The following is a 45280-nucleotide window of genomic DNA, read 5'->3' on the forward strand; positions in this document are numbered from 1 at the left end:
ACCGTCGCGCAGGCCGCTTCGCACGCGCCGCCGCCGGCCCAGCCGGCGCGCGGCGCGCGTCGTTCAGCGCGTCGTTTCGTGCGTCACGCCGGGCGGTCGGTTGCGGGCATCGATGAGGGCGAACGTGCAAAAAGGCTTCAAGGGAATCCCGTGGTGGGGCTGGGCATCGGCCGGCGTGCTGTATGTGTGCGTCGCGGCAGCGGCCGTCGATTTCGCGTGGGAACGCGCGATCGACGCGCTCGAGGAAACCGGCGCGCACCGGCTCGACCTGTATGCGTCGAGCCTGAAAAGCGAGCTCGGCCGCTTCGAGATCCTGCCCGGCCTGGTCGCGCGGCAGGACGGCGTGCGCACGATGCTGAAAGCCGCGCCGCACGACGCCCCCGCGCTCGTGCACACGGTCGACACCTACCTTGAGGCCGTGAACCGCGACGCGGGCAGCGGCGCGGTCGACGTGATCGACCTGCAAGGCGACGTGATCGCCGCCAGCAACTGGAACGAGACGCTCAGCTTCGTCGGTACCAACGTGTCGTACCGGCCGTACTTCAAGGACGCGCTCGCGCGCGGCAGCGGCCGCTTCTTCGGGATCGGCACCAACACCGGCGTGCCGGGCGTCTACTTCGCGAGCGCGGTGCGCGACGACGGCGTGCCGATCGGCGTGGCCGCCGTGAAGATCAGCGTCGACCCGCTCGAATCGGCGTGGCGTGCGCCGGGCGTCGCCGCGATGGTCGTCGACAGCAACGGCGTGGTCGTGATCTCGACCGAACCCGCCTGGAAATTCACCGCGCTGCGCCCGATCACCGCGCAGCAGCAGCACGACATCCAGGCGTCGCGGCAATACGCGGGCCGCACCGTCGACGCGCTGCCGTACCGCCACATCGGCGACCGCAGCGCGGCCGCGTGGTTCGGCACCTTTCCCGATACGCGCCACAGTGGCCGCACCACGCGCTATCTCGTGATGTCGCGCCCCGCGCCGCAGGCCGGCGATTCGCTGATGGTGCTGCTCGACATCGCGGGCGCGCGACGCCAGCAGCAGACGGCCTTCGTGTTCGTCACCGGCGCGTTCCTGATCGCCGCGCTGCTGGCCGGCTATGCGATCCAGCGCCGCCGGGCGATCGTCGCGCGGCTGAACGCGCAGGACGCACTGCGGCGCGCGAACGACCAGCTCGAGCTGACCGTCGCGCAGCGCACGGCCGCGCTGACGGCCGCGAACGAGCGGATGCAGCGCGAGATCGTCGAGCGCGAGCGCACCGAGCAGCGGCTGCGCGCGTCGCAGCAGGAAGTCGTGCATGCGGGCAAGCTCGCGGTGCTCGGGCAGATGGCCGCCGGCCTCACGCACGAACTGAACCAGCCGCTCGTCGCGATCCGCACGCTGTGCGACAACGCGCGCACGTTCTTCGAGCGCGGCCAGCCGGCACCGGCACTCGCCAATCTCGAACGGATCGGCAAGCTCGTCGACAGCATGGCGGTGCTCACCGGCGAGCTGAAGACCTTCGCGCGCAAGCCCGATGTCGAGCGCGTCGCGGTCTCGCTGAACGAAGCCGTCGCGCATGCGCGGCTCATCTACGATGCACGGATTCGCGACGAAGGCGTGCAGCTCGACGTGAACATCGCGCCGGGCACCGCCGTGTCGGCCGAATCGAGCCAGCTGCAGCAGGTGATCGTGAACCTGCTCGGCAACGCGCTCGACGCGGTGCGCGATGCGCCCGTGCGCCGCATCGTCATCGAGGCCGCCGGGCCGGACGAAGCCGGCCGCGTGCGCTTCACCGTCGCCGACAGCGGCGCGGGCATCGCGCCCGAGGTGCTGCCGCACCTGTTCGAGCCGTTCGTCACGACCAAGCCGCGCGGCCAGGGCCTCGGGCTCGGCCTCGCGATCACGTCGCGCATCGTCGAGGCGTTCGGCGCGAAAGTCGCCGCGACGAACCGCGACGAAGGCGGCGCGCAGTTCAGTATCGAATTCGCGGCGGCCACGCTGCAAAGGACAGAGCATGGAAGATGAGATTCGGGTGCTGGTCGTCGAGGACGATGAAAACGTCCGGATCGGCGTCGAGCAGGCGGTAGAGCTTGCCGGCTTCGCGGTCGATGCGTTCGCGTCGGCCGCCGACGCGCTGCATCACGTCGCGCCCGGTGCGCCAGTCGTGATCGTGTCGGACGTGCGGATGCCGGGCATCGACGGGCTGCAGTTGCTCGACCGCGTGATGGCCATCGACGCGCAGATCCCGGTCGTGCTGATCAGCGGCCATGCCGACATCTCGACGGCCGTCGGCGCGATGCAGGTCGGCGCGTACGACTTCATCGAGAAGCCGTTTTCGTCGGACGTGATCGCGGGGCGCGTCGCGCGCGCGGTCGAGAAGCGCCGCCTGACGCTCGAGGTGCAGGGCCTGCGCGCGGCGCTGAACAACTGGCAGGGCATCGAGGCATTCGTGCTCGGCAAGTCGCCCGCGATGGCCGACGTGCGCAAGAAGATCCTGCGCCTCGCCGATACGTCGGTGTCGGTGCTGATCACCGGCGAAACCGGCACCGGCAAGGAGCTGATCGCGCGCAGCCTGCACGACTTCGGCGGCCGGCGCGACGCGCATTTCGTGGCGCTGAACTGCGGCGGTTTGCCGGAGCAGGTGTTCGAGAGCGAACTGTTCGGCCACGAAGCCGGCGCGTTCACCGGCGCGATCAAGAAGCGCATCGGCAAGATCGAATGGGCGGACGGCGGCACGCTGTTCCTCGACGAGATCGAGACGATGCCGATTCAGCTACAGATCAAGATGCTGCGTGTGCTGCAGGAGCGCGTGGTCGAGCGGCTCGGCGCGAACGAGCTGATTCCGGTCGATTGCCGCGTGGTCGCCGCATCGAAAGCCGATCTCGCCGAGCTCGCGGCCGACGGCCGCTTTCGTGCGGACTTGCTGTATCGCCTCAACGTTGCACAGATCGAGCTGCCGCCGCTGCGCGAGCGGCGTGAGGACGTGCCGCTGCTGTTCGAGCATTTCGTGCTCGCGGCCGCGCGGCGCTTCGGGCAGCCGGCGCCGGTCGTCACGGCTGCGCAGGTATCCGAACTGATGACGCACGCGTGGCCCGGCAACGTGCGCGAACTGCAGAACGTGGCCGACCGCTTCGTGCTCGGGCTGACCGGCGACAGCCTGCTGTCGTCGGGCGGCGCGCCGGTCGCGGGCGGCACGCTCGCGGAACAGCTCGCGTATTTCGAGCGGATGCTGATCGAGGACATGCTGCAGCGTCACCACGGCAACGTCGCGGAGGCGAGCGAAGCGCTTGGCATGCCGAAGAAAACGCTCTATCACAAGCTGCGCAACCTGCGGATTCCCGCGCGCGGCGACGCGGCGGCCGATGGCGGCGAATGACGCGAACGAGGACACGCACAGCATGGATCGCATCGAAGTCACCGAACAGGGCCGCATCACCGGCCACCTGATCCGCGGCGTCACGCGCGCGCAGAAAACCTTCCGGCCGAGCGACTGGCCCGAGCGCCTCGCAGGCGTCATCACGCTGTTCGTCGGCGAACGGCGGCCCGGCTATCCGTGCGCGCTGTCGCGGCTCGCGATGCCCGTCGTCGACGGCAACGTCAAATGCCTGTTCGTGTCGGACGAATTGCGTACCGTCTGCGCGGACGCGTTCGACTTCGCGATGCAGTTCGCGGCCGACAACGACCTCCCCGTCGCGCTTCAAACCGCGCCCGCGCTGGCGGTGCGCTGACACGCGTGCCGCTTTCGCGGCTCGCGGCCTTCCCTTTTCCCAGGTTGCGATGTGCTGATGCGCAGGCCGTCGCACGCCCTTTTCAGGCGTGCCCGGCTTCGCGGCCAATCGTTAGACGATTGAAAGCATCGACACCCACCTCCCTCCGACAAGGGTTTCCGGCCGAGCCATCAATAAAATTGATCGTCACGATGAAAATTATGCGTTTTCCTTGCAGGTCGCCGTGATGCATAGTTGCGTCGTGTTGACGCACCTTTGAGTCTTTCAGTCATGAACATGCGAATCGAGCCGTCTGTGCTCGCGAACCCCGACCTGCAATTTGCGACGCTTTCGTCGGGCATCAGCCTGCCGTATGTCGAGCGGGGCAGCGGAGCGCCGATGGTGTTCGTGCACGGCTCGCTGTGCGACTACCGCTACTGGGATCCGCAACTCGCGTCGCTGTCGGCCCACTACCGCTGCATCGCGCCGAGCCTCAGCCATTACTGGCCGGCCGTCGAAGCGGGCATCCAGGACGAGTTCAGCTGGCAGAACCACGTCGACGAGCTCGCCGAATTCATCGACGCGCTCGATCTCGGCCCCGTGCATCTGGTCGGCCACTCGCGCGGCGGCAGCGTCGCGTTCAACGTCGCGCGCCAGCATCCGCACCTCGTCGAATCGCTGACGCTCGCCGATCCGGGCGGCCCGCTGCAACAGCCGGGCGTACGCGAAGCCGCGCTGCCGGCCACCGCGATCGCGCTGCGCACGAAGGCCGTGAACCTGATCGGGCAAGGCGACGTCGAATCGGGCCTCGAGATGTTCGTCGATTCCGTCAGCCTGCCGGGCGCATGGAAGAAGAGCACGTCGCGCTTCCGCACGATGGCGATCGACAACGCGAGCACGCTGCCGAAGCAACTGCGCGACCCGCTGCCCGCGTACTCGCAGCACACGGCCGGCGACATCGCATGCCGCACGCTGCTGATCGACGGCCAGCGCAGCCCGAAGATGTTCCGCAACAACGTCGACACGCTGTCGCAGTGGATCGGCAACGCGCAACGGCAAACCGTCGCCGGCGCGTCGCACGGGATGAACGCAGCAAGCCCCGCCGTGTTCAACCGCTTCGTGCACGAGTTCGTCGCCGCGTAAGTACTCCCGGGCGGCTTCCGCGCCGCCCGTTCTCCTCGCTGTTCAACGACGATGCGGATAGGCGCCGCATCGCCGCTTCATCAACCGCCGTGCGTCACCGGCGCGTCCGTCCCGTAGATCTGCCTGCGCAATTCCGCCAGCCGCGAATCGAGCGCCACGCGCTGCTGCTCGCGGTCCGGCACCGTGCGCACCACCTCGTCGATGATCTTGCGGCTCTGCGCGACATAGTCCGCATCCTGCCGCTCGCGCGCGGGCGAGGCCGGCCGCTCGCCCATCGCGAGATCGCGCAGGTGGTCGCGCAATGCATCGCTCGCGGCCTGGCGTGCGCCGGCGTCCGGTTCCGCATCCTGCAGCAGCAGATCCGCGAGGCCCGACGCCTCGCGCGGATCGAGCTTGCCCGCATCGGCATCGGCACGCAGTTGCACGAGCAACGAACGGGCACGCGCCTGGCGGTCGGCCGCGTTCAGCGCGTCGCGTTCGTGCGCATAGCCGTCGAGCTGCGCGCGGAAATTGACCGGCGACGCGGCCGCTGGATTCGTCATGGAAGATTCCTGGCTGACTACGGTGGAAGAAGCGTGTGGCGTGCCGCCCGGACGGCCGCTCCACAACACGACGGCCGATGCGACGGCGCCTGCCGCCAGCGCGACCGTGCCCCATACGATGACGGTTCGGTTCATCATGCGGTCCCTGTCACACGCGCGAAGAGCGGATCGGTCACGCTCGCCCCGCCGGTTTCGACATGGCCGGCCAGCGTGCGCAGATAGCCCGCATCCGCATCGATCGTCACGCTGAAGTCGTACCAGCCGCCGCTTGCCGACAGGTTCAGCACCGTGTCGACGACCGCGCCTGCCGCGACCGTGCCCGAACGCGGCGCGGCGCCGTAGCCGTTATCCGTGAGCGTCGCGACGAGCGGCGTGCGGCCCGCGTTGCGCATCCGCACGACGAGATTGCCGTCGGCACGATAGGCAACCGTCACGTCGAACAGCGGCGCGCTCGACGCCGCACTGCCCTTGAAGCGGCGGAAGAAGCCGTTCGGCCCGTACGCCGCGAGGTCGTAGCGCCCCTGCGTGTCGCGCACCGGCCACCACTGGTCGCTCAGCACGCGGCCGCTCTGGATCGTGTAGAAGCGCGGGCCGTTCTGCGCGATCGCGTCATGCACATGGAACACCGCGGCCGACGTGCCGGCCGCGTTGCCCGGCACGGCCTTGCCGTTGTTCGCGAAGCTCACGTTCAGCACGCCGGCGCGCGTGTCGAGCACTGCTTCGACGAACAGTTCGTACGGCACCGCGCGCAGCTTGCGCTGCCCCGGTTCCTGCACCGGCAGCGGCGCATTCTCGGCCGGGTAGTTCGACGGATAGCTCGGCTTCGCGAGGTAGTACTGCACCCAGTACGCGTTGTCGAGCTGCGCCTTCGTCGCGGTCAGGTTGAGCAGCGCGGGCGGCACCGTGCGGTCCGCATCGCCCGCGAAGTCGAACGCCGACGTGAGATCGCCGCACACCGCGCGGCGCCACGGCGTGATGTTCGATTCATACACGTCCGGATGATCGTCGCCGAAACGCTTCTCGATGAAGCGGATCACCGACGAGTGATCGAAGACTTCGGAACAGGTCCATCCGCCCTTCGACCACGGCGAGATCGCGAGCAGCGGCACGCGCGTGCCGAGCCCGATCGGCAGCCCGGAGGCCTGCTCGATCTCGCCTTCGACGCTGACCGTCGACAGCCCCTTGCCGGCCTTCCACGGCGGCACGGGTGCGGTCACGTGGTCGAAGCGGCCGTCGCCTTCGTCGTAGCAGATCAGGAACACCGTCTTCGCCCACACGTCGGGATTCGACGTGAGCGCATCGAGAATGCGCGACACGAATTCCTCGCCGAACGACGGCCCCCACCACGGATGCTCGGACGACGAGAACGGCGGCACGATCCACGACACCTGCGGCAGCCGGTTCGCGAGCACGTCGTCGCGCAGCGACGCGATGCCGCGCGCGGTCAGCCCGCGCTGGTTGAGCGGCGAACTCGACGACGCCGACTTGTACTGCGAAAACCACGCGAGCGCGTTGCAGTCGTAGTTGTTGGTGTTGTCGATCCAGTAGCGGCTCGACAGGAAATTCCATGCGACGTTGAACGAGCCGACACCGCCTTCCTGATAAACGCGCCAGTCGATGCCGGCCTGCTGCAGGCGTTCGGGGAAGGTTTTCCACGACACCGTGCCCGAGCGGTCGCCCATCCAGTTCGACATCGCGACCTGGCTGCCGTCCGCGTTCGGCGACGAGCGCCCCGTCATCAGGTAAAGCCGGTTCGGATTGGTCGGCCCCATCATCGACTGGTGATACGCGTCGCAGATCGTGAATGCGCTCGCGAGCGGGTAGTAATACGGCAGGTCGGTGCGCTTGAAATAGCCCATCGCGTCCGGCCACTGCACGGCCATCCACTGGTCGTTGCGCCCTTCGTTCCACAGCTTGTGGAACGCATCCCACTCGTGGTTCTCGGGCATCATCCACTGCGCCCACGTCTTCGACGTGTCGAGATGCCAGGGCACGTAGTCGCGGCCCTTGTAGTTCTGGTACCAGACGCTCTTGCCGTCGGGGCGCGCGACCACGCGCGGATCGTTGAAACCGCGCACGCCCGGGAACGTGCCGAAGTAATGGTCGAATGCGCGGTTTTCCTGCATCAGCACGACGATGTGCTCGACGTCCCGGATCGTGCCGGTCACGCGGGCCGGCTCGACGGCAAGTGCGCGGCGAATGCTTTCGGGCAGCGCCGCCGCGAGCGCGGCAGCGCCCGCCGCCTGCGCCGAGCGGGTCAGGAACGTACGGCGATCGATACGCGACATCGGCAATCCCTCCTCGTTTTTCTGGCCGGACGGGGATGGTCATGCAGCGGCGTGCGCCGCGTGCGGGCGATGCGCGGCCTCGGGGCCGCAAAGCGGTTCCGAACCAGGCGCGCGGCGCGTCGACGGCCCCCTCCTGCCCGCCGCGCGCGTCATCGATCTGTCGGATTCTAGAAAGGGAAATCGGACAGTTTTGTTAAGATCCGACAAATATCCAGACGATTACGACATTAGAAGTCCTCTACAATTTTTTCCGTCACATGTCGGACATCGACGACTGGTGGCACACCAACGAAAAACGGCGAGCGCATGCGCGCCCGCCGTTGCTTGTCACCCCGCTTCGCCAGCGCGTGTTACCACACCGCCGGCTCCGGCTCCGCCTTGCGCGTGACCGAATCCGGCAGCCCGAACACGCTGTCGAACGCCCAGTTGTACGTGAACGTGAAGATCGGGAAGAACACGATCAGCACCGCGTCGTACAGGAACGCCTGCAGCAGCGACACGTCGAGCCACCACGCGATCAGCGGGATCAGGAACGTCACGAGCGCGATCTGGAAGCCGATCGCATGCAGCACGCGACGCCCCACCGTGCGCGTCGTCGCCGCGCTCTTGCGCTCCCACGCCTCGAACGCGAGGTTGTACAGGAAATTGACGGTGACGCCCGTCGTCGAGATCATCACGCCCATCACGCCGCTCGTCGCCACGCTCGCGCCGCTCAGCATTCCGAGCACCGACGATGCGATCAGGATGCCGAGCACCTCGAACATCACGACGTAGACTATGCGTCTCTTCCACCCTTGCATGACCAGCCACCTCCTATCGAACAAGGTGGCGAGACTATCAGCGGGTAGCCCGCCCGCAAAAGTCAGGTCCTTTCAATTTTTCTGACAGGAAGCCCTCGCATGCTGACCAGCGACCACATCGATATGCTGCTGACCGTCATCGACAAAGGCTCGTTTTCCGCGGCCGCACGGGCGCTCGGCCGCACGCCGTCGGCGATCAGCATGGCGATCGCGAACCTTGAGGCCGAACTCGACCTCGTGCTGTTCGATCGCGGTACACGCGAACCGACGCCGACCGCCGCGATGGCCGCGCTGCTGCCCGACGCGCGCTCGATCGCCGAACGGCTGCACGCACTGCGCGCGCATGCGCAGCACCTGTCGGAAGGCGTCGAGGATACGTTGCGACTCGGCCTCGCGGCCGAACTCGACGGCACGCCCGTCGCCCGCGCGCTGACGGCCGTCGCCGCGAAATACCCGGCGCTCGCCGTCAGCCTCGTCACGGCGCCGCAGGACGCGATCGTCGATGCGCTGCATCGCGGCGCCGTCGACCTCTGTGTCGCGTACGGCGGGCTCGACCTGCATCCGCAGGAGCAGATCCACGCGCTGTGGACCGAGATGCTCATCGCGGTCGCCGCGCCGAGCCATCCGGCGATCGCCGAATGCGCGCAACCGGAAGCGATCGAGCGGTTGTCCGGCTTTCGGCAGATCGTGATCGCCGATCCCGAGCGGCCGCTGACCGACGTGCGGCCGTTGATCGGCAATCGCACGTGGAAGGTGACCGACATGGCCACCGCGATCGCGCTCGTGAGAGCCGGACATGGCTGGGCGAACCTGCCCGCATCCGTGATCGGCCGATACGTCGCCGACGGCGAACTCGCGCCGCTCGTGTTCGCGAACATCCGCAACGGGCTGCCTTTGCCCGTGTACCTGCGGCGGCCGAAACACACTGGGCTCGGCAAGGCGGCCAGCGAACTGGTCCGCGCGCTGCGGGCTGCAGGCGACGAGAAATGACCGGCGTGGCGGCAAACGCCGCCACGTCGTCGGTCAACGCCGGGCGGCTTGACCGTTAGTTGCGGTTAATGCGCTGCCGCCGCCGCACTCTGGATCGAATCGACGAGTGACGCGTTGTCGAAACGTTTCCCGGCAATGCCCCATCCGCCGTCGACCGCATGAACCACATTCACCCACACCTGCGCAGGCGTCAGCCGCCCGCCGGCGCGGCGCAGCACGATCGCCGTCGCCCGTTCGACGAATTGCCGCTGCCGGTCGGGCGCGGCGAGCGCCACGGCAGGCAGCTTCAGCTCGACGAACGCGGCGGGCTCCGCCCGTCCGTGCACGAAGGTCCGGTTTCGCGGCAGCACGTTGAGCGTGCCCACCACGTTCGGCGCCAGGAACGCATTCCCGGTCAATCCCTCGACTTCCAGCAGCGCATCGGTCAACTCGGCAAACACCGGCCCCTCGTCGTCCGGCGTGAAAACCCCTTCGGATACTGTCAGCGTAATCGGCATCGCACTTTCTCCTGGTCAGGTCATCGGTTAGGTGACGTGATATAAATATCAGTCACTCTCTATACAATAGACACCGATCACTCTCTTTGCAAGATAAAGAGTGATCGCTCTGAAGCGAGCCTGTCATGCGTTATTCCGTCGAGCACAAGCACGAAACCCGCACGCGCATCCTCGATGCCGCGAGCCGCCTGTTCCGCCAGGAGGGGTATGGCGGGTCCGGCATCGGTCCGCTGACGAAGGCGGCGGGCGTCACCAACGGCGCGTTCTACGGCCATTTCAAGACGAAGGGCGAAGCGTTCCGGCAAGTCGTCCTCGATGGCCTCGCCCAGCTCCGGCAAGGCGTCGCGACGTTCAAGGCCGAGCATGGCGCGCGCTGGCGGCGCCCGTTCGTGTGGTTCTACCTCGGCCCGCGACGCACCTGCGAACTCGGCGAAAGCTGTGCGCTGCCGAGCCTGTCCCCGGAAGTGATGCGCGCCGATGACGAGACGCGCGACGCGTACGAGCAGGCATTGCGGCAGATCGTCGACGAAGTGTCGGCCGGGATGGGCGACACCCCGGATGACGATCGCGCGATCGCGTTCCTCGCGCTGCTGTCGGGCGGCGTCACGCTCGCGCGCGCGGTGCGCGATCCCGAGCTGGCGCAGCGCATCGCCGATGCGGTCGGCCGCTACGCGGTGGTGATCGCCGAACGCACGGACGTGAAGCCGGAGCAACAGGCGTAACCGGACGCCAATAAAAAACCCCGATCCGCATCGTCACGGATCGGGGTTCTTCGATCGACTACCCGCCAAGTCGGCCCGTAGCGGACCGGTGCATCAACGCGCCGCCACTTCCGCCTTGACGGACGCCGCATCGCCCACCGCCGTCGGCGCCGCACCCCAACCACCGCCCAACGCGCGGATCAGGTTCACGGTCGATACCGCCTGCGCGCCGGTCAACTGGTTCGCCTGCAGTTGCGACTGCAGCACCGAGCGCTCGCTGTCGATCACGTCGAGATACGCGACCTCGCCTTCCTGATACTGCGTGCGCGACAAGGTCGCCGCGCGCCGCGACGCGTTGACGGCCGCATCCTGTGCGCGGATCTGGTCGTCGAGCAGGCGCAGGTCGGCGAGATTGTCCTCGACCTCGCGGAACGCGACGAGCACCTGTTGCCGGTAGTTCGCGACCTGCTCGTCGTACTGCGCGCGTGCCTGCTGCACGCCGGCCGCACGACGCCCGCCGTCGAACAGCGGCAGCGTCAGAGCGGTGCCGGCAAACGGCCCGAGCAGGAACGTGCGGCTCGACCACATGAACAGGCTGCCGAGCGTCGACGCTTCATAGCCAAACGCCCCCGTGATGTCGAGCTTCGGGAAGTACGCCGACTTCGCGAGCCCGATCCGCGCGTTCGCGGCCGCCATCGCACGCTCGGCCGCCGACACGTCCGGACGGCGTTCGAGCAGCGCGGACGGCAGGCCCGGCGGCACCTTCACCGCGACCGGCACGATCGGCGTTTCCTTGAACGCGAAATCCGCGGGCGCCTTGCCGAGCAGGATCGCTAGCGCATGCTCGGACGCCGCGCGCCGGCGCGCGACGCCGACCGCATCGGCCTGCGCGGTCGCCAGCTCGTTCTTCGCGCGCGACACGTCGAGCTCGCTGATGTCGCCTTCGTTGAAGCGGCGCTGCACGAGCTTCAGTGCCTGCTCGCGCAACTCCACCGTGCGGCGGTACAGGTCCTGGTCGGAATCGAGCTGACGCAGTTCGAAGTAGTTCTGCGCGACGTCCGCCTGCAGCGCGAGCTGCACCGAACGGAACAGCGCTTCGCTCTGCGCCTGGTCGGCACGCGACGCCTCGACGTTGCGGCCGACGCGTCCGAACAGGTCGGCCTCGTACGACACCGTGCCCTGCGCGCGCCACAGCGTCGCATTGGTCGGCCCCGTGCCCTGCGGCTGGAACTGCGACGCCGACGACAGCCCCTCGCGCGTCGGCCCGAAGCCGGCACCGATCTGCGGGAACCACTGCGAGCGCGCCGAGCGCGTCGCCGCGCGCGCTTCCTCGACACGCGCGGCCGCAGCCTTCAGGTTCTGGTTCGCGGCGAGCGCCTGCGTCTCGAGCGCATCGAGCACCGGGTCGCCGAACGCCTTCCACCATTCGCCGCGATGCGCGCCGTCCGACGGCTCGGCCGTCTTCCACGTGCCGGCCTGTTCGCCGGCGGCGAGCGTCGGCGCTTCCTTGAACGCCGTCGGCGTCGACACATCCGGGCGCTTGTAGTCGGGGCCCACCGCGCACGCGGCGAGCAGCGTCGCGAGCAGGGTGCTCGCGGCCGCCACCTTCGCGAAGCGCATCAGGCCATTCGTGTTGTGCAAGTTATTCATCTTCCTGTCCTCAAGCATCCGAAGCCGGCACGTGCTGGGACGGCACACCGTAGCCGGCCGAGTCCTTCCCGGCCACGTGGATCTTGCCGCCCGCGAGCGTCCGCAACACGACGTAGAACACCGGCGTCAGCATCAGCCCGAACAGCGTCACGCCGAGCATCCCGAAGAACACCGCGACACCCATCGCATGGCGCATTTCCGAACCGGCCCCCGTCGACGTGACGAGCGGCACCACGCCCATGATGAAGGCGATCGACGTCATCAGGATCGGGCGCAGCCGCAGCCGGCTCGCCTCGATCGCGGCCTCGAGCGGCGTCCTGCCGTCGTGTTCGAGTTCACGCGCGAATTCGACGATCAGGATCGCGTTCTTCGCCGACAGCCCCACCAGCACCATCAAGCCGATCTGCGTGAAGATGTTGTTGTCGCCCTGCGTGAGCCACACGCCCGTCAGCGCCGACAGAATGCTCATCGGCACGATCAGGATCACCGCGAGCGGCAGCGTCAGGCTTTCATACAACGCGGCAAGCACGAGGAACACGAGCAGCACGCTGATCGGGAACACATACATCGCCGAATCGCCCGCAAGAATCTGCTGGTACGTGAGGTCGGTCCACTCGAACCGCACGCCGCGCGGCAGCGTTTCATGCGCAATGCGCTCGATCGCGGCCTGCGCCTGGCCCGACGAGAAGCCCGGTGCCGGGCCGCCGTTGATGTCGGCCGCCGTGTAGCCGTTGTAGCGCACGACCATTTCCGGGCCGAACGTCGGCGTCACCGTGACGAGCGACGACAGCGGCACCATCTCGCCCTTGTCGTTGCGCGTCTTCAACTGCAGGATGTCGTCCGCGCGCTGGCGGAACGGCGCATCGGCCTGCACGCGCACCTGGTACACGCGCCCGAAGCGGTTGAAGTCGTTCACGTACAGCGAGCCGAGATACACCTGCATCGTGTTGAACACGTCGGTCACCGGTACACCGAGCTGCTTCGCCTTCACACGATCGAGATCGACGTTGAGCTGCGGCACGTTGATCTGGTAGCTGGTGAACAACGGGCCGAGTTCAGGCGCCTGCTGCGCGCGCTTGATGAAGTCGTTGGTCGCATCCGCGAGCCGCGCGTAGCCGACCGCGCCGCGATCCTCGATCTGCATCTTGAACCCGCCGAGCGTACCGAGGCCCAGCACCGGCGGCGGCGGGAACACCGCGACGAACGAATCCTTCATCGCGCCGTACTTCTGGTTCAGCGCCCCCGCAATTGCACCGGCCGACAACGCCTTGCCATGCCGTTCCGAGAACGGCTTCAACGTGACGAACACGATGCCCGCGCTCGAGCTGTTCGTGAAGCCGTTCACCGACAGCCCCGGGAACGCGACCGCGCTCTCGACGCCCGGCTGCTTCAGCGCGATCGAACCCATGTCGCGGATCACCTTCTCGGTGCGGTCGAGCGACGCACCGTTCGGCAGCTGCGCGAACGCGATCAGGTATTCCTTGTCCTGCGCGGGCACGAAGCCGCCCGGCACGACCTTCGACACGAGCACGGTCGCGCCCACCAGCACGAGGTATACGCCCAGCATCAGCGTCTTGCGCGACAGCACGCCGCGCACGCCACGGCCATAGTTCTCCGCACCGCGATGGAACACCTTGTTGAAGCCGCGGAAGAAGCCGCCGAGCACGCGGTTCATCACCCGCGTGAGCCAGTCTTCCTTGTCGCCGTGGCCCTTCAGCAGGATCGCGGACAGCGCCGGCGACAGCGTCAGCGAGTTGAACGCCGAGATCACTGTCGAGATCGCGATGGTCATCGCGAACTGCTTGTAGAACTGGCCGGTCAGGCCCGACATGAACGCGAGCGGCACGAACACGGCGACGAGCGTCAGCGCGATCGCGATGATCGGCCCGCTCACTTCCTGCATCGCCTTGTAGGTCGCCGCCCGTGCGTTCATCCCGCTCTCGATGTTCCGCTCGACGTTCTCGACCACCACGATCGCATCGTCGACCACGATCCCGATCGCGAGCACCATCCCGAACAATGACAACGCGTTGATCGAATACCCGAATGCGAGCAGCAGCGAGAACGTACCGATGATCGACACCGGCACCGCGATCAGCGGAATCAGCGACGCACGCCAGGTCTGCAGGAACACGATCACGACGATCACGACCAGCGCGATCGCTTCGAGCAGCGTGTGCACGACGGCCTTGATCGACGAACGCACGAACTGCGTCGGGTCATAGACGATCTTGTAGTCGACGCCCGCCGGCATGTCCTGCTTCAGCTCGGCCATCGTCTTGCGCACTTCGTCCGAGATCTGCAGCGAGTTCGCGCCCGGCGACTGGTTGATCGCCATCGCGACCGCCGGCTTGTTGTCGAGCAGCGAACGCAGCCCGTATTCGGACGCATCGAGCTTGATCCGCGCGACGTCGCGCAGGTGCGTGACGCCGCCGTCCGGCGTCGTCTTGACCACGATGTCGCCGAACTCGTCCTCCGTCTGCAGACGGCCGCGCGCGTTCACCGACAACTGCAGCGGCGTGCCCGGCAGCGACGGCGAAGCGCCGATCACGCCGGCTGCGACCTGCACGTTCTGCTCGCGGATCGCCTGCACGACGTCCTCGGCCGACAGCCCGCGCTGCGCGACCTTCTGCGGATCGAGCCACACGCGCATCGCGTAGTCGCCCGAACCCCACAGCTGCACCTGGCCGACGCCCTGGATCCGCGACAGGCGGTCCTTCACGTTGATCAGCGCGTAGTTGCGCAGGTAGGTCATGTCGTAGCGGTCGTCCGGCGAGATCAGGTGGACCACCATCGTCAGCGTCGGCGAGCTCTTCACCGTCGTGATGCCGAGCCGCTGCACGTCTTCCGGCAGGCGCGGCAGCGCCTGGTTCACGCGGTTCTGCACGAGCTGCGTGGCCTTGTCCGGATCGGTGCCGAGCTTGAACGTGACGGTGATCGTCATGTTGCCGTCGCTGTTCGCCTGCGACTGCATGTAGAGCATGTCCTCGACGCCGTTGATCTGCTCTTCAAGCGGCGACGCGACCGTCTCGGCGATCACTTTCGGGTTCGCGCCCGGATACTGCGCCTTCACGATCACGGAAGGCGGCACGACTTCCGGATATTCGGAGATCGGCAGCAGGAACATCGCGATCACCCCGCCGAGCAGGATGATCACCGATAGGACTCCTGCGAAGATCGGCCGGTCGATAAAGAATTTTGAAATGTTCATGTGTGGCTCTGTCTGGTTGAACGCGGATAAGAAGCGGCGAGCCGCTTACGAATCCGCCTTCGCCGGGGCGGCCGGCTTCGCGTTGTCCGCCAAAGGCGCGGACGGCGCGTCACCGCCCGTCATCGGGACCATGTGCGGCTTCACCTGTTCGCCGGGGCGCACGCGCTGCGTGCCGTTCACGACCACGCGATCGCCGGCGGAGAGCCCGCTCACGATCACGCGCCGGTTGCCGTGCTGCATCCCCTGCTGCACTTCGCGGTACGACACGCGGCCTTGCTGGTCGACGACGAACACGAACTTCTTGTCCTGGTCGGTGTTGATCGCCGCGTCGTCGACGAGCAGCGCCTCGTGCGGCGCGCTGCCGCCCACCTTCACGCGTGCATAGAGGCCCGGGACGAGCGCGCCATCGGCGTTGTCGAAGCGCGCACGCACGCGGATCGTGCCGGACGACGTGTCGAGCCGGTTGTCGACCGAGTCGATCTCGCCGCTGCGCGAGTAGCCGGTTTCGTTCGCGAGGCCGAGCTCGACCGGCACCTTGCGGCCGTTGCGCGCGCCGTTGATGTATTGCAGGTAGGTCTGCTCGTCCGCGTCGAACGATGCGTAGATCGGCGACACCGACACCAGCGTCGTCAGCGGCGCGGCCGATGCACCGGCCGACACGACGTTGCCGAGCGTGATTTCCGCACGCGACACGCGACCCGACACCGGCGCCGTGATCCGCGTATAGCCGAGGTTGATGCGTGCCGTTTCCAGCGCGGCTTCGGCGGCCTTCAGGTTCGCCGTCGCCTCGCGGGCCGCATTCTGCTTCTCGTCGTAGTCGCGCTTCGCGATCGCGTTGTCGCCGATCAGCCGCTGCGCGCGCTGCCAGTCGGTCTGCGCGTAGCCGTTGCGCGCCTGCGCGGCCGCGAGCTGTGCGGCTGCCCGATCGGTTTCGGCCTGGTACGGGCGCGGGTCGATCACGAACAGCACGTCGCCCTTCTTCACGAGCGTGCCGTCCTTGAAATTCACCGCGACGATCGTGCCCGACACCTGCGGGCGCACGTCGACTTTCTCGACCGCTTCGAGGCGGCCCGAATAACTCTGCCAGTCGGTCACGGTCTGCGGCATGACGGTCGCGACGTCGACTTCGGGCAGCGGTGCCGCTGATTTCTCCGGTGCGTTTGCGTTCACGCGCATCGCGCCGAACGTTCCGAGGCCGACGACGGCGAGCGTCACGATCGCCGCTGTCGCGATTCGGGAACGGGAGGTGCGTAGGATGGCCATGTGGATCTCCAGTAAACGTGGATTGGTTTTGGTTATTCGGAACGGTTCGGCTGGCGCGCCTGGAAGCGGCACTGGAAGAAGCGCACGGCTTCCTCGAAGGCGGCTTCGTGCGTCGCGAGCGCGGCGTGCGTGATGTCCGGATAGCGGATCACCTGCGTGAGCACGCCCGACGAGATCAGGCAGCTCGCATATTTCTCCGCTTCGACGTGCAGCACGTCGTTCTGCGCGGTGACGACGAGCGTCGGCGGCAGCCCCGCGAGGCGCACCGATTCGAGCGGCGCCGCATACGGGTGCATGCGTTGCGCGGCCTGCGGCAGATACGCGCGATAACATGCCGCGCATTCGCGCGGGGTGATGTCGGAGGCGAGGCGATCGGCGTCGCCGATGCGCGTCATGCTCGGGTCGAGCATCGGCCCGAACAGCGCCTGCGCGACGATCTGCACTTCGCCGCGATCGCGTGCGATGAACGCGAGGCAGTTCGCGAGCTGGCCGCCCGCGTCGTGACCGGCGACACCGATCTTCTTCGGGTTGCCGCCGAACGCGCGGGCGCGCGTCGCGGCCCATACGGCGGCGCGATACGCATCCTCCGGCGCGGCCGGAAAAGGAAAGGCCGGTGCGAGCGAATAGTCGACCGACACTACGAGGGCTGGTAAGCGTTCTGCTAAAAAACGCGCGGCGAAATCGGCGTCTTCGAGCGAACCGCGGACGAAGCCGCCGCCGTGGAAATAAAGCACTACTGGCAACCCGGTCTTGTCCGGGCGGCGGTAGAGGCGCAGCACGATGTCCTGCGCGTAGCCGGGAATTTCCACTTCGGTGACCGTCAGCGCCGCGCCTGCCGTGGCTTGCGGCGGCAATGCGGCCTTCAGGAATTTGCTGAATTCAGAAGCGTCCATGACGATGCAGCATCCATTTCGAGATGGAACGAATTCTGGGTCCGGCAGACATTGGGATAAATGCCTATAATCCGGCAACACAATTCAACGCCCCCGAACAATCCGAGGCTGCGTTTACCCACGAGGTAGCGCAGCCTTGTTGTTCCGGGGGCTCATTAGATTGCGGAGGTTGTGATGGACCGGCTTCAGGCCATGCAGGTGTTTACTCGCGTCGTCGATACAAGCAGCTTCACCAAGGCAGCAGAAACGCTCAGCTTGCCGCGAGCGTCCGTCACGACGATCATCCAGAATCTCGAAGCATTCCTCGGTGTGCGGCTGATGCACCGGACCACGCGCCGGCTGTCGCTCACGCCGGACGGCGCCGCGTACTACGAACGATGCGTGCGGATCCTCGCGGACGTCGAGGAAACCGAAGCGAGCTTCCAGGCAAACAACCGGAAGCCGCACGGAAAGTTGCGTATCGACATGCCCGGTTCGATCGGGCGGCTGCTCGTGATTCCGTCGCTGTGCGAATTTCATACGCGCTATCCGGACATCGACCTGCAGCTCGGTTTGTCCGACCGGCCGGTCGACCTGCTGCAGGAAGGTGTCGATTGCGTGATTCGCGTCGGCGCACTGCAGGACTCGTCGCTCGTCGCGCGCCGGGTCGGCCTGTTCGAATGCGTGACGGTCGCGTCGCCCGACTATCTCGAGCGCCACGGCGAGCCGCAGACGATCGACGACCTGAACCAGCACAAGGCAGTCAACTACTTCTCGAGCCGCACCGGCCGCACGATCGACTGGACGTTCCTGACCGACGGCAAGGAAGTCGAGATGAAGATGGAAGGCATCGTGTCGGTGAACGACGCGGATGCGTACGTGACCTGCGGGATCGAAGGCTTCGGGCTGATCCAGCCGCCGCTCTTCATGGTGCTGCCGCATCTGCGCGAAGGCCGGCTCAAGGAAGTGCTGCCGGGCGTCAAGCCGCTGCCGATGCCGATTTCGGTCGTGTATCCGCACAGCCGCCATCTGTCGCCGAAGGTGCGCGTGTTCGTCGACTGGGTCGCCGAGGTGTTCGACCGCTGCCCGCTGCTGAGCGGCAAGGGCAGCCTCGACGCGACGTGCAGCAAGCGCACGTTCGAGGAAGCCGAACGCGCACCGGTGCTCGACACGCCGGTCATCAACGAGTGGGTCGCGTAACGTCTGACCTGCGCGGCTGAGTCGCGCATCTGAGCCTCACGCGCGGGCTGCAGGGCCCGCGCGTCACCCCGCCTCCGCGCCCCCCCCGCCCCCACCCGGCGCAGCCGATCCTTCCCGATTCCGCAGGAAACCTTTGTGCCAGGCGACGCAATCGCCCGCATGCGTCGTCGCGCGCCGTCGTTGCACCCGTGCGAGGCCCGCTGCACGCGGGTTCCAGCGATTTCCGCATAACCCTGCCAGGTGTACGGATGTCGATTGTTCCACTGACACGACAAATCAATTCGCGTCTGCCGCATTTATCGCGACGGAACAGATACCTAGAGTAAACCCTGTCGCGCACCTCGTTGCGCATCGAACAGATCCCGCTTGATGGGACCGGAGTAAGCGCTCTAGCTCTAGCGCCAGCTCCGAAATGCCAAGCATGGGATCTGAGTAAGCGCTGAAGCGCTAACTCATATCGACACAGGAGTTACGCCATGAACCGCCGCCATCTTCTCTCCGCCCTCGCCCTTACGCTCGCCGTGTCCGCTCCGGCTTTCGCCGATTCGGGTACGCCGCATGCCGGCGACTACGGCAACACGTCGTGGTACTCGCAGCACTACGGCCCGCGCACGCGCGCCGAAGTGAGCGCGGAAGTCGAGCAAGCGCGCAAGGACGGCACGCTCGCCTACCTGCGCAAGGCCAATTCGTATCCGCAAGGAATCGAGCTGGCAGACGGCCCGTATCGCTCGATGCCGGAAAGCAACCAGCTCGCCGGCGGAGGCCGGTAAACGCGCAACGCCGCGCAGCGGGTTGCCCCGTGCGCGGCGTCGCGATTCCCCTGTCGGCGACTCGCCGAGTCAGTCAGCTAGATAGTTAGTTGCAGGAGCACATGATGAACGATCAACTCCCTTCGCCGCTCGATCACTGGGACGACACCACGCCGGTGTGGACGCCGTTCCGTTCGGCCCCGCACGCACATTGATGTCTGCCTTGATGTGCCGCCGAGGCCGATGCGGTCATTAGCGGCACGGCAGGCAGACAGTGCATATCTGCTTTGAGTGCACGACGCGCACACCACGACCGCATCGAAACTCTGTGCGGCGGCCGCGATGCCCTTCGCCGCGACACAATCACTGACGTTACTCGTCTGAAATTCGACGGCCGAATCGGCCTCGGGTCCGGAACCACAATTGACACTGGTGGATCCGCCGGCCAAGCCACATTCGCTGCAGTCCTTCGGGGCTTAACGAACGCACCTTGCGTGTTCATGCGGCGCTGACCCTGCTGATATCCGGAGTCGAGCCAGCGAACGAACATCTCGTTTCCGCAGGAAACAGTGCTCTTGCGAGCCGTCCATTCACACTTCCCAACACTCGCTCGCCCCGTCGCTTGCAATTTTGCGGATCGCTGGTCGCCTTCCGGTATCTAGCATGAGTACTCCCGATGATGACCCTATGGAGAGTGCCCGTGACAGCATCGAAAGAGCGCTACTTATCGCTCGACGGATCGCAGATATGTCCGAACATGACGGATATGGCGTTCAGGAAAGAAATACTCGAATTGCGAGACGAGGCGGTGGCGATTGTCGAACAGCGCCGAAGGGATGTGGTTCGCTGGAGTCCAGCCACCGAAGCGCGGGTTATCGAATGGTTCGGCTCGGCACATTTCGATACGATACGGCGGCTGATATTTGGACTCGGCGCCCTTGCCAGCGTGATGTCGAATCTTGGCCCGAGAAACTTCGTCCGAATCGACTCCGAGGCCGATCGCGCGACAGGATGCCTGCCGAATACACAACATCTCGACGCTGAAGTCGCACATGTCTGTCGTCCGGATACGTCAACCCATACCATCGCCATCAACCTCCCCTTTTGCTCGCTGCCCCGGCGATCGGCCGGCAATCTCTCTTCGCAGCAACTGACGATCGTTCACGAATGCGCTCATTTTGCAGACACATTCGGTGCCGACGATCATGCGGGAGCATACGGGCGCTCGGCTTGCGCCCAGTTCGCAAAGCGCTTTCCGGACAAGGCGATCAGCAACGCGGACAACATCGCGTGGTTCATTCTGGCACGTTAGATCGGAGCGACTCATGCGACATGCCATTGCCACATTGACTGCCGCCCTGTCATTCCCGATGCAGGCCGATGCATGCAAGATCATGTTGACCGACAGCATGCAGTTGCCGATGAATGCAGTCGAAATCAACAACAGCGACAGACTGTCCGTCGTCAGGCACTACCTGACCGCCAAGGAGTGGACGCGCGAGGGCACCGCTGCATCGATTGAAGCGACAGCCTACGATTGGGAAAAACAACCGGTTCAACTCGCTCAACAACGCGGCGCACAGATGAAATCATTCCTCGTGCAGCTCGGCATGGTGCCCGATGACATCCATGTCGGCGAGCGAATCGTGTCGCGCCGGAACGGCAAGCTCGATCCCGACGACGCAAAGCAGCTTTGGGTTCAGTTCGTTCCCAAGTGCCCGCCCGAGGGGTGCCAGAGTCTCTGCAACTCGGCCGGTACACCTGGCGTCGCCAGTTATGCACTGACTCCCGAGACACCCGGCCCCCCGCCCGGTTCGTACCGTTTTACGTGCGACGATGACAGGGAACCCGCGCCGGCACGTTTCGTGACGTCCGAGCGCTGGACCGCTCGCACGCGCAACCAATCGCTGTTTTTGCGGGATGGGGACAAGAAGCCGCTTGCACACGTCTGCTACCGGATCAGCACAAGTGCAAAGCAGTACATCGGAATGACGGATGAGCACGGTCAAACTGCAACCATGCAGCTATTGGGGCCTGAATACACGCGGATCGAACTCAAGATCGCCCGACCCACGCAGTGATTCCCTACGCCCGGTCGCTCCGGGCGACACAGCGTCACCCGGAGCGCTGCGACACGCGGACGATCAAGCTGCTTCCACGCGTCGCTACGTTAATTTACCGGCGCGGCACCCCGTCGCGCCATTCGCCCCAGTGCGTCACGATGTCCTGCACGAGCGGATTGCCCGCGCGATACAGGTTTTCGGTCGCCGGGGCGAAGCCGCCCTGGTCCGCGTAGTTCAGCAGGTTGTCGGCACTCGTCTGCCCCGCATACGGCCGGTCGAAATCCGACCCCGTGCGCAGCACCGCGACGCGCGACAGGTCGACCCGCTTCACGCTCGCCGCGCGCTTGAGCGCTTCATACGTCGCGTTGTCTTCCTGCGCGGTCATGCAGTACGTGCCCTTGCCGTCGGTCAGGATCTTCGTCCACTGGCGCGCGCGTTCGCCGATCAGCGTGCCCGAGAACCACGTGTTGCCCGATGACGTATCGCACTGGATCACCGTCGGCGGCCGGTTCGCCGGCGCGTAGTTGAACTTCGCACGGGCGGCCTGCGCCTGCGCGCTGTCGGCAAGCACGACGTTGCGCGACAACGCGACCGCGGCGTCGGTCAGTTGCGGGTTGAGCTGGAACACTTCGGTGCGATAGTCGAGCGGCGGCTTGTCGTTCGGGCTCTTCGTGTTGATGCCGAGGAAGCCGGTGTTCCAGCCGGCCGGAATCTCGCGTGCATCGAGCTCCCACTGCAGGCTGAAATCGACGAGGTATTTCGACCACGCGGCCGAACCGACCGTGCCTTGCGCGGGGTCGACGCCCGCGATGCCGGAGATCAGGAAGTACGTGCGGCGCAGATCGAAGCGCTGCGAGAACGTGAGCGCCATGATCGTCGCCGACGCGTTCGCGTAGCCCATGCCGGTCGTGACCACGCATACGTCCTGCTTGTTGCAATGCACGTTCGGATAGTCGGGCGACAGGCCGGGCACGGCGATGTCGCGCCACGGGCCGATCCGGTCGAGCCAGGCCTGACCCTCCGGACCGAACATCGTGATGATCATGACCTTGACCGGGCGGCCCTGTGCACCGGTCTCGGCGAATGCATTGTTGCCCGCGTTGTTGCCCTGGTTGTCCTGCGCGATCGACGGCGCGGTCGCACAGGCGGCGAGCGAGAATGCAGCGGCGGAAAGAATGGAGCGAGTCAGCATCGGCGTTCCTTGTTTCGAGGATGTTGGGTGAGAACGGCTCTCGTAGACTGCGCGTCGGAGTATAGAACGCGCGTGCCCGATGCGGAACCCGACTACGAAACGACGCCGGTGCGTCGGTGTGGGTGCGGTGTGCGCGGAAATCGCGGCCGACATGCCCTGCGCGCGAATCCATACCGTCAGGAATACTATCCGGTTGATCGACGTCGACACGCCAATCGCACCGGCATCCACGTCACCCGGCGAACCGCTACAACCGCGCCAGCCCTGCCACCCCGTAACCCAGCACGACCAGCGCCGCAACCACGTGGCTCGCCGCGAGCAGCCCCGGCGACTTCACGATCCGGCCGATCACGCTGCCGCCGAATGCGAACACGAGCTGCCCCGCGAGGCTGCCGGCAAACACGCACGCGGCACCGAGCAGCCAGTGCCGATGCGCACCGGCGGCAGCCGTTGCATAGCCATAGAACAACAGGATCGTGAGCGGGTTCGCCAGCGTGACGAAGAACATCGATGAAAACGGGCGACTGCCCGGCGGCTGCGCATCGCCATCGAGCGTGCGGCGACGATCCCGCAGCGCCTGCCACAGCATCCGTGCCCCCATCGCGAGCAGCACGAGCGCACCGACCAGACGAAACAGCGACAGATGCGCGGCGAGCGTGCTCGCCAGCATCGCGCCGAGCGTGAACGCGACGACCGCATAGCAGCCGTCGGCCGTCGCGACACCCACTGCCGCGCGCACGCCGCTCGCGGTGCCGGCGCGCATCCCGTAGTTCGCGATCATCAGCGCAACGGGCCCGACCGACAGCGCGATCATCAGCCCGAACAGGAAGTCGTTCATCGGTCGTCGATGCCTTCGATGGAAGGCATCGATTCCAGCGACCGCGAAATTATCCGGCGTGGCGCTTCGGCGTCACGCGACATCGACGCGCGCCGGCCCGTCCACCATCTCGCCGATCACGCCCGCGCGATCGAAGCCGTCGGCACGGAAGCATGCGAGCACATCATCGACGGCCTCGGGCGCGCACGCGACCAGCAGGCCGCCCGACGTCTGCGGATCGGTCAGCAGCGCCTGTGCGACGGGCGGCAGCGTGTCGGCCAGCTGCACGTCGGAGCCGTACGCGGCCCAGTTGCGGCCCGACGCGCCGGTGAACACGCCGTCGGCGACGAATGCCTCGACGCCCGCAAGCCACGGCAGCGACCCATAGTGCACGCGCGCGGTGAGGTGCGCGCCGCGCGCCAGTTCGAGCGTATGGCCGAGCAGGCCGAAGCCCGTCACGTCGGTCAGCGCATGCACGCCCGGCAGCGCGGCAAGTTCGGCACCCGGCCGGTTCAGCTTGGTGGTTGTCGCGACCATCTGCGCATAGCCATCGGCATCGAGCTGGTTCTTTTTCAGCGCGGCGGACAGCACGCCGACGCCGAGCGGCTTGCCGAGCACGAGCACGTCGCCCGCACGCGCGGCCGCATTGCGCTTCACGCGCGACGGATGCACGACGCCGATTGCCGCGAGCCCGTAGATCGGCTCGACCGAATCGATCGAATGGCCGCCCGCAACCGGGATGCCGGCGTCCGCACAGACCGATTCACCGCCGCGCAGCACGGCCGCGATCGTTTCGTGCGGCAGCACGTTGATCGGCATGCCGACCAGCGCGAGCGCGAGGATCGGCTTGCCGCCCATCGCATAGACGTCGGACAGCGCGTTGGTCGCGGCGATGCGGCCGAAGTCGAACGGATCGTCGACGATCGGCATGAAGAAGTCGGTGGTCGCGACGATCGCCTGCTCGTCGTTGAGGCGGTAGACGGCTGCGTCGTCCGACGTCTCGGTCCCGACCAGCAGATCCGGGAACAGCGCGGGCGGCGTCGCGCGCTTCAGCAGCTCGGACAGCACGCCCGGCGCAATCTTGCAGCCGCAGCCGCCGCCGTGCGACAGGCTCGTGAGGCGCGGAACGGCAGGCTGGGCTTGGGTGGCTTCGGTCATGGTCGGCATCCGGTGAATAACAACACGCCATTATCGACAATTCCATGCGAGTGCGCCCGATACCCACATAATGACGGCGCCCCCTCCGCTCCTGCCCCTGTCCGCCCCTTCGTTCATGGATCACCTCTTCATCGGCCTCGTGCTGTGCTCCGCGTTGCTGCACGCGATCTGGAATGCCTTCCTCCACGTCAGCGAAGACCGGCTCGTCCAGCTCGGCACGATGTCGCTGCCGTATTTCGTGTTCGGCATCGCCGGCGCCGCGCTGCTGCCCGCGCCGGCGCCCGCCGCGTGGCCGTACATCGCCGGGTCGGCCACGCTCGAGGTTGCGTACTGCTTCACGCTGGCGCGCGCGTACCGTAGCGGCGAATTCGGGCAGATCTACCCGATCGCGCGCGGGATCTCGCCGCTGCTCGTGTCGGTACTGGCACTCGTATTTCTTCACGAACAACCGACGCCATTCGGCTTCGCAGGCATCGCGCTCGTGTCGTTCGGCATCATGTCGCTCGCGCTGCGACGCGGCTTCCGGTTCTCCGGCGAAGGCGTGCCGTTTGCGCTGCTCACGGGCGTGTTCATCGCCGCCTATTCGATCTGCGACGGCATCGGCTCGCGCGTGTCGGGCAATGCACTCGGCTACATCGCATGGGTGTACGTGCTGTGGAGCGTGCCGCAGTTCGTGCTGGTCTGCGCGGTGCGTGGCGGCCCGCGCGCGGTGCTCGGCTCGCGCACCGCGCTCACGCAGGGCGCGATCGCCGGCACGATCTCGCTCGCCGCGTACGGCATCGTGATCCTCGCGTACCGGTACTTGCCGGTCGGGACGGTGTCGGCGCTGCGCGAAACGAGCTCGATCTTCGCGGTCGCGATCGGCTGGCTCGTGATGCGCGAGCGGCCCGGCGCGCAGCGGCTCGCCGCGTGCGCGCTGGTGGTCGCGGGCGCGGCGCTGATCCGGCTGTAAGCCGAAAGCACGCGCCCGCGGCCTGCCGCCGCGTCAGAACTTGTGGCGGATGCCCGTCACCGCGACGATCTGCGTGCGCGTGCTCGACGGATTCGAGATCCCTTCGATCGCGGCCACCGCGTTCGACGACGCGCGCTGGTAGAACGCGTTCACGTAGACATCGGTGCGCTTCGACAGGAAATACTGCGCGCCGACGCTCGTCTGCAGGTAATGCGAGCTCGGCTTCGGCCCCTGTGACGCCAGTACCTGCGTATAGGTTTCACCGAGCGCGAACTGCAGCGCGGGCGTCATCAGGTAGCGCACGCTGCCCTCGTAGTTGTTGAAGCGCATCGCGCCGCCCGTCTGCAGGTTGAACAGCGAGCTCGTGTACAGCAGCCCGAACGTCGCGGCGCCCCACGCATACGCGCCGCCCGCGCCCCAGATCTGCTGGCGCGTCACGCCCTTGATGAACGTGTAGTAGTTGTCGGACGCCGCTGCCCCGGTGGTATCCAGCGCCGGATGATCGACGCGCACGTAGGCCGCACCGAGTTGCAGCGGCCCGTTCTCGTAGCTCGTGCCGAGGCTCCACACGCGGTTTTGCGCGAACGACGTCGAATTCGAGAAGCCGTACAGGCCGACCGCGCGCAGTCCGTACCACGTGGGCGTCTGATACTGCACCGAGTTGTTGGTGCGGAACGTGTTGTTCAGGTCGTCGGTGTCGAACGGATGCAGCGCGTACTGCGTGAGCGCGGTGGTCGCGCCGATCTGCAGCGGCTCCAGCACTTCCTGCGCCGCGTTGTACTGGCGGCCCATCGTCAGCGTGCCCCAGCGGTCGTTCTCCAGCCCGACGTATGCCCGGCGCCCGAACAGCCGGCCGCCCTGGCTCGCGGCGCCGCTCTCGATGTTGAAGCCGTTCTCGAGCCGGAACACCGCGCGCGTGCCGCCGCCGAGGTCTTCCTTGCCGAGCAGCCCGAAGCGCGTGCCCTGCTCGTTGCCGCCGGTCGCCTGCCACGCGGCGTGGCCGTTCTGGTTGTTCGTGTACGTGATCCCCGAATCGACTACGCCGTACAGCGTCACGCTCGACTGTGCATGCGCGTGCATTGCACCCGCCGCCGTTGCGATACCTGCCAGCGCGACCGCCATCCCTTTTCGTTTCATCTCCGACCCCTTTTATCGATTGAATATGGGGAGCGATTTATTTCGCTCGAAACGTGTTTTATTGAATAAAACATCGTCTTATTCATTGTCGAATTCGGTGATTTGAAGCGTCAAGCGATGCCAAAAATCGCGCACGGGAATCAAATACCCTCGAATCGCCAAGTGTTTCGAGGAATGAAACAAGCCCAATAACCACGGGCATTTCAGCCCGATCGCAACGCGTAATCCCGGTATCGAAAAAAGCCCTTGACCGCGATTTTCAGTCGTTGTGAAATATTGATACGCTGTTTTAATGATTAAAACAAACACACGAGACGCTTCGAGAAACTAGGTAAAGAACCTGATCCCCATGCTGACGTTTAATTGCAACAACGCGACTGCCGATGCATCGCCCGCGCATTTCATCGCGACGCCGACGGTGCCGGCCCTGCCGATCGTCGTCGACTCGCCGCACAGCGGCATCGCGTATCCGCCGGACTTCGCCACCGTCGCACCCGACGACGCGATCCGCACCACGTGGGACGCGTACATCGACGAACTGTGGGCCGGCGCCCCCGCGCACGGCGGCACGCTGCTCGGCGCGACGTTTCCGCGCGCGTACATCGATCCGAACCGCGCGGAAACCGACATCGACGAAACACTGCTCGCCGAGCCGTGGCCCGAGCCGCTGTCGCCGCAGCCATACACGCAGCGCGGGATGGGGCTGATCCGGCGCGACGCGCTGCCCGGCGTGCCGCTGTACGACCGCAAGCTGTCGCTCGCGGAAGTGCGCCACCGGATCGACGCGTATTACCTGCCGTACCGCCGCGCGCTCGCCGGCATCGCCGAGCCGCTGCACGCCGCGCACGGCGCGCTGTGGCACATCGATTGCCATTCGATGAAGTCGCGCGGCAACGCGATGAACGTCGACGCGGGCGAATTGCGTCCGGACGTCGTCGTCAGCGACCGGCGCGGCACGACCGCGGATCCGGCCTTTACCGCGTGGACCGCGCAGTGGTTCACCAACGCCGGCTATCGCGTGCAGGTCAACGACCCGTACCAGGGCGGCGACCTGCTGACCGCGCTCGCCGACCCCGCACGGCAGCGCCACAGCATCCAGATCGAATTCAACCGCGCGCTGTACATGGACGAGGCCGCATTCGCGAAACATGCGGGCTTCGCCACGCTGAAACGCTCGGTCGACGCGTATCTCGACGCGCTCGCCGATTACGTCCGCGCGCGCATCGCGCCGCAGGGAGACCCCGCATGACGACCTACATCGTCGACGCCGTCGACAGTGCGCTGAAGCTGCTGACCTACGTGGCCGAGCACCCGAACCTCGGCGTGACCGAGCTGGCGTCGCAGCTCGGCATCAACAAGTCGCGCACGTACCGGATGCTGTGCACGCTCGAACTGCATCGCTTTGTCGTGCAGGACCCGCGCACGTCCACCTATGCGCTCGGCCCGCAGGCCTTCGTGATCGGCGTGGCCGCGTCGCAGCAGAACGCGCTCGTGCGCGCCGCGCACCGGCACATGCTCGCCCTCAATCAGGCGATCAACGAGACCATCGTGCTGCGTGTACGCGAAGGGCTCGAATCGGTGTGCGTCGCGCGCTGCGAAACGACGCACACGGTGCGCACCGTCGGCGCGGTCGGCAATCGCCGGCCGATCAATTTCGGCGCATCGGGCAAGGTGCTGCTCGCGTTCGCGCCCGACCCGGTGCGCGACGAATATCTCGCGAAACTGCGCCGAAACGGGGAGGCCGACGATCCGGCGAAGCTCGCCGGCGAACTCGACGCGATCGCGCGCAAGGGCTACGCGGTGAGCAGCGGCGAGGTGACGCCCGGCGCGGTCGGGATCGCGGTGCCGGTGCGCGACCTGACGGGCGCGACGGTCGCCTCCGTCAGCGTGACGGGCCCCGAGGTGCGCGTGAGCCACGCCGACATTCCCGACTATCTCGAACGCCTGCAGGCGTGCAGCCTCGCCATTTCCGCCGAACTCGGCTACGTCCCGGCGCGCGCCGCGCTGCAACCGGCCTGACGGCCCGCTTCTTCTTCGACGAGGATCCGATGTCCGCCTCTTCCCCGAACCCGGCCGGCGCGCACGGCGCCGACACGCCCGCACTCGCGGCCGACGATCCGGCGGCGCTCGCCGGTCACAAGCCGCATCCGCACGGCAAGATGCTGCACCCCGTCGTGATGATGCTGTGGGTGCTCGCCGCGGCGATCGCGCTCACGTGGCTCGTCGACTCGGGCCAGTTCGCGCGCGACGGCCGGCTCGTCGTGCCGGGCACCTATCACGTGGTGCCGAAGACCACCGCCCTTTCCACGCTCGTCGCGCCGGCCGTCAGCCACAGCACGTCCGCGCAGGCGCTGCCGGCCAGCCTCGTCTCGGCGTTCGTCGCGGTACCGCAAGGGCTGCTTAAGAACGCGCCGCTGATCGTGATGGTGATGTTCGTCGGCGGGATGTTCGGCGTGATGCGACGCACGGGTGTCGTCGATGCCGGCATCGACCGGCTGCTGCAACTCACCGGCAACAACGCGTATCTGCTGACACCGATGCTGATGATCCTGATCGGGCTCGGCAGCACGCTGCTCGGCTTCATCTCCGAGTACCTCGTGATCATTCCGATGGTGGTCGTGATCGCGCGGCGCCTGGGTCTCTCCGACCTGTTCGCAGTCGCACTCGTCGCGCTCGCCGCGAAGATCGGCTATATCGCGTCGGTCACGAATCCGCTCGCGCTCGCCGTCGCGCAGCCGCTGGTCGGCGTGCCGCTGTTCAGCGGCGTCGCGCTGCGCGCGGCCGTGTTCGTCGTATTCCTGACGATCGGCATCCTGTACCTGCTGCGCTACGTGCGCAACACCGGCTATCGGGCCGGGCAGACCGCCGCGGGCCATGCCGCGCACGCGGCCGCGAAGCTGTCGCTGCGCCACAAGGCGACGCTGGTCGTGTTCGCCGCAGCGGTCGCGATGCTGATCTACGGCACGCGCGAGCTGAAGTGGGGCAACGTCGAGCTGGCCGCGTTCTACACGGCCGTGAGCATCGCGACGGCCATCATCGGCGGGCTCGATTCGCGCAGCGCGGCCGACGCGTTCGTCGACGGGATGAAGAACATGATGCTTGCCGCGCTGCTGATGGGGCTCGCCGCTTCCGTCGAGCTGCTGCTGCAGAACAGTCTCGTGCTCGACACGCTGATCAACTTCTTCACGCGGCTCGCGGACGGGCAGTCTCCAGTGTGGGTCGCGAACGGGCTGATGGGTGTGCAGATGGTGCTCGACGTGTTCATTCCGTCGGTGTCGGGCAAGGCCGCGGTCAGCATGCCGATCATCGGGCCGATCGCGCAGCTCTCGGGCGTGAGCGGCCAGACGTCGGTGCTCGCGTTCGTGCTCGGCGGCGGGCTGACGAACCTCGTCACGCCGACTTCAGGGATGCTGCTCGCGTATCTGGCCACCGCGCGCGTCGATTTCGGTGCGTGGATCCGCTTCGTGCTGCCGCTGTTCCTGACGCTGCTCGCGCTGTCGTGCGTCGTGCTGACGTTCGCGGTGTGGATCGGGTATTGAGGTTCGCCCGCAGGCACGGCAGGACGCGCATGCTCTCCCGGACGTCGAGAGAGCATGACGCCGTCCCGCCTCGATGGCGACGACGGGCATCGCAACGCCATGCCGCCACCGGCAGCGCCGTTCAAGCCACCTCGACCGCCTTGCCGAACGCCCGCTCGTCGATCGCCTCGGCCAGCGTCGCGAACGCGGTCGCGATCTCGTCCTCCGGCACGCACGCATAGCCGAGCAGCAACCCCGACGCCGCCCGTTCGCGGTCCGCGTAATACCCGGACAACGGCCGCACGACGATATTGCGTTCGAGCGCGGCCTGCGCGACCGCGCGATCGTCGACACCTTCCGGCAACTGCGTGACCAGATGCAGCCCCGCATCGCTGCCGAGCGCGTGCAGCGTGTTGCCGTAGCGTTGCGCGACCGCGTCGAGCAGCACCTCGCGGCGCTGCCCGTACAGCGTGCGCATCTTGCGGATATGCGACACGAAGTGCCCTTCCGCGATGAATTCGGCCAGCACGGCCTGCTGCAGCAACTGCCCTTCGCGATACAGCTCGGCGCTCGCGGTCGCGAAACTTTCCGCGAGCGGTTCCGGCGCGACCAGGTATCCGACCCGCAGCCCCGGGAACAGCGTCTTGCCGAAGCTGCCGACATAGATCACCTGCCCGGACGTATCGAGACCCTGCAGCGACGCGAGCGGCCGGCTGCCGTAGCGGAATTCGCTGTCGTAGTCGTCCTCGATGATCCAGCAGCCGTGCTGGCGCGCATATTCGAGCAGCATCCGCCGCCGCGCGAGGCTCATCACCATCCCGAGCGGGTACTGGTGCGACGGCGTGACGAGCATCAGCTTCGGCGGCTCGGCGAGATCGGCGGCCGACGGCGCGATGCCTTCGTCGTCGACCGGGATCGGCCGCGTCGTCAGCCCCGACACGTTCAGCACGCTGCGCACGCCCCAGTAGCACGGGTCCTCGGTCCAGATCGCGTCGCCGGGATCGGTCAAGAGCCGCACTGCGAGGTCGATCGACTGGTGGATGCCGGTCGTGATCACGATCTGCTCGGGCGTGCAGCGCACCGAGCGCGACGTGCGCAGGTAGTCGGCCAGCGCCTCGCGCAGCAGCGCGAGCCCGCCGCCCGGCGCGTAGGTCAGCAGGTCGGGGCGCAGCCGCCGCCAGTATTTGTTGTGCAGCCGGGTCCACACACGTGCCGGAAATCGCGACACATCGGGCACGCCCGGCATGAACGCGCCGCCCTGCCGTTTCGACACGCCGGCGCCTTCGACGAGCCGCGTACCGCGCGCGGACAGCCGCCGCGCGGACGGCTGCACGAGCGCCGGGTGGGTGGCGGCCGCGTCGGGCGGCGCACCGACGATCTCGTCCGGCGCGCTGTCGGCGACGAACGTGCCGCGGCCGGTCGCCGAATTCACGTAGCCTTCGAGTGCAAGCTGTTCGTAAACCTGCGTGACCGTGTTGCGCGCAATCCCGAGCTCGGCGGCCAGGAGCCGCGACGACGGCACGCGCGTACCGGCCGGCAGTTCGCGCGACAGGATCGCCTGTTGCAGCAGCCGGTGAAGCTGCCGGTAGATCGGCTGTTCGCCGCCGCGCACGAGGCGCTGCGCCAGCCAGTCCGACAACACGCTCGCGCGCATGATTGGCTCCTGAATATTTATTGAAATGGCTCTGATTGTCAGAGCCAAATGTGATTATAGTCGCCTCCATGGGCTGTCGAAGCGCCCGATTTTCTACTCACCGGAAAGAACATCAAGGAGATGACCGTGAAGAATGCCGACCTGCAGGCCCGCAAGAACGCCGCCACCCCGCGCGGCGTTGGCGTGATGTGCGATTTCTACGCAGCCCGCGCCGAGAACGCGGAACTGTGGGATGTCGAAGGCCGCCGCTTCATCGATTTCGCCGCCGGCATCGCGGTGCTGAACACCGGCCACCGCCACCCGAAGATCGTCAAGGCGATCGCGGATCAACTGAACAACTTCACGCACACCGCTTACCAGATCGTCCCGTACGCGTCGTACGTCGAGCTGGCTGAAAAGATCAACGCACGCGCACCGGGCGATTTCCCGAAGAAGACCGCGTTCTTCACGACCGGCGCAGAAGCCGTCGAGAACGCGATCAAGATCGCGCGGGCAGCGACCGGCCGTCCGGGCGTCATCGCCTTCTCGGGCGGCTTCCACGGCCGCACGATGATGGGCATGGCGCTGACTGGCAAGGTCGCGCCGTACAAGCTGAACTTCGGCCCGTTCCCGGGCGACGTGTTCCACGCCCCGTACCCGAACGCCGTGCACGGCGTGACGACCGCCGACTCGATCAAGGCGATCGAGATGCTGTTCAAGGCCGACATCGATCCGAAGCGCGTTGCCGCGATCATCTTCGAACCGGTCCAGGGCGAAGGCGGCTTCTACGCGGCGCCGGCCGAATTCGTGCGCGCGCTGCGCAAGATCTGTAACGAACACGGCATCCTGCTGATCGCCGACGAAGTGCAAACGGGCTTCGCGCGTACCGGCAAGCTGTTCGCGATGCAGCACTACGACGTGCTGGCCGACCTGATCACGATGGCGAAGAGCCTCGCGGGCGGCATGCCGCTGTCGGGCGTCGTCGGCCGTGCGGACGTGATGGACGCGGCAGCGCCCGGCGGCCTCGGCGGCACGTACGCGGGCAACCCGCTGGCCGTCGCATCGGCCCACGCGGTGCTCGAGATCATCGACGAAGAGAAGCTGTGCGAGCGCGCGACGCAATTCGGCGACGTGCTGAAGGCGAAGCTGAACGCGCTGCAGGCCGACGTGCCGCAGATCGCCGACGTGCGCGGCCCGGGCGCGATGATCGCGGTCGAGTTCCTGAAGCCGGGCTCGGGCGAGCCGGATGCGGAATTCACGAAGCGCGTGCAGACGCGTGCGCTCGAGCGCGGCCTGCTGCTGCTCGTGTGCGGCGTGTACTCGAACGTCGTGCGCTTCCTGTTCCCGCTGACGATCCCGCAAGCCGTGTTCGACGAAGCGCTCGTGATCCTCGAGGAAGTGCTGAAGGAAACGGTCGGCGTGCCGGCCTGAGTTTCCGTCGACTTCATCAACTGAATGCGCCGCCGCCGTCTTCGTGACGGCGGCGGCCGTTTCATCCGTCCTATTCGAAGCAGGTGATTCATATGAGCACTGTTCAGGAAACCCTGGCACTGAAAGACCCGTCGCTGTTCCGCCAGCAGGCGTACGTCAACGGCGAATGGCAAGGCGCGACGAACGGCGAGACGTTCGAAGTCCGTAACCCGGCGACGGGCGGCCTCCTCGGCACCGTGCCGGCGATGGGCACGGCCGAGACGCGTCACGCGATCGAAGCCGCGAACGCCGCATGGCCGGCGTGGCGCAAGAAGACCGCGAAGGAACGCGCGGTCGTCCTGCGCAAGTGGCACGACCTGATGATGGAAAACGCCGACGACCTCGCGCTGATCCTGACGACCGAGCAGGGCAAGTCGCTGGCCGAAGCGAAGGGCGAGATCGGCTATGCCGCATCGTTCCTCGAATGGTTCGCGGAAGAAGGCAAGCGCGTGTACGGCGACACGATCCCGACGCCGGCGAGCGACAAGCGCATCGTCGTGACGAAGGAAGCGATCGGCGTGTGCGCGGCGATCACGCCGTGGAACTTCCCGGCGGCGATGATCACGCGCAAGGTCGGCCCGGCACTCGCCGCAGGCTGCCCGATCGTCGTGAAGCCGGCCGAGGCGACGCCGTTCTCCGCACTCGCGATGGCCGTGCTGGCCGAGCGCGCGGGCGTGCCGGCGGGCGTGTTCAGCGTCGTCACGGGCGACCCGAAGGCGATCGGCGGCGAGATGACGTCGAACCCGATCGTGCGCAAGCTGTCGTTCACCGGCTCGACACCGGTCGGCCGCCTGCTGATGTCGCAGTGCGCGGCGACGGTCAAGAAGGTATCGCTGGAGCTCGGCGGCAATGCACCGTTCATCGTGTTCGACGACGCGGATCTCGACGCGGCCGTGCAAGGCGCGATTGCATCGAAGTACCGCAACAGCGGCCAGACCTGCGTGTGCACGAACCGTTTCTACGTGCATGAAGCCGTGTACGACCAGTTCGCGCAGAAGCTCGCAGCAGCCGTCGGCCAGCTGAAGGTGGGCCGCGGTACGGAGCCGGGCGTCACGCAAGGTCCGCTGATCAACGAAGCCGCCGTGCTGAAGGTCGAGGCACACATCGAGGACGCGCTCGCGAAGGGTGCGACCGTCGTGACGGGCGGCAAGCGTCACGCACTCGGCCACGGTTTCTTCGAGCCGACCGTGCTGACGGGTGTCACGCCGGCGATGAAGGTCGCGAAGGAAGAGACGTTCGGGCCGCTCGCGCCGCTGTTCAAGTTCGGCAGCGACGACGAAGTGATCCGCCTCGCGAACGACACCGAGTTCGGCCTCGCCGCGTACTTCTACAGCCGCGACATCGGCCGCGTGTGGAAGGTGGCGGAAGCGCTCGAATACGGGATGGTCGGCGTGAACACGGGCCTGATCTCGAACGAAGTCGCACCGTTCGGTGGCGTGAAGCAATCGGGCCTCGGCCGCGAAGGCTCGCACTACGGCATCGACGACTACGTCGTGATCAAGTACCTCTGCCTCGCCGTCTGACGGTTCAGGGCCTGGCACTTCGGTGACAGGCCCTGACCGCCCGGCCGGAGCCGGGCGGTCCGACGCGGGCCGGCGTCCCTCTCCGTCGTGCCCGCGTCATCTCTCCCCCTCCTCGCCTCTCCCCCTCCGCACCGCTTTCACGGGACCGCGATCCCCGCATCGGCTTTGGTCGAACGGCCGACCGTCGTCATCAGGCCACGCCAGGCCCCCAAAGCCCCTCCTCTCGGACAAAACCGAAAAACTAAAACCCTCGCGATATCGATACAAGCGTGCACACACGAACCTTACAAATTTGATACGATTCAATTTCATTTTGAAAGGTTTCGGGACACCGGACCGAGGGTGCCGGCGCCCGGCGCGAACACAGTCTGAACGATTGGGCACCAGGCGCAGGCGGTCGTCGTGAATCTTCGAGCCACGCCAAACGAGGATGCTGTTCATGGAAAGCCACGTAGGACCAACGTGCCTGCGCGCCCAACTCAAGCGGGGGTTGCTCGAGATCAGAGTCGACACCGCCGCCCTGCCCCCTGCGAACCTGTTCGGTTTCGCAGAGCGCCGGAATCCCAAGCGAGCCTTCCTCTTCGTATCCAAGGTCCTGGGCCGCCACATCCCGGCGCGCCCGTCGATCATGGCCGCCAGCTTCGAGCGTCTGGCTGCCGGAATTCCGGCGGACCTGCCCGGACCGGTACTGGTGATCGGCATGGCCGAAACCGCCGTGGGTCTCGGTGCCGGCGTGCACCGCGCCTATCGTGCGGGCCGCCCCGACAGCGTGTACCTCACCAGTACGCGTCATCCGCTCGGTACCGACGTCTTCGCTCGATTCGAGGAAGAACACAGCCATGCGAGCGCTCATCTGATCCACTTCCCGGTCGATCCCGAGATTCGTGACCTGATGCTGAAGGCGCGATCGCTGGTCCTGGTGGACGACGAAGCCTCCACCGGCAAGACCTTCCTGAACCTGCACCGCGCATTGGTCGAAGCAGGTCTGAGCAACGTCGAGCGCGTGGTCACGTGTGTCCTGACGGACTGGACTGCCGGTACCGTTCGTCAATCCATCGGGGAACCGGTCACCGCGGTATCGCTGCTGACCGGCGCCTACCAGTTCCACGAGGATCAGTCCGCGCCCCTCCCGGATATGCCGGACGTCGGCGCCGTTTCCATGAGCGCATGGCCTCTCTCGCCCCGCAATGACTGGGGGCGCCTGGGCGTTCGGGATGTGGACGACACGCTCGCGCCGGACGTTCAGGTCCAGCCCGGCGAGAAAGTCATTGTCGTCGGTACCGGCGAGTTCGTCTGGCGTCCCTTCCTGCTGGCGGAGCGCCTGGAGCGATCCGGCGCGGATGTCCATTTCAGCTCGACCACCCGGTCCCCCATCGCCCTGGGCCACGCGATCGGGCACGCGCTGTCGTTCCCCGACAACTACGGCCTCTGTATTCCGAACTTCCTCTACAACGTGAAGCCCGGCCAGTTCGACCGGGTCCTGATCTGCACGGAAACGCCCGCTCAGGCACTACCGGCAGCGCTCGTCGAGGCACTGAACGCCGAGGTGATCGTCGATGAGCGGTAATCGCCCCCTGGCATTCGTCGACCTCGACGACACCCTGTTCCAGACCGCCCGCAAGATGGCGGAAGGCGTCCCGCGAACGGCGGCCACGCTGGACGTGCAAGGTCAGCCAAACGGCTTCATGAACCCGGTCCAGCACGCGTTCATCACATGGCTGCTGGCCACCGCCGACGTCGTTCCGGTCACCGCGCGCAGCGTGGAGGCATACGGCCGCGTCATGCTTCCCTTCGCTGAAGGCGCAATCTGCTCGCATGGGGGCGTCATGCTCCGTCCCGACGGATCGCTCGATCAAGGCTGGCACAGGCAAATGGTCGAGGCCCTCCGGAGCGTTCAGGACCGACTGCCGGCACTCAGCGAGGCCACGCTGGAGATCGGCAGGGGGCTCGGCTACGCACTCCGCGGCTGGGTGGTGGAAGAAGAAGGCTTGCGCCACTACGTGGTGGTCAAGCACAACGAGTCCGACGACTCGGTGCTCGCCGAGGTGCTGGCCGAAGTCCGGTCCCGGCGCATGTTGGACGGCATGCACGTTCACGCGAACGGCAACAACCTCGCCTTCCTGCCGACGGGGCTGGCCAAGCGCGCGGCCGTTCACGAGTGGTTGCGCCGCGACCGTGAGATCCACGGCGAGCGACCGGTCCTGGGCTTCGGCGACAGCATCACCGATCTGGGGTACATGGACCTCTGCCACATGTGGGCGACACCGGCGCGCAGCCAGCTTGCGAATTGGGTGACGGGGACGATCCATGGGTAATCGCCTCGCGAGCCTGAACACCGTCGGCAGCGGCAGCTACGCTCCCGAAGACGTGCACTTCCTTCTGCGACACGTGCGGATGAGCGTCACCGACGTCGAGGAGAAGGAGCGTCTGATTCAGACGAATCAAAAACACTACTCGGAAATGATCGGCCTCGAGCAGGCGCCCACCGACGTGCACAAGCGCCTTTACGCTCGCGCGCTGGTGCAGAACGGCGCCCGCATGGCTTCGGATGTGCAGTCCCTCGCGATGGCGCTGAGTGCCGCCTACACCGGGCCGGATATCGCTCTGGTCTCGTTTGTTCGCGCCGGCCTGCCGCTTGGCGTGCTGCTGCGCCGGGCACTCGTGGAGATGGGGCGCGACGCCCGCCACTACGGGATCAGCATCGTTCGCGATCGCGGGATCGACACGGTTGCGCTGGAAGCCATCATCCGGTTGCATGGCGCCGAAAACATCGTCTTCGTAGATGGCTGGACCGGCAAAGGTGCTATTTCCGGCGAACTCACACGGACCCTGGCGGACGACACGCGCTTCCCTGAAGGTCCGCGCCTCGTGGTTCTGGCAGATCCGTGCGGCCGTGCATGGCTGGCTGCCTCCGCGCAAGACTGGACAATTCCGTCCGGCATTCTCGGTGCAACCGTTTCCGGGCTGGTGTCCCGCACCATCTGGCCGGCTCAAGGCGGCATGCATGGTTGCGTGGTCTACGAACACCTGCGCGAACACGATGTCACGCGCGAGTTCATCGACAGGATCGACACCGAACGCCGGGCGCTGGCAAACGCTCGTCCTGCCGTTCCGTGGACCAACGATCAGCGACTGACGCTCCAGGCGTCCGCGGACGATGTGGTGTCCGCGTTGGCAACCCGCTTCGACATCGGCAACCTGAACCGCGTGAAACCGGGTATCGCCGAGGCAACCCGGGCGGTCCTGCGCCGTGTGCCGGATCGCGTACTGGTACGTGACCGCAATGACAGCGACGTTCAGTTGCTGCTGCACCTCACCGAACGCGCGGGCGTGACGGTAGAGGAAGCGGGCGCCGATCTGGGTCCGTACCGCGCGGCAACAATCATTCGGAACGCGAAATGATTAAAACCATTTCTCCGTTCGCCCTCGGGGCGACTCTGTACATGCCGGCCACCCGCAGCGACATTCTGGATGTGGTGTCCGGCGCCAGGATCCCGGAGCTGCGCTCGCTGGTGGTCTGTCTGGAAGACGCGGTGGCGGCAATCGACGTCGAAAGCGCGCTGGCGAACCTGCAGGCGCTCCTCATGAATATCGATGCCCGGGGCGGGCGCGCCGAATCCGGTCCGTTGCTGTTCGTTCGGCCACGTGATGCCGCGATGGCGGCGGTGCTGAACGACTGGCCGCTGATGAAGCACGTCGATGGGTTCGTCGTACCCAAGTTGACCCTGCAATCCCTGTCGTCGTGGGAGAACGCGGTCAGTCGTCCTGACCTGTACCTCATGCCCACACTGGAGACGGCCGACGTTTATGACCCGGGCGCAATGGTCGAGCTTGGCTCGGCCCTGAAGGCCAACCTGAACCGACGCATCATCGCGCTGCGAATCGGCGGCAACGACCTGATGGGTTGTCTTGGTCTGCGGCGCAATCCGGCCACCACGATCTACAGCACGCCCATCGGCTACGTGATCCCCATGCTTGCCGGAATCATGGGGGCTCAGGGCTTTGCCCTGACCGCCCCTGTATTCGAGCAACTCGCCACGCCCCATCTCCTGAACGAGGAATTGGAACTGGACATCGCTCATGGCCTGGTAGGGAAGACGGCCATTCACCCGAGCCAGATCCGCATCATCCAGGAGGCGCTGCGCGTGAGCCTCGATGACTTCAACTGCGCCACGCTGATCGTCAACGATGCGGCCCCTGCCGTTTTCAAGCACAACGGCGCGATGTGTGAGCCGGCCACCCACTACAAGTGGGCGGTCAACATCCTCGAACGCGCCAAGTGGCACGGAGTGAGGCCCACCGCCCCGAGTAGCAGCGAGCACGGCGTCCGACTGGCGGAGGCCGGCTGATGAGCATGGACACGCGTGAGGCTGGCCCAAAAGAAGCACGGCCTGCTGTTGTCCGCCGACTCGATGTCGGCCGAGCGGCAGCGGCGACTTGCGTCCGGACCACGCGTTCGCGGCGGTCGCGCAAGACGCGTCATGGCGACTCTTTCCCCGTGTGGCGGCAATCCCGTTCACGGTTTGGCAAAGCCGGGACCGGGGAATGTGACTCCGTCCGATCCCTCGCACGAACACTGAACACTGAAGATCAACAAGGAGCGTAAAGATGGCACTCACCCTGAGCAAGAATCAGAGCATCTCGCTGGAAAAAACCGCGGGCCGTGGCTTGACCTCGATTAGTCTCGGCCTGGGTTGGGACCCGGTGAAGTCCGGTGGCTTCTTCTCGAAGATGCTGGGTGGCGGCAGCAACGACATCGACCTCGATGCTTCCTGCATCCTGCTGGACGGCGACATGAAATCCGTCGATCTGGTCTGGTTCCGGCAACTGGAATCCAAAGACGGCGCCATCGAGCACTCCGGCGATAACCTGACGGGTGAAGGGGATGGCGACGACGAAACCATCCACGTCGACCTGCAGCGCCTGCCGGGCACCATCCAGCACCTGGTGTTCACCGTGAACAGCTTCCGCGGTCAGACGTTCGACCAGGTCGAAAACGCCTACTGCCGCATCCTCGACGACTCCCAAAACCAGGAGCTGGCGCGCTTCAACCTGGCGGAGAAAGGTCGCCACACCGGTGTCGTCATGGCTAGCCTCAGCCGTGGCGGCGGCGGCTGGGAATTCAAGGCGATCGGCCAGTCCACCCACGGCCGCACCGCGGACGATCTCGTCAATCTGGCGATTCAGGCGGTGCGAGCATGACGACGCTGGTACCTGGCGGCAATGCGCCGGTTGCCACCGGCCAATTGCGTGTGGACATCAACTACGCGCCGATTCCAGGCGCGGAGATCGATATCTCTGCATTCGCGCTCACCTCTGCCGCGAAAGTCCGGGGCGATGGCGACATGTGCTTCTACGGCCAAACCAGTGTCCTGGGTGGCGCGGTTCAGTTGACCACCACGACGGCCGGCCGGGCAACATTCACCGTGGATCTCGCCCGGATCGACCCTGCCGTCGAGAAAGTCGCGCTCACCGCGACCATCCATGAGAACAGGGCGACCTTCGACCGCGTTTCGATGCTGGCACTGGCCGTTACGGGCGGGATCGAGGCGCGGATCCCGACGGCCGGGATGAATGAGACTGCGCTGATCCTCGGGGAGCTTTACCGCCGTCAGGACGCGTGGAAGTTCCGCTGTGTCGCGCAAGGCTTTGCCGGCGGCCTGGAGCCGCTGGCAAAGCACTTCGGAGTCGACATTGCCGCGCCTTCCGCTAGCCCGACGCAGAGCCCTCCCGCGCCGGCGCCGGCGCCCGTACCGGCACCGGCGCCCGCACCGGTACCGTCTGGCGCGCCGACGTCCACGATCCGGCTCAGCAAAATCACGCTCGACAAATCACGCCCCAGCATCAGTCTGGAGAAGACCGCTGCCGGCTTCGGCGAAATCAAGGTGAACCTGAACTGGAACCAGGGCACGAGTGGCCTGCTCGGCGGCTTCCTCGGAAAACGCAATGCCATCGACCTGGACCTGGGTTGCCTGTTTGAAATGCAGGACGGACTCAAAGGGGCCGTGCAGGCGCTCGGCAAGCGTTTCGGCGATCTGCGTGAGGAACCCTACATCCAGCTGATGGGCGATGACCGTACCGGCTCGGTTGCCGATGGCGAGTGGCTTCGCATCAACGGGCAACAGTGGAACAAGATCGAACGCATCCTGATTTTCGCGTTCATCTACGACGGCGCTCCGAACTGGAAGGCAACTGATGGTGTTGTAACCATTTTCGTGCCTGGCCAGTCCGAAATCGAAGTTCGCATGAACGAGGAGGGAGGCCGCCACGGCATGTGCGCGATTGCCCTGCTTGAAAACGTGAACGGGGCCGTCAAGGTCTCGCGTCGCGTCGACTTCCATCCCGGACACGAGGAAATGGATCGTGCCTACGGCTGGGGTATGCGCTGGAAAGCAGGCTCCAAGTAACCACTGACCCGGCGGGGCCGTCCGGCCCCGTTCACAGAGAGAAAACACATGCTCGATTGGCTGAAAACCAACGCGGCCAAAGCCCGCGAAACCTTGACCATCGAAGTCGCCAAATTCAAGAACCGGACGTTCATGGAGGCAACCGCCAATGCGTGCGCGCTGATCTCCGCCGCGGATGGCGAGATCAAATCCGAAGAGAAGCTGAAGATGGTCGGCTTCATCAACAACTCCCCGGAATTGAAGGTCTTCAACCTGAACGACGTGATCAAGGTGTTCAGCGACGCCTGCGGCAAGTTCGAATTCGATTTCCAGATCGGCCAGGCCGAAGCGCTGAAGGCCATCGGCAAGATCAAGGGCAAGGACGGAGAAGCACGCTTGCTGGTGCGCGTGGCCTGTGCCATTGGCGCATCCGACGGCCATTTCGACGACAAGGAAAAAGCGGCTTGCCGGCTGATCTGCCTGGAACTCGGCTTGAACCCGGTTGACTTCGAACTGTAGGAAACCGAAACGTGGAAACGACACACATTGGCTTTCCGCCGTTGACCATGGCCGTATTCGTCGGGCTGGCGCTGGCCGCCCTGCTGCTGGACATGGTTACCCACCGCGACGACAAACCGATCACCCTCGCCCGGGCGTCCATCTGGTCGGTATTCTGGGTGGCCATCTCCCTTGCATTCGCCGGCTTCCTGTACGTGCAGCATGGCGCGGAAGTGGCCAGCCTGTTCCTTACCGGCTATGCACTGGAGAAGGTCCTCTCCGTCGACAACCTGTTCGTCTTCATGGCGATCTTCGCCTGGTTCAAGGTCCCGGACGGCTTGCGTCACCGCATCCTGTACTGGGGCATCATCGGGGCCATCGTATTCCGCGGTGTCTTTGTCGTCATCGGTACCGGCCTGCTTGCATTCGGCCCGTGGGTCGAGATCGCCTTCGCGCTGATCGTCGCGTGGACCGCCGTCATGATGCTCAAGGGCGGTGACGACGATGACGAGGAGAAGGATTACTCCCAGCATCTTGCTTGCCGCTTGGCGAAAAAGCTCTTCCCCGTATGGCCCAGGCTGCACGGCCACAACTTCTTCGTGAGCCGCAAGACGCTCGAGGCGGAAGGACGGACGGCCGGGAACGACAAGAGCCTGGCGGCGAAAGGCAACCTCTTCGCCACCCCGCTGTTCCTCTGCCTGGTGGTGATCGAAGTGTCCGACGTCCTGTTTGCATTCGACTCGGTCCCGGCAGTCATTGCGGTCAGCCGTGAACCTCTGATCGTCTACTCGGCGATGTTGTTCGCAATCCTTGGCCTTCGCACCCTGTATTTCGTCCTGGAAGCGCTGAAGCGCTACGTGGTGCATCTGGAAAAGGCCGTGGTCGTCTTGCTGTTCTTCATCGCAGCGAAGCTGGGCTTGAACGCGACCGAGCATCTGTTCCACCACGGCATCAGCATCTCCCCGAACACCAGCCTGCTCATCGTGCTGATAGTCCTGGCTATCGGAATCCTGGCCAGCGTGATCTTCCCGAAAAAGGAAGACGCGCAAGCCGAACATCAGTAACCCGTCACAACCCAAAGGAGCTGTTTTCATGGCACTGACTCTTCAAAAAGGCGGCAACCTCTCGCTCTCCAAAACCGACCCGAGCCTGACCAGGATCCTGGTTGGCCTGGGCTGGGACCCGCGCGCGACCGATGGCACCGAGTTCGATCTCGACGCCAGCGCGTTCCTGCTTGGGGCCAACGGCAAAGTCCGCGGTGAAGCCGACTTCATCTTCTACAACCAATTGCGCAGCCAGGACGGTTCTGTCGAACATACCGGCGACAACCGTACCGGCGCTGGCGACGGCGACGACGAAGTCCTCAAGGTCGACCTGAGCCGCGTTCCGGCCGACATCGACAAGATCGCCTTCACCGTCACCATCCACGACGCCGAAGCGCGCAAGCAGAACTTCGGCCAGGTCAGCAATTCGTTCATCCGCGTCGTGAACGAGACCTCCGGTGCAGAGGTGGTCCGCTACGACCTGGCGGAAGACGCCTCCACCGAAACCGCGATGATCTTCGCGGAGTTGTACCGCAGCAGCGGCGAGTGGAAATTCCGCGCCGTGGGCCAAGGCTACGCCGGCGGCCTGCGTGCCCTGGCCAACAGCTACGGCATGAACTTCTGAACGGTCTCCTCACCTGAACAAGGAATCACACCATGGCTGTCAGTTTGTCCAAAGGCGGTAACGTCTCCCTGTCGAAAGAGGCCCCGGACCTGAGCGAAGTCGTCGTCGGCCTGGGCTGGGACCCGCGCGTCACCGACGGCACCGAGTTCGACCTCGACGCCTCGATCTTCGTCACCGGTGAAAACGGTAAAGTCCTGAGCGACGCCAGCTTCATCTTCTACAACAACAAGAAGTCTGCCGACGGCTCCGTCGAGCACCTGGGCGACAACCGTTCCGGCCAGGGCGATGGCGACGACGAGCAGGTCAACGTGAAGCTCACTGGCCTGGCGGCCGATGTGAAGAAGCTGGTCTTCGCCGTCACGATTCACGATGCCGAGGCCCGCAAGCAGTCATTCGGCCAAGTGAGCAACGCCTATATCCGCGTCCTGAACAAGGCCGACAGCAAGGAAATCGCGCGCTACGACCTGTCCGAAGACGCCTCCACCGAAACCGCCATGGTCTTCGGCGAGCTGTATCGCCACAACGACGAGTTCAAGTTCAAGGCGATCGGACAAGGTTTCACCGGTGGCCTGAAGCCTCTGGCAGAAGCTCACGGTGTGAGCATCGGTTAATCCGAACGGCAGGAAAATCTCCAGCTTGACTGGTCGCGCCGTTCAGTTCTCGACTGAACGGCGCACGCCACGCACGACGTCGGTCGAAATGCGTGAAGACCAACGGTTCAAGCCACGATCACCGAAACACGTTCACCGCCTCCACCAACCGCGTCGCCTGCTGCTTCAGGCTCTCCGACGCCGCCGTACTCTGTTCGACCAGCGCCGCGTTCTGCTGCGTGATGTTGTCCAGATGCACGACCGCCTGGTCGACCTGCGCAACCCCCGTGCTCTGCTCCGCCGTCGACGAGCTGATCTCCGCGATCAGATCCGACACGCGCTTCACCTGCGTGACGATATCCTCCATCGTCTTGCCCGCCCCATCGACAATCCGCGCGCCCGACTCGACGCGATCGACACTCGCACCGATCAACGTCTTGATCTCCTTCGCCGCATTCGCGCTACGCTGCGCGAGCGCCCGCACCTCACCGGCAACCACCGCGAATCCACGCCCCTGATCGCCTGCGCGCGCCGCTTCCACGGCCGCGTTCAGCGCAAGGATGTTGGTCTGGAACGCGATGCCGTCGATCACGCCGATGATGTCCGAGATCTTGCGCGAGCTCGCCGTGATGTCGTTCATCGTTGCGACCACCTCGCTCACCGCCTGCCCGCCGCGCCCCGCCGCTTCGCTCGCGGACACCGACAACTGGTTCGCCTGCAGCGCCGTCTCCGCATTGCTCGACACGGTCGCCGTCATCTCGGCCATCGACGCGGCCGTCTGCTGCACGCTCGTCGATGCCTGCTCGGTGCGCGCGCTGAGGTCGTTGTTGCCCTGCGCGATCTCGTTGCTCGCGCGCTGCACGTTCAGCACCTGCTCGCTGACATCGTCGACGAGCCAGCGGAACATCAGCCCAAGCTGGTTGATCGTGCGCAGCGTCATGCCGATCTCGTCGACGCGATTCATCCGCACGCCGCTGCGGCTCTCGCCGGTCGCGACACGCAACGCCTCATCGCGCAACTGCATGAGCGGGCGCGCAATCTGCGCATCGAGCCACAGCCCCGCGGCGGCGGCCGCGCCGGCCGTCACCGCC

General features: G+C 66.0%; 40 protein-coding genes. 26 read left to right on the top strand and 14 right to left on the bottom strand.

Annotation, left to right across the window (positions count from 1 at the left end; all coding sequences use genetic code 11):
- The first annotated feature begins 112 nt into the window (after positions 1–112).
- From G3O00_RS13275 to G3O00_RS13290, 4 genes are all read left to right on the top strand, one after another.
- Entirely contained in the window at positions 113–1996 is a 1884-nt protein-coding gene (locus tag G3O00_RS13275) for an ATP-binding protein (protein WP_206143216.1), read from the top strand.
- Positions 1986–3347, top strand: a complete 1362-nt coding sequence (locus G3O00_RS13280; protein WP_206143217.1) for a sigma-54 dependent transcriptional regulator — start codon at positions 1986–1988, stop codon at positions 3345–3347. The genes G3O00_RS13275 and G3O00_RS13280 overlap by 11 nt, the downstream gene beginning before the upstream one ends.
- A gap of 22 nt (positions 3348–3369) precedes the next feature.
- Entirely contained in the window at positions 3370–3699 is a 330-nt protein-coding gene (locus tag G3O00_RS13285) for a DUF3579 domain-containing protein (RefSeq protein ID WP_174941052.1), read from the top strand.
- A 270-nt stretch (positions 3700–3969) separates the two neighbouring features.
- Positions 3970–4821, top strand: a complete 852-nt coding sequence (locus tag G3O00_RS13290) for an alpha/beta hydrolase (RefSeq protein ID WP_011353918.1) — start codon at positions 3970–3972, stop codon at positions 4819–4821.
- Between the two features lie 80 nt (positions 4822–4901).
- Here G3O00_RS13290 and plcR read toward each other — a convergent pair whose 3' ends face one another.
- The 3 genes from plcR to G3O00_RS13305 form a co-directional block, all read right to left on the bottom strand.
- Positions 4902–5363: a phospholipase C accessory protein PlcR gene (gene plcR, locus G3O00_RS13295; RefSeq protein ID WP_206143218.1), complete on the bottom strand. Its 462-nt coding sequence runs from the start codon at positions 5361–5363 to the stop codon at positions 4902–4904.
- A 134-nt stretch (positions 5364–5497) separates the two neighbouring features.
- The gene (locus G3O00_RS13300; RefSeq protein ID WP_206143219.1) at positions 5498–7651 is read right to left on the bottom strand and encodes a phospholipase C, phosphocholine-specific; all 2154 of its coding nucleotides are present in this window, start codon (positions 7649–7651) and stop codon (positions 5498–5500) included.
- 350 nt (positions 7652–8001) lie between these two features.
- Positions 8002–8451 carry a PACE efflux transporter gene (locus G3O00_RS13305; protein WP_174933349.1) on the bottom strand — a complete coding sequence of 150 codons (450 nt, stop codon included), beginning with the start codon at positions 8449–8451 and terminating at the stop codon, positions 8002–8004.
- Positions 8452–8550: 99 nt separating this feature from the next.
- Between G3O00_RS13305 and G3O00_RS13310 the strand changes: the two genes are divergently transcribed.
- A complete protein-coding gene (locus tag G3O00_RS13310; RefSeq protein WP_174933347.1) occupies positions 8551–9441 on the top strand; it encodes a LysR family transcriptional regulator in 891 nt (296 codons plus the stop codon).
- Between the two features lie 65 nt (positions 9442–9506).
- Here the strand turns inward: G3O00_RS13310 and G3O00_RS13315 are convergent, their stop codons facing one another.
- Positions 9507–9869, bottom strand: coding sequence for a Tautomerase enzyme (locus G3O00_RS13315; protein ID WP_241025120.1), 363 nt, complete (start codon positions 9867–9869; stop codon positions 9507–9509).
- A gap of 194 nt (positions 9870–10063) precedes the next feature.
- On the opposite strand from G3O00_RS13315, the gene G3O00_RS13320 reads away from it, so the two are divergent.
- Positions 10064–10660: a TetR/AcrR family transcriptional regulator gene (locus G3O00_RS13320; protein WP_174933343.1), complete on the top strand. Its 597-nt coding sequence runs from the start codon at positions 10064–10066 to the stop codon at positions 10658–10660.
- Between the two features lie 93 nt (positions 10661–10753).
- Here the strand turns inward: G3O00_RS13320 and opcM are convergent, their stop codons facing one another.
- From opcM to G3O00_RS13340, 4 genes are read right to left on the bottom strand one after another with little or no spacing between them, the layout of a single operon-like run.
- Positions 10754–12289: a multidrug efflux transporter outer membrane subunit OpcM gene (gene opcM / locus G3O00_RS13325; RefSeq protein WP_174933341.1), complete on the bottom strand. Its 1536-nt coding sequence runs from the start codon at positions 12287–12289 to the stop codon at positions 10754–10756.
- 10 nt (positions 12290–12299) lie between these two features.
- Positions 12300–15500, bottom strand: a complete 3201-nt coding sequence (gene ceoB / locus G3O00_RS13330) for a multidrug efflux RND transporter permease subunit CeoB (RefSeq protein ID WP_011353910.1) — start codon at positions 15498–15500, stop codon at positions 12300–12302.
- Positions 15501–15545: 45 nt separating this feature from the next.
- Positions 15546–16763, bottom strand: a complete 1218-nt coding sequence (ceoA, locus tag G3O00_RS13335) for a multidrug efflux RND transporter periplasmic adaptor subunit CeoA (protein ID WP_206143221.1) — start codon at positions 16761–16763, stop codon at positions 15546–15548.
- Between the two features lie 32 nt (positions 16764–16795).
- A complete protein-coding gene (locus G3O00_RS13340) occupies positions 16796–17656 on the bottom strand; it encodes an alpha/beta hydrolase (protein ID WP_011353908.1) in 861 nt (286 codons plus the stop codon).
- A 174-nt stretch (positions 17657–17830) separates the two neighbouring features.
- Between G3O00_RS13340 and ceoR the strand changes: the two genes are divergently transcribed.
- The 4 genes from ceoR to G3O00_RS13360 all read left to right on the top strand — a co-directional run bounded on the left by ceoR (position 17831) and on the right by G3O00_RS13360 (position 21665).
- A complete protein-coding gene (ceoR, locus tag G3O00_RS13345; protein WP_011353907.1) occupies positions 17831–18835 on the top strand; it encodes a putative multidrug efflux transcriptional regulator CeoR in 1005 nt (334 codons plus the stop codon).
- Positions 18836–19311: 476 nt separating this feature from the next.
- On the top strand, positions 19312–19605 hold the full coding sequence (locus tag G3O00_RS13350; RefSeq protein ID WP_011353906.1) for a DUF4148 domain-containing protein: 294 nt from the start codon (positions 19312–19314) through the stop codon (positions 19603–19605).
- 679 nt (positions 19606–20284) lie between these two features.
- Positions 20285–20896: a M35 family metallo-endopeptidase gene (locus G3O00_RS13355; protein WP_346778971.1), complete on the top strand. Its 612-nt coding sequence runs from the start codon at positions 20285–20287 to the stop codon at positions 20894–20896.
- Positions 20897–20909: 13 nt separating this feature from the next.
- Complete coding sequence (locus G3O00_RS13360) at positions 20910–21665, top strand: hypothetical protein (protein WP_206143223.1); 756 nt, start codon at positions 20910–20912, stop codon at positions 21663–21665.
- A 94-nt stretch (positions 21666–21759) separates the two neighbouring features.
- Here G3O00_RS13360 and G3O00_RS13365 read toward each other — a convergent pair whose 3' ends face one another.
- The 3 genes from G3O00_RS13365 to selD form a co-directional block, all read right to left on the bottom strand.
- Entirely contained in the window at positions 21760–22839 is a 1080-nt protein-coding gene (locus G3O00_RS13365; RefSeq protein ID WP_011353903.1) for a purine nucleoside permease, read from the bottom strand.
- A 247-nt stretch (positions 22840–23086) separates the two neighbouring features.
- Complete coding sequence (locus tag G3O00_RS13370) at positions 23087–23677, bottom strand: LysE family transporter (RefSeq protein ID WP_206143224.1); 591 nt, start codon at positions 23675–23677, stop codon at positions 23087–23089.
- A gap of 72 nt (positions 23678–23749) precedes the next feature.
- A complete protein-coding gene (gene selD / locus G3O00_RS13375) occupies positions 23750–24814 on the bottom strand; it encodes a selenide, water dikinase SelD (protein WP_206143225.1) in 1065 nt (354 codons plus the stop codon).
- A 115-nt stretch (positions 24815–24929) separates the two neighbouring features.
- On the opposite strand from selD, the gene G3O00_RS13380 reads away from it, so the two are divergent.
- Positions 24930–25766, top strand: a complete 837-nt coding sequence (locus tag G3O00_RS13380; protein WP_206143226.1) for a DMT family transporter — start codon at positions 24930–24932, stop codon at positions 25764–25766.
- A 33-nt stretch (positions 25767–25799) separates the two neighbouring features.
- Here G3O00_RS13380 and G3O00_RS13385 read toward each other — a convergent pair whose 3' ends face one another.
- Entirely contained in the window at positions 25800–26903 is a 1104-nt protein-coding gene (locus G3O00_RS13385; protein ID WP_011353899.1) for a porin, read from the bottom strand.
- A gap of 349 nt (positions 26904–27252) precedes the next feature.
- Here G3O00_RS13385 and G3O00_RS13390 point away from each other — a divergent pair, with 349 nt between their 5' ends.
- The 3 genes from G3O00_RS13390 to G3O00_RS13400 are packed head-to-tail and all read left to right on the top strand — an operon-like array spanning position 27253 to position 30442.
- Complete coding sequence (locus G3O00_RS13390; protein ID WP_174933336.1) at positions 27253–28152, top strand: N-formylglutamate amidohydrolase; 900 nt, start codon at positions 27253–27255, stop codon at positions 28150–28152.
- The gene (locus G3O00_RS13395) at positions 28149–28922 is read left to right on the top strand and encodes an IclR family transcriptional regulator (protein WP_206143227.1); all 774 of its coding nucleotides are present in this window, start codon (positions 28149–28151) and stop codon (positions 28920–28922) included. Before G3O00_RS13390 ends, G3O00_RS13395 begins: the two co-directional genes overlap by 4 nt.
- Before the next feature lie 29 nt (positions 28923–28951).
- Entirely contained in the window at positions 28952–30442 is a 1491-nt protein-coding gene (locus G3O00_RS13400) for a YfcC family protein (RefSeq protein ID WP_206143228.1), read from the top strand.
- Between the two features lie 121 nt (positions 30443–30563).
- Here G3O00_RS13400 and G3O00_RS13405 read toward each other — a convergent pair whose 3' ends face one another.
- Entirely contained in the window at positions 30564–32075 is a 1512-nt protein-coding gene (locus G3O00_RS13405; protein ID WP_174933332.1) for a PLP-dependent aminotransferase family protein, read from the bottom strand.
- A gap of 126 nt (positions 32076–32201) precedes the next feature.
- On the opposite strand from G3O00_RS13405, the gene G3O00_RS13410 reads away from it, so the two are divergent.
- From G3O00_RS13410 to G3O00_RS13465, 12 genes are all read left to right on the top strand, one after another.
- Complete coding sequence (locus tag G3O00_RS13410) at positions 32202–33485, top strand: 4-aminobutyrate--2-oxoglutarate transaminase (RefSeq protein ID WP_206143229.1); 1284 nt, start codon at positions 32202–32204, stop codon at positions 33483–33485.
- A gap of 92 nt (positions 33486–33577) precedes the next feature.
- Complete coding sequence (gene gabD, locus G3O00_RS13415; protein WP_174933328.1) at positions 33578–35047, top strand: NADP-dependent succinate-semialdehyde dehydrogenase; 1470 nt, start codon at positions 33578–33580, stop codon at positions 35045–35047.
- 439 nt (positions 35048–35486) lie between these two features.
- On the top strand, positions 35487–36614 hold the full coding sequence (locus G3O00_RS13420; RefSeq protein WP_206143230.1) for a phosphoribosyltransferase domain-containing protein: 1128 nt from the start codon (positions 35487–35489) through the stop codon (positions 36612–36614).
- A complete protein-coding gene (locus G3O00_RS13425; protein ID WP_206143231.1) occupies positions 36604–37362 on the top strand; it encodes a trehalose phosphatase in 759 nt (252 codons plus the stop codon). The genes G3O00_RS13420 and G3O00_RS13425 overlap by 11 nt, the downstream gene beginning before the upstream one ends.
- Positions 37355–38449 (top strand): cysteine protease StiP family protein, encoded by a 1095-nt coding sequence (locus G3O00_RS13430; RefSeq protein WP_206143232.1) that lies wholly within the window; start codon positions 37355–37357, stop codon positions 38447–38449. The genes G3O00_RS13425 and G3O00_RS13430 overlap by 8 nt, the downstream gene beginning before the upstream one ends.
- Positions 38446–39396 (top strand): HpcH/HpaI aldolase/citrate lyase family protein, encoded by a 951-nt coding sequence (locus G3O00_RS13435; protein ID WP_206143233.1) that lies wholly within the window; start codon positions 38446–38448, stop codon positions 39394–39396. Before G3O00_RS13430 ends, G3O00_RS13435 begins: the two co-directional genes overlap by 4 nt.
- A 259-nt stretch (positions 39397–39655) precedes the next feature.
- Positions 39656–40249, top strand: coding sequence for a TerD family protein (locus G3O00_RS13440; protein WP_011353888.1), 594 nt, complete (start codon positions 39656–39658; stop codon positions 40247–40249).
- Entirely contained in the window at positions 40246–41454 is a 1209-nt protein-coding gene (locus tag G3O00_RS13445; protein WP_206143234.1) for a TerD family protein, read from the top strand. The genes G3O00_RS13440 and G3O00_RS13445 overlap by 4 nt, the downstream gene beginning before the upstream one ends.
- A 48-nt stretch (positions 41455–41502) precedes the next feature.
- The gene (locus G3O00_RS13450) at positions 41503–41952 is read left to right on the top strand and encodes a tellurite resistance TerB family protein (RefSeq protein ID WP_011353886.1); all 450 of its coding nucleotides are present in this window, start codon (positions 41503–41505) and stop codon (positions 41950–41952) included.
- Positions 41953–41963: 11 nt separating this feature from the next.
- Positions 41964–42995 carry a TerC/Alx family metal homeostasis membrane protein gene (locus G3O00_RS13455; protein WP_206143235.1) on the top strand — a complete coding sequence of 344 codons (1032 nt, stop codon included), beginning with the start codon at positions 41964–41966 and terminating at the stop codon, positions 42993–42995.
- Between the two features lie 28 nt (positions 42996–43023).
- On the top strand, positions 43024–43599 hold the full coding sequence (locus G3O00_RS13460; protein ID WP_011353884.1) for a TerD family protein: 576 nt from the start codon (positions 43024–43026) through the stop codon (positions 43597–43599).
- 32 nt (positions 43600–43631) lie between these two features.
- Positions 43632–44210: a TerD family protein gene (locus G3O00_RS13465; protein ID WP_206143236.1), complete on the top strand. Its 579-nt coding sequence runs from the start codon at positions 43632–43634 to the stop codon at positions 44208–44210.
- Between the two features lie 118 nt (positions 44211–44328).
- Here the strand turns inward: G3O00_RS13465 and G3O00_RS13470 are convergent.
- Positions 44329–45280: methyl-accepting chemotaxis protein (locus G3O00_RS13470; protein ID WP_241025122.1), on the bottom strand; the 952-nt coding region annotated here is incomplete at its 5' end.

The sequence above is a fragment of the Burkholderia sp. Ac-20384 genome (assembly GCF_017104605.1).
In the GTDB taxonomy this organism is placed as follows: Bacteria; Pseudomonadota; Gammaproteobacteria; order Burkholderiales; family Burkholderiaceae; genus Burkholderia; species Burkholderia lata.

Coding starts and splice junctions, on each gene's coding strand:
- G3O00_RS13275 (WP_206143216.1), top strand. CDS start 113: ATGAGGGCGAACGTGCAAAAAGGCTTCAAGGGAATCCCGTGGTGGGGC.
- G3O00_RS13280 (WP_206143217.1), top strand. CDS start 1,986: ATGGAAGATGAGATTCGGGTGCTGGTCGTCGAGGACGATGAAAACGTC.
- G3O00_RS13285 (WP_174941052.1), top strand. CDS start 3,370: ATGGATCGCATCGAAGTCACCGAACAGGGCCGCATCACCGGCCACCTG.
- G3O00_RS13290 (WP_011353918.1), top strand. CDS start 3,970: ATGAACATGCGAATCGAGCCGTCTGTGCTCGCGAACCCCGACCTGCAA.
- plcR (WP_206143218.1), bottom strand. CDS start 5,363: ATGACGAATCCAGCGGCCGCGTCGCCGGTCAATTTCCGCGCGCAGCTC.
- G3O00_RS13300 (WP_206143219.1), bottom strand. CDS start 7,651: ATGTCGCGTATCGATCGCCGTACGTTCCTGACCCGCTCGGCGCAGGCG.
- G3O00_RS13305 (WP_174933349.1), bottom strand. CDS start 8,451: ATGCAAGGGTGGAAGAGACGCATAGTCTACGTCGTGATGTTCGAGGTG.
- G3O00_RS13310 (WP_174933347.1), top strand. CDS start 8,551: ATGCTGACCAGCGACCACATCGATATGCTGCTGACCGTCATCGACAAA.
- G3O00_RS13320 (WP_174933343.1), top strand. CDS start 10,064: ATGCGTTATTCCGTCGAGCACAAGCACGAAACCCGCACGCGCATCCTC.
- opcM (WP_174933341.1), bottom strand. CDS start 12,289: ATGAATAACTTGCACAACACGAATGGCCTGATGCGCTTCGCGAAGGTG.
- ceoB (WP_011353910.1), bottom strand. CDS start 15,500: ATGAACATTTCAAAATTCTTTATCGACCGGCCGATCTTCGCAGGAGTC.
- ceoA (WP_206143221.1), bottom strand. CDS start 16,763: ATGGCCATCCTACGCACCTCCCGTTCCCGAATCGCGACAGCGGCGATC.
- G3O00_RS13340 (WP_011353908.1), bottom strand. CDS start 17,656: ATGGACGCTTCTGAATTCAGCAAATTCCTGAAGGCCGCATTGCCGCCG.
- ceoR (WP_011353907.1), top strand. CDS start 17,831: ATGGACCGGCTTCAGGCCATGCAGGTGTTTACTCGCGTCGTCGATACA.
- G3O00_RS13350 (WP_011353906.1), top strand. CDS start 19,312: ATGAACCGCCGCCATCTTCTCTCCGCCCTCGCCCTTACGCTCGCCGTG.
- G3O00_RS13360 (WP_206143223.1), top strand. CDS start 20,910: ATGCGACATGCCATTGCCACATTGACTGCCGCCCTGTCATTCCCGATG.
- G3O00_RS13365 (WP_011353903.1), bottom strand. CDS start 22,839: ATGCTGACTCGCTCCATTCTTTCCGCCGCTGCATTCTCGCTCGCCGCC.
- G3O00_RS13370 (WP_206143224.1), bottom strand. CDS start 23,677: ATGAACGACTTCCTGTTCGGGCTGATGATCGCGCTGTCGGTCGGGCCC.
- selD (WP_206143225.1), bottom strand. CDS start 24,814: ATGACCGAAGCCACCCAAGCCCAGCCTGCCGTTCCGCGCCTCACGAGC.
- G3O00_RS13380 (WP_206143226.1), top strand. CDS start 24,930: ATGGATCACCTCTTCATCGGCCTCGTGCTGTGCTCCGCGTTGCTGCAC.
- G3O00_RS13385 (WP_011353899.1), bottom strand. CDS start 26,903: ATGAAACGAAAAGGGATGGCGGTCGCGCTGGCAGGTATCGCAACGGCG.
- G3O00_RS13390 (WP_174933336.1), top strand. CDS start 27,253: ATGCTGACGTTTAATTGCAACAACGCGACTGCCGATGCATCGCCCGCG.
- G3O00_RS13395 (WP_206143227.1), top strand. CDS start 28,149: ATGACGACCTACATCGTCGACGCCGTCGACAGTGCGCTGAAGCTGCTG.
- G3O00_RS13400 (WP_206143228.1), top strand. CDS start 28,952: ATGTCCGCCTCTTCCCCGAACCCGGCCGGCGCGCACGGCGCCGACACG.
- G3O00_RS13405 (WP_174933332.1), bottom strand. CDS start 32,075: ATGCGCGCGAGCGTGTTGTCGGACTGGCTGGCGCAGCGCCTCGTGCGC.
- gabD (WP_174933328.1), top strand. CDS start 33,578: ATGAGCACTGTTCAGGAAACCCTGGCACTGAAAGACCCGTCGCTGTTC.
- G3O00_RS13420 (WP_206143230.1), top strand. CDS start 35,487: ATGGAAAGCCACGTAGGACCAACGTGCCTGCGCGCCCAACTCAAGCGG.
- G3O00_RS13425 (WP_206143231.1), top strand. CDS start 36,604: ATGAGCGGTAATCGCCCCCTGGCATTCGTCGACCTCGACGACACCCTG.
- G3O00_RS13430 (WP_206143232.1), top strand. CDS start 37,355: ATGGGTAATCGCCTCGCGAGCCTGAACACCGTCGGCAGCGGCAGCTAC.
- G3O00_RS13435 (WP_206143233.1), top strand. CDS start 38,446: ATGATTAAAACCATTTCTCCGTTCGCCCTCGGGGCGACTCTGTACATG.
- G3O00_RS13440 (WP_011353888.1), top strand. CDS start 39,656: ATGGCACTCACCCTGAGCAAGAATCAGAGCATCTCGCTGGAAAAAACC.
- G3O00_RS13445 (WP_206143234.1), top strand. CDS start 40,246: ATGACGACGCTGGTACCTGGCGGCAATGCGCCGGTTGCCACCGGCCAA.
- G3O00_RS13450 (WP_011353886.1), top strand. CDS start 41,503: ATGCTCGATTGGCTGAAAACCAACGCGGCCAAAGCCCGCGAAACCTTG.
- G3O00_RS13460 (WP_011353884.1), top strand. CDS start 43,024: ATGGCACTGACTCTTCAAAAAGGCGGCAACCTCTCGCTCTCCAAAACC.
- G3O00_RS13465 (WP_206143236.1), top strand. CDS start 43,632: ATGGCTGTCAGTTTGTCCAAAGGCGGTAACGTCTCCCTGTCGAAAGAG.